The sequence below is a fragment of the uncultured Paraglaciecola sp. genome, assembly GCF_963977085.1.
Taxonomy (GTDB): domain Bacteria; phylum Pseudomonadota; class Gammaproteobacteria; order Enterobacterales; family Alteromonadaceae; genus Paraglaciecola.
Genome location: NZ_CAXBNC010000022.1, coordinates 1 through 57,671 on the forward strand (window position 1 = coordinate 1; position 57,671 = coordinate 57,671).

Sequence of the window (57,671 nt, forward strand, 5' to 3'; positions counted from 1 at the left end):
GACCCTACGTCTGATTTCAAGTCAGGTGCATTAAACCGAGCTCTGCCAGCTATCCGAATTGTTCTACAATTGTGAGTGGCTAAGCTAAGCTTTGTTGCCTCCCCGAATTGAGGATGCGAATATTAGTGACGTTTTAAGGGCTTGTAAAGCCCTAATTAAACAAAATGTTCTGATTGAACATTGTTTGAACGGATTGTACGCATTTACATCAAGTTACGAATTAGAATAATAATTAAATACGGTATTACTTGAAAAAGTGAACCAAACACCATACAAAGACACTATAAGTAATTAACTCTTTTTAACTTACTCTTAGGAGACGACAATGGAACAGAGAACTATCTATAGTAGTGCGGGTGAAGCTTCTGCATTACAAACCAACAAAGTACTGCGTAATACGTACATGTTGTTGGCTATGACATTAACGTTCAGCGCAATTTGCGCCGGTGTTGCCATGTCAATAGGATTAGGTCAAGGCGCAGCTATGATGATGAGTATAGGTGCCTTGGTGATGATCTTTTTCTTAAACAAAGCAGCACAAAGCTCAATGGGTATAGTGTTTGTGTTTGTATTTACCGGACTATTAGGTGCGTCTTTAGGCCCAATGTTAAACTATTACGCTGGTTTTGCCGGTGGAGCAAGTTTGATTATGCAGGCATTTGGTACCACTGCCTTAGTATTTTTTGGTTTATCTGGTTATGTATTAACTACTAAGAAAGACTTCTCTTTTATGGGTGGTTTTTTATTGGTGGGTTTGATTGTGGCAGTAGTGGCTTCAATCGCTAACATATTTATGGGTATTCCTGCATTGAGCTTGGCCGTAAGTGCAGCCATAGTGTTTATTATGTCTGGCTTTATCTTGTATGATACTAGCCGCATTATTAACGGTGGTGAAACCAACTATATTCGTGCAACTGTTTCTATGTACTTAAATATCTATAACCTGTTCACTTCTATCCTGCATTTATTAGGTGCTTTTGGTGGAGATGATTAATTCATTATTGAATTGAGTTTTTAGACGCCTCAGCTTGCTGGGGCGTTTTTTTATGACTCTTTTATATGGTACATTGCCAAACTATGTCATCTTTTACTTTATTAGTTACATCCGCCCCATTTTCACAACAAAACGCTTACAGTGCCTATCGTTTTGCCCTTGCCGCTGTGCAGTCAAAACATAAGGTAAATGGTATCTTTTTTTATCAAAGCGGTACCCTGAATGCGTCAAGTTTACAGGTCATTCCCTCTGACGAATTTAACTTATTCGACGCTTGGCAAAAATTTTCACTGGAGCATCAGGTACCTTTAATGGTGTGTGTCAGCGCTGCGAGTAAAAGAGGCATCATAACCACTGAAGATGCTAGAGATTCTGACAACCCACATTTTAGTTTAACTGCACCTTTTGAATCAGTAGGTTTAGGTGAGTTAGCAAACTTAATTAATGATAGTGATAGGTTGATGCAATTTTGAGCCAGATATCAAAGATAGCCATCATCAACAAATCGGCACCGTATGGCTGCTCTAACGGTCAAGAAAGCTTAGACATGGCAATGGCCATGAGTAACTTTGCCCAAGACGTGAGTGTGTTTTTTATCGAAGATGGGGTGTTACAATTATTGGCTTCACAAAACGCCGCAACAATTGACGCTAAAGGGTATTCTAAAACCTTCCCCGCCCTTGAGTTTTACGACATAGAAAACATTTATGTGTGTCAACAAAGCTTGCAGCAAAGAGGCATTAGTAGCGAACAATTATGTATCCCGGTGACACTTATTGAATTTGAAGACCTAGGCGACCTTTTAGCGTCACAACAACATGTGATGAGCTTTTAATGATTTTACATAAAATAACCTTAAGCCCATTTACTCATCTAGCCCTAGAACATTGTTTGCTACGAATACATAGCTCAGACGGTTTACTACTCACTCAAGACGCCGTTTATGCCGTTATGAACGAAACCTTGATTTCCAAGCTCGCAGAACTCGACTCAGTCTACGTGCTTCAAGAGGATGCACAGGCTCGTGGTGTGCAGGTGGCAAATGATAAAATACAACTGATAAGTTACACGGGCTTTGTTGAACTCAGTCTACAATATGACAAAGTTATGAGTTGGTAACATCAATGGACTATTATTTTGAATTTTCAGGTCAATCTATTGCGACAGATAAAGCGGGTTATTTATTGAATGTACAAGACTGGCAAGCAGAGATGGCCCCTACTTTAGCCCAAACAGAAAATATTGAGCTTACCGATAATCACTGGGAAGTAGTCAACTTTGTACGCCAGTTTTACCTTGAATTTAATACCAGCCCAGCGATGCGCGCCTTAGTCAAAGCCATGGCCAACGAATTCGGCCCAGAAAAAGGCAATAGCCGTTATTTGTTTAAACTTTTCCCCAAAGGCCCAGCTAAACAAGCCACTAAAATTGCAGGACTGCCTAAACCTGCTAAGTGTTTGTAGTGCAATATCCTCAATGCGAAAAACAGTGGCAACTCATTCCTGAGAATACTTTTAGCAAGCGACATATCAAACAGTGATTAACATTCAAATACTGTATTGAATGTCATCAAGCTATTATGCCCATTGTCCGAATTAAAGGGATAAAAACCAAATTTTGCAGAGTTGAAGTAACTGCACTAATCTTGGTAGGCACTTAGATTATTATGAGAATTTAGTATGGAGAAATATAAACATGATGACTTAGAAATTTCTTGGTATATGTGGAAAAAACCGGATATTGCTTGCCCTATTAGCAAATTCAAGCAGAATTTTTTTGTATCCGAAGTTCCAGGCTATCAAAATTTCACCTACTTTCAACGCAACTCCTACCTGCAATCCAATGTGCCTTTAATACATATTCAAACATCAAGTCAGAAATTTCGTGGGAAAGTAATACTGAATAATAAACCTAACCTTGAGTCAAACTGGAAGTTTGGTTGGCTTCAAAGTATAAGAGAATCCGAACATACCGGCACATATAGTGGCGGACAAAAACTCTACATGAAAATAGCCCCGCTACCGATCCGCGATGTTCAGGATTCTTCATCTTGGCCATTCAGTGACACACCAAAACAATTAACGGAAGTTCATAGTCTGTATAAAGTTAAATCAGAAGACGAGCCAATGCATTACTTTCCTATTACCTACCCTGGCACAGCCAACTCTTACCTTGTTTGCAGTTCTGGAAAGCTCAACTTTCTCACGGCTCTTTGCTGCTATCGTAAGCTGGACAATTGTTTGATAGCTTTGGGAGCGTATAAATGGACAATTGACTTTGGATCTTCTTATCATTTGAACGCTCAGATCAAATGGAAACCAAATGGAATGGGACTTATTTGTAATAAGATAACGCACCCTCCCGCTATAGTGAATATAGCAGGACCCAAAATATCAACTCAATTGTGGGGTGCTGAAAAGCTATCACTAAGTAAAGAGGATGCTTTTGAAAATATGAAAGAAAGTTTTAATGGCAAAGACTGGACGCGGATGACTGACCATACCGACGATGAGGGACCGAAAGGCACTAGTTGGGCTCCGTTAACTATTTAGTCAAATCAGTTGTTACTTTTTCATTAAAAATGAAAAATCACTTAAATGCCCCAAGGGTAGTACTAATAAACAGTACACCTTTGGGAATGATAATAAAGCTAGTCACTCTAGCCAATTTTTTCTATGCCACCCAAATAAGATTGCAATACCTTAGGAACTGCAACTGAGCCATCAGCTTGTTGACTGCTCTCAAGTATTGCTACTAAATAAAAAGGTAAAAAGGGGGCTGAGTCAATTTAAATGTTATTTTGTGAATTCATTAGGGTTACTAACATAGATAGTCATGATAATTTACCCAATTACAAAAACGATCTTTCCTACTAACGCCAATAGTCCAAGTCACCGCCATTGTTCCCGCATTTAAAATTTCAGCAAAAAAGTAGGTCGTAAAGCAGGGATGCTTTTTGAAAAAAGGCATGCGGACGCCGCGCGGGATGCCGTGTGCGTAGCACATAAGTGAACGAAGTGAATCATAAACACAAAAACAAAAAAAGGTGAGCCAAAGCTCACCTTCCCAAACTCAATTAAAACTAAAACCCAACCTCTTAGCCAATCTTCTCCAACCCACCCATATAAGGCTGCAACACTGTTGGCACAGTAACCGAACCATCAGCTTGTTGATAGTTCTCTAATATAGCCACTAGAGTACGTCCTACAGCTAAACCAGAGCCATTCAAGGTATGTAATAACTCAGGCTTGCTACCATGTTCACCGCGAAAACGTGCTTGCATTCTGCGGGCTTGGAAATCCAACATATTTGAACAGGACGAAATTTCACGGTAAGTGTCTTGGGCCGGGATCCACACTTCTAAGTCATAAGTTTTACAGGCACCAAACCCCATATCACCTGTACACAACAACATTTTACGATACGGTAATTCAAGTAATTGCAGCACTTTTTCAGCGTGTGCGGTTAACTCTTCTAAAGCATCAAACGAATTGTCTGGTGTGGTCAGTTGCACCAATTCTACTTTTTCAAATTGATGTAAACGGATCAAACCACGGGTATCACGACCGTGCGAGCCCGCTTCACTGCGAAAACAGGGGCTAAACGCAGTCATCTTTAACGGCAAATCTTTCAACTCATAGATTTCATCACGAGCAATATTCGCCAAAGGGACTTCTGAAGTAGGAATAAGTGACAACCCCTGCCCCTCTTCAGTGGCCGGTTTGGTATGAAAGGCATCATCCATAAATTTAGGAAATTGACCTGTGCCAGTCATGCTTTCATGGTTAACCAACAAAGGAATATTCGTTTCTTCGTAACCATGCTCCTGAGTATGTAAGTCCAACATAAATTGAGCAATAGCACGATTTAGTCGTGCCACTTGACCACGCATCACAACAAAACGAGAACCAGCTAATTTTACCCCAGCTTCGAAATCGACCCCTTTGTTAAGGTTAGCTCCTATGTCCACATGATCTTTGATGTCAAAATCAAATTCACGGGGTGTGCCCCAACGACTGATTTCAAGATTGTCATTTTCGTCTTCACCTTGAGGTACACTGTCGTCAGGTAAATTAGGAATAATTTGTGATTTAGCGGCTATTTCGTCTAACAATACAGCTAACTCAGCTTTGGCCGCGTCTAGTTCGTCACCGAGTTTGCCAACTTCAGCTAATAGCGGTTGAATATCTTCACCGGATGCTTTGGCCTTGCCAATAGACTTAGAACGTACATTACGCTCATTTTGCAATTCTTGGGTTTTGATTTGCAATGACTTACGCTTTTCTTCTAATTCAATAAAGGAATTTACGTCTAATTCAAACCCTCTTCTTTTGAGTTTTTCTGCAGTTTGTTGAATATCGCCACGTAAATATTTTGGATCTAACATTTTGTTTTATCTAACCTTTAACTAATTGAGTGCCTAACCATGCTGCAAATAAACAGCACAATACATTTAATGTTACGTTAATTGCTGCTTTGAACCACAAACCTTGTTGAAAGAGCATTAACGTGTCTACTGAGAATGTGGAAAATGTGGTGAGTGCACCAAGAAAACCAATTCCGATTGTTGTTCGCCATAGCGCCGCTTCTAATTGACCATGCTCCAGCAATGAATACAAAAAGCCTAGAAAAAATGACCCTACAATATTGACCAGAAGTGTACCAAAAGGAAAGCCTTTGCCAAACCATTGAAGCATCAGTTGTGAAAGAAAATAACGCAAACAGGCGCCCGTTGCCCCACCCACTGCGATAAAAATATACATAGTTACCGTTTGCATATTAATTATACCTACGCTGAGTACTGTGCAAATCAAGATCCTTTAGAAACTTCAATTTTTCTTGGAGCTTTTTCTCTAAGCCGCGAGAGCTAGGTTGATAATATTGGGTATCACTCAATGATTCAGGAAAATAGTTTTCTCCTGCTGCGAAGGCGTGATCCTCATTATGAGCATAGCGGTATTCTTTGCCGTAACCTAAGTCCTTCATTAGACTAGTCGGAGCGTTTCTCAAGTGTTCTGGAACTGCACAATCTGGGGTGTCTTGGGCATGTTTTACCGCTGCTTTAAATGCCATATACACTGCATTACTTTTTGCAGTACTTGCACAATAAAGTGTGGCTTGGGCAATCGCTCGTTCCCCCTCAGAAGGACCGACACGATGAAAAATATCCCATGCGTTTAAACAAATTTGCATGGCTTTTGGATCGGCATTGCCTATGTCTTCTGTAGCGATAGCCAATAAACGTCTGGCCACATATAAAGGGTCGCACCCTGCGACTAACATCCTAGCGTACCAATACAAAGCAGCATCAGGTGCAGAACCACGAACCGACTTATGAAAAGCGGATATTAAGTCGTAAAATTGATCACCATTTTTATCATATTGCGCAACCTTTTCGCCAACCGCCAATTTTACCATCTCAACGGTTAAGATTTTGTCTACTGAGTCTGAGGGCAAAAAATCAGCGCTGAGTTCCAAATAATTTAGCAAACGCCTAGCATCACCTGCTGCCATATCAATCAGCATAGACTTAGCGTATTCATCTAAAGTGATTTCAGCCAGACCCAGTCCACGTTTTTTATCCGTTAACGCTTGTGTGATGACCTCACTAAGATCATCTTCGCTTAAACTTTTGAGTACATATACTCTGGCTCTAGATAAGAGTGCATTGTTTAATTCAAAGGAGGGGTTTTCAGTAGTAGCACCGATAAAGGTCACAGTCCCATCTTCAATATAAGGTAAAAATGCATCTTGTTGGCTTTTATTAAAGCGGTGTACTTCGTCAACAAATAAGATAGTGCGCTTTTTGTGTTGGCTGGCATAATGTTTGGCGTTATCAATGGCCAAACGAATATCCTTCACACCACTACTAACCGCTGATAAGCGTTCAATATGGGCTTGGCAATGATTGGCGACCAACTCTGCTAGAGTCGTTTTACCTGTTCCTGGCGGCCCCCACAAAATCATAGAATGGCATTGGCCTCGCAACAAGGCTGCCCTTAAAGGTTTATCTGGACCAATGATATGTTGCTGACCAAAATATTGCTCGATAACCTGAGGACGCATTCGCGCAGCTAAAGGGGCAAATTGCGCAACTGAGTCGTTATTATCTGCAAAGTCAAATTCTGCGGTCATGGTTAGCGCTGGTCGTCCAGCTCATAACCTTCAGGCATGACAAAAATAAAGGTATCTGCAGGTAATGTTTTATTTTGTTGTATATCACTGAACCTCAACAGGCTTTTTTGTTGTTGTCCATCTTGGCTTTCAAGCTCTACTAATTGCTCGCCGTTAAACAATAATCGTAATGACTCAATACCACCATTGGGTTCAAGGGGTGTAATGATAAATTGGCTTGCTACTTGATTCACCTCAAACTCTTGCCATTTACTGCTGTCGGGATTAGTTAACAAAATAAGTGGATTATTCTCAAGTGCGGCATCTGCGCCATAAACAACCACTTGCTCTAAAAAGGGGTCCACATTCCAGATATTATCGCCATCAGCCAATAACACACTTTCGTTGGGTTCAAACAATTCCCAATATAATTTGTTGGGTTGTTGCAACACTATTCGACCACTGGCCTGTTGCAGTATTGTGTTCTCAATATCGACTACGGTTTGAGTGAAATTAGCTTGGTAGCTCGCCAGTAACGCCAGCTTCACTTTAAGCTGCTGTTTAGCATTTATATCAGTTGCCAAGGTAAATGGGCTGGTAAAAACCACCACGAAAAATAACAATAGTGGCCCTAATCGGGTTTGTTTGTTCATTTAATATTACTTCTTGTAGGGTTAATCTCTCGGGGCGGCAGCGGCTAATACTTCACGGTTGCCATTATGCCCAGGTGAAGTTACGACGCCACTTTGTTCCATTTGTTCCACTAGTCTTGCGGCACGATTGTAACCAATTCTGAATTTTCGCTGCACACCTGAAACCGATGCTCTTCTACTTTCAGTCACAAAAGCCACCGCCTCATCATAAAATACATCGTATTCTTGATCTGAATCCTCTGGTTGCTCACCTGGTAGCAGAATTTCGGCACTTGCATCACCGTTCAAGATTTCATCTATATATTGAGGGGCACCACGTTTTTTCCAATCGGCTACTACCGCATGGACTTCGTGATCGTCCACAAAAGCACCGTGAATACGCGTTGGCACCCCCGTTCCTGGTGGCAAGTACAACATATCACCAGCGCCTAGAAGTGCTTCAGCCCCACCTTGATCGAGGATAGTACGAGAATCAATTTTAGAGGACACCTGAAATGCAATACGAGTAGGAATATTCGCTTTAATTAACCCAGTAATCACATCAACAGAAGGCCTTTGTGTGGCCAACACTAAGTGAATACCTGCAGCACGGGCTTTTTGCGCAATACGTGCAATTAGCTCTTCTACTTTTTTACCAACAATCATCATCATGTCGGCAAATTCATCTACGATAACTACAATAGCGGGCAGTTTTTCTAAAAAAGGCGCTTCTGTTTCCATGCTTTCTTCAAACTTCCACAATGGGTCTCGAATAGGCTCACCGGCTTCAATAGCATTTAGCACTTTGGTGTTATAACCCTTTAAGTTTCTTACTCCTAAGGCTGACATCAATTTATAGCGACGTTCCATTTCTCCCACACACCAACGTAATGCGTTGGCGGCTTCTTTCATGTCTGTGACCACTTCAGCTAATAAATGCGGGATACCTTCATAAACCGACAGCTCCAACATCTTGGGATCGATCATTATCATACGCACATCTTCGGGCGTTGATTTGTATAACAGACTTAAAATCATCACGTTGACACCAACTGACTTACCAGAGCCAGTTGTACCCGCAACGAGCAAGTGAGGCATTTTCGCCAAATCTACTACTACAGGTTTTCCTGAAATATCCGCGCCTAACACCATAGTTAAAGGTGAATCAGATGACTGGAATACATCGGTACTGATCACTTCACTTAAACGCACCATATCGCGTTTTTTATTGGGTAGCTCTAGGCCTATTACCGATTTACCGGGTATGACTTCAACAACACGCACCGAAATTGCTGACATGGAACGGGCTAAATCTTTTGATAAGGTAGTGATTTTACTCACTTTGACGCCTGGTGCTAAGTCCATTTCAAAACGAGTAATCACGGGTCCAGGATACACCCCCACTACTCGCGCTTCAATGTTAAAATCAGCGAGTTTGGCTTCGAGCAAACGAGACACAATTTCTAATTCTTCAGGCGTAATTGGATTTTTCACTTTATCGGCGCGCTCTAGCAGATCAAATGACGGCATAGCACCCTGCTCACTGTCCTCCATTACATCTGGTGATGATGCAAATGGCGCATCGCTGATGACAGGTTCAACCTTAGGAGACTTCCTTGCCAGACTAATTTTCTGTTTTAATTCACTGATGGAAACTGGGCTTTTCTTGGGTGGTTCATCTAAAATACTTTGCGGCACCACCGGCTCGGCTGAATAACTTGGCTCATGCTGTTTTTCAAAACTGTTATTTTCGGATTCAGAGCCCCAAAAATCATTATCCGTAGAAGCTAAAGTGGCTGGTTCAGGTTCGGACTTTTTAAAGGACAACAGTGGAATAGACGACCCCTTAATTTTAGCAGGGGCCTGATAAATAAAACGGCTAAAGCCTATAGCCATCTCGCCGATTTTATCAACTATGGCAACCCATGAGACCCCGCTTAACAAGGTAAAACCTGTACAGAAAAAACACAATAGCAAAAGGGTTGTACCTACCATGCTAAAATAGGGAATCAGCGACGAACTCAGTACATCCCCCACCATACCGCCTGATGTGTAATTATAAATATCTTCCACATTCAAGCTTAATAACCCAGTCGCACCTAATACTAATAAGATTACTCCTATTAGACGTAAACCTATGGTGAGGTAGTCAATCTCTAGTAAGGTTTTGGTTTGTTGGAATAAAAACCACCCCAAAAAAGCACAACAAAATGGCAAGCTATAGGCAAAAGAGCCTAGGGTAAAAAATAAGATATCAGCAAACCACGCCCCAATTGGGCCTACCCAGTTATGCACATCACTTTGCAATCCTGCTTGACTCCAACCTGGATCCGCTGGATGAAAAGATGCCATGGCTAACAATAAAAAAAACGCAAAGACACAACTAACAATCATGCCTACTTCCATAATTCTTTGAATGCCTGTGAGTCGCGCCATATAAATAGTTATCTTTTCTTAAATGTTATTCGTGTAAGCCCATAAGATACCAGTGCCGTACTAAAAATCCTAGTTTGCATAAAGCTTTCGCTCGGTAATTAATCAATACTAGGGCACTAATATTATTTCAAGCTAATTTTTACCTGTGTTGACTCCTTTATCTCCTCCATAACCACATAAGTCCGAGACTCACTCACACCAGGTAAGCGAAGTAAGGTATCCCCAAGTAATTTTCGATAACTAGACATATCTGCAACACGCGCTTTAAGTAAAAAGTCGAAATTACCTGATACAAGATGACATTCTTGAATATCTTCGTGCTTTCTCACGGCAGCAGAAAATTCTTCAAATATATCTACAGACGTTTTTGTTAAGGTGATTTCCACAAAAACTAACATAGCCGCACCCAACAATGAAGGATCGACGCGGGCATGATAACCGGTAATATACCCTTGCACCTCCAGCCTTTTAACTCTTTCCAGGCAAGGGCTAGCGCTCAACCCTACCTTACTTGCAAGCTCTGAATTAGTGATTTTTCCATTCTTTTGCAGCTCAATAAGAATGTTTCTATCGATTCTATCAAGATGCTTAGGCGTTTTGATTAACATAGAATATACCGAAAAACTTAGATTTATCGGAATATTATACTTTTGAATGTCTGAATACCCAACAACTTACTTCAAATATTCACTTATAATTTTTTCTTTTTGAACTATCCCTAAAATTGGAGCGAGACATGTTAATCGGTGTACCTAAAGAAATTAAGAACCATGAATATAGAGTGGGTTTGACACCGGCCGCAGTCAAAGAGTTTGTCCATCATGCCCACCAAGTATGGGTTGAAACTCAAGCTGGACATTCCATTGGATTTACTGACGAGCAATATATTGAAGCTGGCGCCGAGATCATTGCTACACCAGACACAATTTTTGCCAAAGCGGATATGATAGTAAAGGTCAAAGAGCCGCAGCCAAACGAATGTCGTATGTTAAGACCCGGCCAGACCCTATATACCTATTTGCATTTGGCACCCGACCCTGAACAAACTAAGTTATTAATCGAATCTGGCGCAACCTGTATTGCCTATGAAACGGTGACTGACAATAGAAATACTCTGCCACTTTTAGCTCCTATGAGTGAAGTCGCCGGGAGAATGTCGGTGCAAGCTGGGGCGCATTATTTAGAAAAAGCCCAAGGGGGTAGCGGCACTTTATTAGGCGGAGTTCCAGGTGTAGCACCAGGAAAAGTACTCGTCATTGGCGGCGGCGTAGTAGGCTTGAATGCGGCGAAAATGGCAATGGGTTTAGGTGCCGATGTGACCATACTCGACCGCTCTTTAAATAGACTACGTGAACTAGACGACATTTTTGAGGGACGTCTTGCCACAGTCTTTTCAACAACTGAAGCCATTGAATATTATTCATCTCGAGCAGATTTAGTGGTTGGAGCAGTTTTGGTGCCAGGTGCCGCAGCGCCTAAGTTGCTTAATCGTGAACATATAAAACAGATGAAACCAGGTTCAGTGGTAGTAGACGTGGCGATTGATCAGGGAGGTTGTTTTGAAACCTCTAAAGCCACCACCCATCAAGATCCTGTTTATATTATCGACGATGTAGTGCATTACTGCGTTGCCAATATGCCCGGTGGTGTCGCACGTACCTCGACTATGGCACTTAACAATGCAACCCTACCCTTCGGACTTGCTCTGGCGAATAAAGGCCCGAAACAGGCCATGTTAGATGACCCGCATTTATTGAACGGCTTAAATGTGCATCAAGGTAAAGTCACTTACAAAGCAGTAGTAGATGCTTTAGGCAAAGAACTTAACCTTGAATATATGGATGCTAAAACCGCGTTAGAAACTCTTTAAGATTAAAGAATTGAGTTATTAATCTCGATTAAGGTTGCGAGTGGGTCGGCTGATTGGGTAATCGGTCGACCAATAACCAAATAATCTGAGCCGGCTTGAATGGCTTGTTTAGGCGTCATAATACGCATTTGATCGCCTTTACTTGATCCTTCAGGTCGAATTCCTGGGGTAACGAGTTTGAAATCTTCACTTATATTGGATTTGAGTAGTGTTGACTCTTGTGCCGAACACACTACTCCATCTAACCCACAGTCGTGAGTCAATTTGGCAAGTTTTAATACTTGTTCTTCTGGTGTTGAATCAATTCCGATAGCCAATAATTGTTGTTGATCCATGCTGGTCAATACTGTCACTGCAATGAGCAAAGGTTTATTAGTCGAAAATTTTTCAAGGCTCTCTTTGGCATATTCCATCATTTTCGGGCCACCTGATGCGTGCACATTTACCATCCACACACCTAAGTCTGCTGCAGCTTGGCAAGCCTTAGCGACAGTATTAGGAATATCATGAAATTTAAGATCTAAAAATACATCATAGTTTTGTTCAACAAGCTTAGTGACAAAACCAGGACCAAAATGGGTGAACATTTCCTTACCCACTTTTAATCGACACATTTGAGGATCAAGCTTAGCAACAAAATCTTCTGCCTTATCTTTTTGATCAAAATCAAGTGCCACAACGATTTTTGGATCTTTATTTGTACTTGCCACGCCACTATTTATCAAACTACTCTCCGTCTAAGCCTTTAATTGGTTTAACCACACCCCATTTTTTGCATGAAGGGCATAACCAATGAATTTTGCTACCGGCAAACCCACAGCTATGACATTTATACTTAGGGCGTTGTTCTATTTGTTCTTCTACTAATTCTTTCAGTAATAGCAAACTATTGGTTGATTGCTCATGATCTTGTAAATCAATGTATAGGCCCATTAAAGTTTTGAAACCTTTCATGGTAGGGTGTTTCTTTAATTGTTCTAACAATACTTGCGCGGCATTGGCTGTATCGCCGTCTTTTGCCATAAGTTTGACTTTAGCCAAGTAAGCCGTGGCACATTGCTGCCAGTATTCATCTAATACTTTATTCAGTTTCACTTCGTCATTTAAATGCTCAGCACATTCTTCAATTAATGGCACGGCCTCACTTAGCCAGCTCACATCTCGACTAGGAATTTCACTCAAACAATCAATAGCGTCACTGTATTTTTGTTGTTGCATGGCTATTTCGCCTAACATTAGCCAAGGACGAACAGACTTTTCATCGGCAAGCACTGCTTTTTTGAGGTTCGCTTCTGCTTCGTCTAAACGATTGTCTTTTATCTCAATACTGGCCTGTTCACAGTAAAAATGTGCGACACGATTACATAACTCGTCACTGTCACCTCCTGCCCCTATCATCTGTTCTGCCAGTTCAATCGCTCTTTGCCACTCTTTGGTGGTTTGATAGATATTGAATAATTGCACTTGTGCATTTATAAAATGCTTTTGACTGTTTAAGAGTTGTAAAAAGGCATTTTCTGCACGCTCTAAGAATCCGGCCAAAATATAATCTCGCCCCAATTCGTATAAAGCGGATTCTCTTTGCAGTGCTGAGATTTGTTCTTTACTGACCAAATTTTGATGCACTCTAATCGCGCGATCAAGTTCACCTCTGTGTCTGAAAAACTTCCCCATGGCAATATGGGTTTCGACAGTATCACTGTCTAGATCAATCATTTTAATGAGTGTATCTACCGCTTTGTCGGGCTCATCAGACAGTAAAAAGTTTAAGCCTCTATAATAATGCTTGGCCAAAATACTGGAATGTCGTTGCTGTGCTTGACGAGCACTGTTGCGCCCCATCACCCAGCCATATCCGGCAGCAACGGGTAACAATAGGAAGAGAAGTTCTAACATTATGTAGCGTTAGTAGGCAGTGAAAGTTTTTTGTTTTTGCGTTCTAAGCTGCCAATACGCCACTTTAATCGCAAAATATAACCAATAATCAGTAACACTGAGAAAATAATACCTAACAAAAACGTTACGGCTAATAACACTGACATACGCATTTCTGTCTCGGCCAATATATAGTTTATCGAGACGAGGTGACTATTCTGTGAACCGACAAATCCCGCGATAACAAGCATCAACAAAATAAAAAGTAATAACAATAATCCTTTAACTTTCATTTAGCCCCCTTTGGGTTATTTAATCTAAAATGACTTTGATTGCTAGCTTGGTTTTGATTACGGCTTTGATTGCTCAATGTGGTCTACAAAATGAAGTGAAATAACATTGTCTTAACTCTAACAAAAACGGCACCCTAATTGGAGTGCCGTTTTTAAAAAATATGACTAAAAGATCAACTCACTAAACTTTCGTTGACTCTTTCTCGTAATTCCTTGCCCGGTTTAAAATGTGGAACGTACTTACCGTCTAGTTTCACAGTTTCACCCGTTTTAGGATTACGACCAACACGTGGTGCGCGATAATGTAAAGAAAAACTACCAAAACCTCGAATTTCGATACGTTCACCTTTTTGTAAGGTTTGCGCCATCTGTTCTAGCATTTCTTTTATCGACGACTCCACGTCCTTGGAAGGGACCTGACGCATCTTATCGGCCAGTCTTTCTATAAGTTCTGACTTAGTCATTAAGTAAACTCTCCGTCAATTAAAAAAGCTGTTAGTACCGATAATAAGCGCGTTATATTATTTGTCAAAACTATTCATGTTTCAAAAATTAAATAACACGCTTGTGTATGACGTCAATTAGTCGTTTTTAGCTGCTTTAAATGCATCAGCAAAAGCGTTAGTGAAACCAACTTCTTCTTGTTGATTTACTTTATCAAGTGCATCTTTCTCATCTGCGTGGTCTTTTGCTTTAACAGATAAGTTAACGATACGATTCTTACGATCAACGCCCATAAATTTGGCTTCGATTTCTGAATCAACGCTAACAACTGTTGATGCATCTTCAACACGGTCACGTGCTAAATCACCTACGCGGATATAACCTTCAACTTCTTCAGCAAGCTTAACGGTTACGCCTTTAGCGTCAACTGCAGTAACAGTTCCAGTTACTATAGTGCCTTTCTTAGTATCAGCGATGTACTGATTGAAAGGGTCTTCTTCAATTTGTTTAACACCAAGAGAGATACGTTCACGCTCTGGATCAACTTGAAGAACAACTGCAGAGATTTCATCACCTTTCTTATAGTCACGAACCGCTTCTTCGCCAGTCTTATTCCAAGAGATATCAGACAAGTGAACTAAACCATCTATGCCGCCATCAAGACCGATGAAGATACCAAAATCAGTGATTGATTTGATTTTACCACTAACTTTGTCGCCTTTGCTTTGTGCTTTAGCGAACTCTTCCCAAGGGTTAGGTATACATTGTTTAAGGCCAAGAGAAATACGACGACGTTCTTCGTCAATTTCAAGCACCATAACTTCACATACGTCACCAAGGTTAACCACTTTAGATGGGTGAATGTTTTTGTTAGTCCAATCCATTTCTGAAACGTGAACCAAACCTTCAACACCGTCTTCGATTTCTACGAAACAACCGTAATCAGTAAGGTTAGTCACTGCACCGCTTAATTTAGCGCCTTCAGGGTAACGGTTTGCAATTTCTTGCCAAGGATCGTTGCCCATTTGTTTCATACCAAGAGAAACACGAGACTTCTCTTTGTCGAATTTCAATACTTTAACGTTGATTTCATCACCAACATTAACGATTTCACTTGGGTGCTTAACACGTTTCCAAGCCATATCTGTGATGTGTAGAAGACCATCTACGCCACCTAAGTCAACAAACGCACCGTAATCTGTAAGGTTCTTAACGATACCTTTAACTTCATGACCTTCTTCAAGGTTAGCAAGAAGCGTATCACGTTCTGCACTGCTTTCTGCTTCGATAACAGCACGACGAGAAACAACAACGTTATTACGTTTTGCATCAAGTTTGATAACTTTAAATTCTAATTCTTTACCTTCAAGATGAGTCGTATCGCGAACTGGGCGTACGTCAACCAATGAACCAGGTAAGAAAGCGCGAACTGTGTTCACTTCAACCGTAAAGCCACCTTTAACTTTACCGTTAATAATACCTATGATGGTTTCTTTTTCAGTATAAGCTTTTTCTAATTCTACCCAAGCTTCATGGCGTTTCGCTTTTTCGCGAGATAAAATTGTTTCACCGAACCCATCTTCAATGGCATCCAAAGCAACATCAATTACATCACCAACGGCAACATCTAGCTCGCCTTCGGCGTTTCTAAATTGTTCTACAGGGATGGCGCTTTCAGACTTAAGACCAGCATCTACAAGTACGATATCTTTATCAATTGATACGATAGTACCTTTAACGATAGAGCCAGGACGGGTTTCGATTACTTTTAAACTTTCTTCGAATAGATCAGCAAAATTTTCAATCATAGTGTTTTAATAAGTTTCTTTTTGACATCCACGTTACAATCCAGTGAGCGCGGGGTTGTTATTCATAACCAAATCATCCGTAATTTGGCAAATTTTTACTACTTAACTATTTACTGAAGTAGTTTTTTCAGTTAGTTTCTCTTCAATAAATAGTTCAATCTTTTCAATCACTTGCTCTACATTCAACTGGGTTGAATCAAGAACTAATGCGTCTTTTGCCGGCACTAAAGGGGCTACGGTTCGATTTGCATCTCGCTCGTCGCGTGCTTTTATGTCATCCAAAAGGCGCAGTATGCTAACATCATGTCCTTTATCTTTCAACTGCTTAAAGCGTCTATCGGCACGCTCTTCGGCACTAGCGGTTAAAAATATTTTGACTTGGGCTTCAGGAAAAACCACAGTGCCCATATCTCGCCCATCGGCCACTAAACCTGGCGCCTGTTTAAAACCTCTTTGGCGTCTAAGTAAAGCTTCTCGAATGGAAGGCAATGCGGCTATTTTTGACGCCGTAGCGCCCACTTCTTCAGTGCGAATAGTGTCACTGACATCTTCACCTTCTAAAATCACCCTTACGCCATTGTCTGTCGTTTCGAAATTTACATCTAATCCTGATGCTAGAGGTAACAAACCTATTTCGTCGTCGGCTGGAATTTGATGATGGAGTGAGGCAACAGCCAAAACTCGGTAAATAGCTCCACTGTCTAAGAAGTGCCAGCCAAGCTTTTTTGCCAGTAAAGTACTGGCCGTTCCTTTACCTGCTCCGCTTGGCCCATCTATGGTGATGACAGGTTCTGTGTACATGCGCTCTCCTGAGCTGAATAAAATCGGGCGCAATTATACGGATAGATGCTAGATAAGCAATGACACTATGGTTACAATTTTTTAACCCTAAATGTCTGCAGGTCAAAAACAGCTGAAATAAAGGGGCAAGCGCCCCTTACTAGATGCAACTGCCCCTATAAGATTACTTACAAATAGTGGCAAAGCGATCAAAATAATCAGGAAAGGTTTTAGCGGTGCAACCTGGATCATTAATGGTCACGGCTGTATCACTTAAGGCAACCAGAGAAAAACACATAGCAACACGGTGGTCATTGTAAGTATCAATCTCAGCATGCGTTAACTGCTTTGGCGGGGTAATAGTAATATAGTCTTCACCTTCTTCTACCGTCGCACCTACTTTGCGAAGTTCACAACTCATTGCCGCTAAGCGATCAGTTTCTTTTACACGCCAATTATAGATATTTCTAATGGACGTTGTACCCTTAGCAAAAAGTGCCGTGGTGGCTATGGTCATAGCCGCATCGGGAATATGATTCATATCTAAATCAACCGCCGTTAATGGCGCACTTGTAACTTCGATATAGTCATCTTGCCAATTGACTTTTGCGCCCATTTTTTCCAATACTTCGGCGAAACGAATATCACCTTGAATACTGTTCTTACCAATACCAGTGACTTTGACTGTACCGCCTTTAATCGCCCCTGCAGCTAAAAAATAAGAGGCCGATGATGCGTCACCTTCCACCATAAAATGACCAGGAGCAAGGTAGTCTTGTTGTCCTTGAACCACAAAGCGTTGATAATTTTGATTCTCAACCTTAATGCCAAACTGAGCCATGGTATCTAAGGTAATATCGATATAAGGTTTCGACACTAACTCACCACTGATTTCAATAGTAGTATCTTCCTTAAACAAAGGTGCACTCATCAACAAAGCCGTCAAAAATTGACTAGAGACACTGCCATCTACCGTCACGCTGCCACCTTGTAGTGCATGACCTTTAATCAATAAAGGTGGATAAGCCTCATTTTTTAAATATTCGATGTCAGCCCCAGCTTGGCGTAAAGAGTCAACTAAGGCACCAATTGGACGTTCTTCCATACGAGGCTCACCGGTTAGTTCAAACTCACCGCTACTACATGCAAGGGCAGCACAGAGTGGCCGCATAGCTGTACCGGCATTCCCTAAAAATAAAGTAACGGGTTCAGGCACATTGAACACTCCCCCATTGCCTGTTACCCAACATTGGGTTTTACAATCAGATAAACGATAATTTACATTCAACTTAGTTAAAGCATTCAGCATATGGTGAATATCTTCACTGTCTAACAAATTAGTGAGGTGGGTTTCACCTTTTGCCAATGCAGCAAGCAATAACGCGCGGTTAGACAAACTTTTTGAACCAGGTACATTCACTGTCCCATCCACTTTATTTATGGGTGAAAGAAGTAATTGTTCCATTATTTGTATCTCCTAGCGAAATCTCGCATAAATTGGGTTAGTACTATGACACCTTCTAATGGCATAGCATTATATATACTGGCACGCATGCCACCTACGTTGCGGTGTCCCTTAAGAGCCGTCAATCCAGCCTGTTCAGACTCGCGAATAAAAATAGCGTCCAGTTCAGCATTAGGAAGATGAAAGGTGACATTCATTTTTGAACGAAAATTTGGATGTACTTTGTTTAGATAAAAACAACTTTCATCGATACAGTCATACAATAACGCCGCTTTTTTAGCATTTTTCTCAGCGATACTAGCCACACCACCTTGCTCTTTAAGCCATTTAAATACTAAACCAGCTAGATACCATGAATAAGTAGGCGGTGTATTGTACATGGAGTCGTAATTAGCCATTGTTTTATAATGCAAAAACGTAGGCGTTTCAGGCATTGCATAATCTAATAAGTCATCTCTCACAATCACCACAGAGAGCCCAGATGGCCCAATGTTTTTCTGGGCACCGGCATAAATCACGCCGAATTTAGAGACATCTAATGGTTTAGACAAAATATTGGATGACATATCTACGACCAGTGGCACATCGCCACAATCGGGAATGTCATTGATTTCAATTCCATCTACCGTTTCATTTGCACAATAATGAAAATAGGCACTTTTTTGATCAATTTGGTTTTCTGTAATACTGGGGACAGTACTTAAGCCCTCTTGCACTTCCACTTCGCCCACTACTTTGGTATTCAGAAACTTGCTGGCTTCGCTTAACGCACCTTCAGACCAAGAGCCAGTCAGCAAAAATGCGCCCGAATCCCCTCTTCCACGCAAGTTCATAGGTACCGCAGAAAACTGACCTCGCCCACCACCTTGGGCAAACAATACCTTGTAATTATCAGGCACATTGAGTAATTCTCGTAAGTCTTGCTCTGCCGCTTCGGCCAATGCAATGTACTCTTTGCTGCGATGACTAATCTCCATCACAGAACGGCCCATAGATTGCCAATCTAAAAACTCAGCTTGTGCTTTTTGCATTACCTCTACAGGTAACATGGCGGGACCCGCACAGAAGTTATAAATTTTTGTCATTTAGCTACCAAAAAAAACGAGCGGCATCAGCCACTCGTTATTGTTTTTATTTATGGGTATTAGCACTCATAAATCAGTTAGTTTCCATATTTTTCAATATAAAAAATTGGACTCACTTATTCATCTTTGTTTTCTTCAGTGGTGTCATCTGCGTCGTCGCCTGCACTTTCGACAGTACTTGCTTCAATCACTTCAGTTTCTTCACCTTCAAGCAATTCACCTTCAGGCACTTCGATTTCGTCGATACGTTGTAAACCAACCACATGTTCACCTTCAATGGTGCGTATTAAGCGCACACCTTGAGTGTTACGGCCAACAGTTGAGACTTCTTCAACATGGGTTCTAACAAGTGTACCTTGGTCACTGATAAGCATGATTTCATCACTCTCATTAACCTGCACCGCTCCGACAACTTTTCCGTTACGCTCTGACACTTTGATTGATACCACACCTTGAGTCGCTCGACTCTTAGCCGGGTAATCAGCAATGGGTGTACGTTTACCAAAGCCATTTTCAGTAGCGGTCAATATCGCGCCATCACCTTTAGGTACAATCAAAGAAATCACTTTTTGCCCTTCTTGCAAGCGAATACCACGCACACCTGTCGCAGTTCTACCCATAGGACGTAGTGCAAGTAATTCTTCACCTGTTTCAGGATCAAGTTTCACATTACCTGTATCAGCTTCACGTTGTTTCTCGTTAAAACGAACCACTTTACCTGCATCAGAGAACAACATAATGTCGTCATCACCGTGAGTGATGTCAACACCTATCAACTCATCACCTTCATTCAAATTAACGGCAATAATACCGTTAGCTCTTGGGCGTGAATATGAATTTAAAGCGGTTTTCTTCACTGTGCCATTTGCAGTGGCCATCAATACGTATTTACCTTCTTCAAATTCTTGAATGGGTAAAATAGCGGTAATTCGTTCATTTTCTTCAAGAGGAAGAATATTCACTATTGGACGACCACGGGCGTTTCTGCTGGCAAGAGGTAATTGATACACTTTTAACCAATACAAACGACCACGTGTAGAGAAGCACAAAATATGATCATGGGTGTTAGCCACTAATAACTTCTCGATGAAATCTTCATCTTTCATCTTAGTAGCAGATTTACCGCGGCCACCACGACGTTGTGATTCATAATCATTGAGTTTTTGATACTTAACGTATCCTTCACGAGACAAGGTCACAACAACCTCTTCACGTTCAATTAAATCTTCAATATCTATGTCATGTGAGGCTGCAGTAATAACAGTACGGCGCTCATCGCCGTATTCATCACGTACTTTCTCAAGCTCTTCACGAATCACTTCCATCAATCGTTCAGGGCTGCCTAAAATGTGTAACAACTCAGCAATTACTTCAAGTAACTCTTTGTATTCTGACAATATCTTGTCATGTTCCAAACCAGTTAACTTGTTCAAACGCAAATCAAGTATCGCTTGCGCTTGCTGTTCTGTTAAATAATACAATCCATCACGAATGCCATACTGGGGCTCTAACCAATCTGGACGTGCCGCATCATTGCCAGCGCGTTCAAGCATCTCAGCAACATCACCTAAAGACCAACCTTGAGCGGTCAAAGAGACTTTGGCATCTGCTGGACTTTTAGAGGCTTTGATCATTGCAATGATAGGATCGATATTAACCAGAGCAATGGCCAAACCTTCAAGGATATGAGCACGCTCACGGGCCTTTTTCAGTTCGAATACAGTACGTCTAGTAACGACCTCGCGGCGATGCAATACAAAGGCCTTTAAGATATCCATCAGGTTAAATATCTTCGGCTGGGTCTTATCTAACGCCACCATATTGATGCCAAATACTGTTTGCATTTGGGTTTGCGAATACAAGTGGTTTAAGAGTACTTCAGCAGACTCATTGCGTTTGACCTCTACCACAATACGCATACCGTCTTTGTCAGACTCGTCACGTAGGGCAGAAATACCTTCTATCTTTTTCTCTTTAACCAAATCAGCGATTTTTTCAATTAATCGTGCTTTGTTCACCTGATAAGGAATTTCGTGAACAATAATGGTTTCTTTACCATTATCTTCAGTTTCAATTTCTGCGCGGGCACGCATATATATTTTGCCGCGACCAGTACGATAGGCTTCTTCAATCCCTTTTCTACCACTTATAAATGCAGCAGTCGGAAAATCAGGTCCCGGAATATATTCAATTAACTCTTCGATGGTTAATGCAGGGTTGTCTATCAGCGCAATACAACCATTCACCACTTCTGTTAAGTTATGTGGTGGAATGTTAGTAGCCATACCTACGGCTATACCTGAAGAACCATTCACTAATAAATTAGGTATTCTAGTCGGCAATACGCTAGGGATAAATTCCGATTCGTCGTAGTTAGGTACAAAATCAACGGTTTCTTTTTCTAAATCGGCCAATAATTCGTGGGCAATTTTTGCCATACGAATTTCGGTGTAACGCATTGCAGCCGCGGAATCACCGTCAACCGAACCAAAGTTACCTTGCCCATCGACTAACATATACCTTAGAGAAAAAGGCTGTGCCATACGAACAATAGTGTCGTAAACGGCTGAATCACCATGTGGGTGATATTTACCAATTACATCACCTACCACACGGGCAGACTTCTTATAAGGTTTATTAAAATCATTTTTTAATTCATTCATGGCAAATAAAACGCGGCGATGAACCGGCTTTAAGCCATCTCGTACATCAGGCAGCGCCCTGCCAACAATTACACTCATCGCATAGTCGAGATAAGAGTTTTTAAGTTCTTCTTCTATATTAATTGGAAGAATTTCATGGGCGTGATCAGTCATATACAGCCTTGTCCCTAGTCGTTATTATTAGAATATTAAATAAGCAAAACTCGTTTGGTCAATTTTAAGCTAGGACTTAAAATTAGGTTTACGTTTTCACCCGAATTTATCTTTCTTTTGAACCGCTCGATTCTACCACCTACAAATTAAAATGAATAGCCGCAAGTCGCTCATATAGTGCGCAATCAGTCAGGATATACCCATATCTGCGATTTAATTTGATCAGATTGTAGATTAAGATAGCCACTGTTTAGGTAAGAATGTTAATCGGGCTAAATGATAGATATGCAAAATACGCAAAACGTCGACCATAACGAAATCCAAAAATTTTCTGAATTAGCATCAAGATGGTGGGATCTTGCTGGTGAATTCAAACCATTACATCAAATCAATCCTTTAAGAACAGATTATATCCAGCAACACTGTGAAGGCTTAAAAAACAAACAAGTTTTAGATGTCGGTTGTGGTGGTGGCATTTTAGCCGAGAGTATGGCCCGTCACGGTGCTCAGGTGACAGGCATTGATATGGGAGAAGCCCCTTTAGAAATTGCACGTTTACATGGTTTAGAATCGGGATTAAGTGTTGATTACCAACAGACCACCGCGGAAGAATTCGCCGCTAAACACCCAGCCCAATATGATGTGGTGACCTGCATGGAAATGTTAGAGCATGTACCAGATCCAAGCTCAGTGGTCAACGCCTGTTATCGATTAGTCAAACCAGGCGGACATGTATTTTTTTCGACCTTAAATAGAAATATTAAATCTTACTTGATGGCAATAGTCGGTGCTGAATACGTATTAGGGCTAGTACCCAAAGGTACCCACCAACACGATAAGTTTATTAAACCCTCAGAATTAATGTCATGGATAGATGACACACAACTACTAGTACAAAGAATGACTGGATTACATATGAATCCTATTAGCCAAGAATATTATTTATCCAATCAAAATGTTGATGTTAATTATATTATCCACTGCCGTAATAGTGATGACTAAATGTTAAAAAAACCCAATGCAATACTGTTTGACCTTGATGGTACTCTACTCGACACCGCAAAAGATTTAGGCAATGCACTTAATCAAATATTAAGTACATTAGGCCGCCCAACAGTCGCCCATGATACCTATCGTAACATTGCGTCTGATGGCGCCAAGGGCATGCTCGAATTAGGTTTTGGAGACGATCTAAAACACTTTGACTTTGACAAATTACGTCAACAATTTTTAGATTATTATGAAAATAATATCTGTGTCGACACCGATTATTTTATAGGCGTTGAACAGCTATTGTTAACACTCAATAAAAAAAATGTGCCCTGGGGCATTGTCACTAACAAACCAGAATTTTTGACGTTGCAACTTGTCACTGCATTTCCCCTATTAGAAAATTGTGCTGTAATTATTAGTGGTGATACCTTAAGCGAAAGAAAACCCCATCCTTTGCCTTTATTACATGCGGAAGAAAAGTTCGCGCTCACGGCGCCCAATACTTGGTATATTGGTGACGCTGAACGGGATATTCAATCTGCCAATGCCGCAAATATGATCAGTGTCATTGCCCAATATGGTTATATTTCTGATAAACAACAAACTGATGAATGGAATGCAGACCTTAGTATTCATAACCCTAGTGATTTATTAGCTTATTTTTAAGCCAAAAAATTAGACCTGATTTTATGAAAAACACGACATCTAGTGTTTACAGGTTACTTTACCCCCTATATATCGATAAATAATAAGCATCAGTTTTTTACATTAAAAAAATTTAATAAAAAAAATATCCCAAATATTGTCTTGCATTTCTATTAAACGCAACTCAAAAGGCGCTTTTAGGTGAGTCACTACTAACCTTTTATTCACTGCACCAAGATCGAACACAAAACCACCATATGTTGGGTTGCATTGGATCAAAAACCTCATTATCTTGTGTTCCGTTGAACACGAAAACACAATCAAAACAAACACACTAAAAACAGCATAAAATGTGTTCGTATCAACAAAGACAAAGGGCTTAGGGGTAAGCAACTCTAACATTGCATTTTCGCGCTAAATAAAAGTCATCTATACGACTTTATAGAATAAAAGAACGGCTAATACATGAATAACAACTTATACGTCACCAAACGCACCGGCGAACGTGAGATTATTGATCTGGAAAAAATCCATAAAGTAATCGAATGGGCCGCTAAAGGATTAAATAACGTTTCCGTTTCACAAGTTGAAATTAAGGCACATATTCAATTTTACGACGGCATAAAAACTGCCGATATTCACGAGACTCTTATTCGATCCGCTGCGGATCTTATTTCTACTGACTGTCCAGACTATCAATATTTAGCTGCGCGATTAGCCATATTCCATTTACGTAAAAAAGCCTATGGTCGTTTTGAACCGCCCGCTCTAGAAGACCATGTTAAAAGTATGGTTGCCAAAGGTAAGTACGATAAACATTTACTCGAAGATTACAGTGCCGAAGAATTCAATGAAATGAATGAATACCTCGATCATTGGCGTGATATGAATTTTAGTTATGCTGCCGTAAAACAACTTGAAGGTAAGTATTTAGTTCAAAACCGTGTGACCGGAGAGATTTACGAAAGTGCGCAATTCTTATATATATTAGTAGCTGCATGTTTGTTCGCTAATTATGAAAAAGACGTGCGTATGGACTACATCAAACGTTTTTACGATGCCACCTCCAAGTTTAAGATTTCATTGCCTACCCCTATTATGGCGGGTGTGAGAACCCCTACTCGCCAATTTAGCTCTTGTGTATTAATTGAAGCCGGAGACAGTTTAGATTCAATCAATGCGACAGCCAGCGCCATAGTCAAATATGTCAGCCAACGAGCAGGTATTGGTGTTAATGCCGGGCGTATTCGAGCCGTAGGTAGCCCTATTCGCGGCGGTGAAGCCTTTCATACAGGTTGTATCCCTTTTTATAAACATTTCCAAACCGCAGTTAAAAGTTGTTCACAAGGTGGTGTCCGAGGTGGTGCTGCCACCTTGTTTTATCCATTATGGCATTTAGAAGTTGAATCACTTTTGGTTTTGAAAAATAACCGTGGTGTAGAAGAAAACCGTGTACGTCATTTAGATTACGGGGTGCAATTTAATAAATTGATGTATACCCGTTTGATCAAAGATCAGCACATTACCTTATTCAGTCCGTCAGACACCCCTGGACTTTACGACGCGTTTTTTGCCGACCAAGATGAATTTGAACGTTTATATGTGCAATACGAAAAAGACGACAGCATCCGTAAAAAGCAGATTAAAGCCATAGAATTGTTTAGTTTATTTATGCAAGAGCGTGCCAGTACTGGACGTATTTATTTGCAGAATGTCGACCACTGCAATACCCACAGCCCATTTAACCCTAAATTGGCACCTGTGCGCCAAAGTAACTTGTGCTTAGAAATTGCGTTACCTACTAAACCTCTTGAACATGTCAATGACGAAAATGGCGAAATTGCCTTATGTACATTATCTGCATTTAACTTGGGTGCAATTGAAAGTGTCGACGAATTTGCTGAACTATCTGATTTAGCGGTTCGTGCACTGGACAACTTATTAGATTATCAAGATTATCCTGTTCCAGCGGCACTCAACGCCACTATGGGACGTCGTACTTTAGGCATAGGTGTGATTAATTTTGCGTACTACTTAGCCAAAAATGGAGTTAAGTATTCAGACGGAAGTGCAAATGGCCTAGTACATAAAACCTTTGAAGCCATGCAGTATCACTTAATGCGGGCATCTTGTAACTTAGCCAAAGAAAAAGGCGCTTGTCCTAAATTCAACGAAACGACTTATTTCCAAGGTTTAATGCCAACTGATACCTATAAAAAGGATCTAGATAAGATTTGTGATGAACCCTTGCACTGTGACTGGGATTCCCTCAGAGCTGACATCAAACAATACGGTTTACGTAACAGTACGTTATCGGCATTAATGCCCTCAGAAACGTCTTCACAAATATCCAATGCCACTAACGGAATTGAACCACCTCGAGGGCACATTAGTGTTAAGTCCAGTAAAGATGGTGTGTTAAAACAAGTTGTGCCTGAATATGAAAGACTAAAAGACAAATACGAGTTGTTATGGGACCTGCCGTCAAACGATGGGTACCTACAACTTGCTGGGATCATGCAAAAATTTGTAGACCAAACCATATCTGCCAACACCAGTTACGATCCAAATAAATACGAAGGTGGTAAAGTGCCGATGAAGTTGCTGCTTCAAGACTTGCTCACTAGCTACAAACTTGGCGTGAAAACCTTGTATTACCATAACACGCGAGATGGTGCCGACGATGCGACTCAGCAAGAACTGACTAGCCAAAAGTTTGTGCCAAAGGAAGTGGTAATAGAAGAAGATGACGATTGCGCGGGCGGCGCATGTAAAATATAACTTTAGAAGGCTGCTTAGGCAGCTTTTTTAAAGCTGGTTTGAATTTTTAATGGCAACAATAATTAATGAAATATACCACTTTTAATCAAGTAAATAATAACCCACTAACAGAACCGATGTTTTTTGGCAATCCGGTCAATGTGGCGCGTTATGACCAACAAAAGCATCATATTTTTGAAAAATTGATAGAGAAACAAATTAGCTTTTTTTGGCGCCCTGAAGAAGTTGATGTCAGCAAAGACAGAGTCGACTTTCAAAAACTAAGTGACTCAGAAAAACATATTTTTATTTCTAACTTAAAATATCAAACATTGCTCGATTCAATTCAGGGTAGAAGTCCAAATATCGCATTTTTGCCGATTATTTCTATTCCAGAATTAGAAACCTGGGTTGAAACATGGTCATTTTTTGAGACCATCCACTCGCGTTCGTATACGCACATTTTACGAAACTTATTTGGTGATCCCAGCAGTATTTTTGATGACATAGTTGAAAATGATGAAATCAAAAAACGTGCGGCAGACATTTCTCAATATTATGACGACCTCATTTTTGCTACTCAGCTTTGGCAAACATTAGGTGAAGGCACACACTTAGTAAAAGGAGTGAGTCATAAAATAACAATGCGTGAGCTTAAGAAAAAACTGTATCTATGCATGAATTCAGTGAATGCCTTAGAAGCGATACGTTTTTATGTCTCTTTTGCTTGTACCTTCGCCTTTGCAGAACGTGAATTAATGGAAGGTAATTCGAAAATCATTCGCTTAATCGCCCGAGATGAAAACTTACACTTGACCTCGACTCAACATGTTTTGAATTTATGGGCTAAAGGTAAAGATGATCCAGAAATGGCTGAAATTGCAGAGGAATGTAAAGAACAAGCGACACAGATATTCCTTAATGCCGTAGAACAAGAAAAAGAATGGGCCGCATTTTTATTTCAACATGGTTCAATGATTGGCCTAAATAAAGAAATTTTATGTCAATACGTTGAATTTATTGCCAACCATCGCATGTCGGCCATAGGTTTAGGGCAACCATTTGATGTAAAAAGCAACCCGCTTCCCTGGATGAATAATTACCTCAGTTCTGACAATGTGCAAGTTGCCCCTCAAGAATCGGAGATTAGCTCTTATTTAGTAGGACAAATTGACTCAGAAGTGAATGCCGATGATTTTGGTGATTTTGATTTATAAGCCTAGAAAAACTTGATTCTAGGATAAAGTAGATGAGTAACAACAACGACAGTTTTATCGTGACTATACAAGATCATAAAACTGTCGAACATCATTCGCCAAAAACCCTATTAGAAACTATCGAGCTTCAGCAAATTGAAATTCAGTATCATTGCCGTGAAGGTTATTGTGGCGCTTGTAGAAGTAAACTGATTAATGGAGAGGTAGAATACACCACAGATCCATTGGCGTTTATAGACGATGATGAAATTCTCCCCTGTTGCTGCATTCCTACTAGTAATATAACTATAGCAATAGGATAGTAATATTTGATTTAAGTCATCTATACCCTGCTTACATCAGCAACAAAGCACCGCTAATCAAAATTTACAGATCATATCCAGAAGTCAAACAATTGGCTTGCAGATCCTCAACAAACATTTGCTGAGGCTCAACAGGTCTATATTCTTTACTTATGCCCCTCATCTGCTCAGGAAAATCAAACTGAAACAGTTAACCTGCAACATTTTGATCGGCAATGTGTTGTGCCAACATACTCAATTCTGCCGCTTTAAACACATGTGCTTGTGTCATGGCATTTTCAGTCCGATTAATCACATCGAGAATAAGTTGCCCAAAATAAGGGAATCCACTATTTCCCAAGCAGTCTATTTCTTGTTCGCATTCGGTATTGGTTAAAAACAATTTTGAAGCAGGGGCTTGGCGAGCAACGTCATTATATTTTCGGCATTCGATATTACCATGTGTACCTAATATAAAGGTCCGCCCATCTCCCCAAGTGGCTTGTCCATCTGCAGTAAACCAATCAACCCTGGCATAAAATGATGCACCGTTGTCAGCTGTCATCGACATCTCACCAAAATCTTCCAATCCTACTTTATCTGGATTATTTAGATTACTGGCACGAGCATAATTGATCTTTGCATCACTGACACCTGCGTAAGTTAAAAATTGCTCCACTTGGTGTGAGCCTATGTCAGTTAAAATACCACCATAGGCGGCTTTATCAAAAAACCAATCAGGCCTTGTAGCTTTAGATAAGCGATGAGGAGCTAAGGTAATCACTTGTAACACCCGCCCTATCGCCCCAGATTTAATCAACTCACCAGCTTGCCATGCGGCTTCATTGTGTAAACGTTCAGCATAATACACTGCGTATTTTCGCCCTGTTTCTGCAACCACTGACTTAACTTCAGCCAATTGGCCTAGCGAGGTAAAGGGCGACTTATCGGTAAAATAATCTTTACCTGATTGCATCACTTTTATACCAATATCTGCACGTAAATTAGGAATGGCCGCACTAGCCACTATTTGTGTTTGTTTATCTTGCAAGATCTGCTCGAAAGACTCGGCAATTGTGACTTGTGGATACTTAGCACAAAAGTCAGCTAATCGTTTAGCGTCAGGATCGTATACATATTTAAGTGTGGCACCGGCCTGCACTAAACCATTAGTTTGTGCGTAGATATGCCCGTGATCTAAAAATGCCACAGAAAAGAAAAACTGATTTTCTTCTATGACTTTTTCTACTTTTCCTTCAGGACTATAATTAGCCCCGTCTTTAATATTGGGTGAAGATTTTTTTGAGGTCATGTTTTAGCCCAATTTTACATAGGTAGAATAAACAACACTGGTTAGTACAGTAACAATACAAATCAGCATTGCTAGATTGAACAAATGCCGCTTCAGACCTTCAGGCCTAGCAGCACCCAAGTAGTCTTTTTTGTTGTGTAAAACAGCCCAACCTATATAAGCAATAGGCAATAAAAATCCACAGATAGCCGAAGTAGGTAGTACCACATAGGCGCCCATAGTGGACCAAACAAATACACCTAAAACGGCTGGAGTAGGTGCTAATAGCGCCAGTTTGTATTTTAAGCTGCCTTCTTGCCAACCAAACATGGCGGCTGCCGCAGAGCCACAACACAACATGTGCATAACCAAAGAGCCTACCGCCATTCCCAGAATCCCAAAGGCAAAAATTAATCGGCTGGTAACTTCATCGAGCCCAGCTGACATAAACATTTTGCCTGCTTGTGTCGGGCTAAGTTTGCCCTGAATATCTAAATCGGAACCAAAAAATGCGCCTGCAGCGGCGATACTTATCAAGCTAGTGATCAAAATATAAGGAACCACTAAACCCATGCCAATATCGTAACGAGATAATTCAACATGCTCTGGGGTCCACTTTTTATGCAGCAAAGTAAAGCCGTAAATAAAAGTCATATTAATACCAACCGCACTGCCAAGGGCGGCCATCATCATAGTCACACCTTCAGATGTATCAGGCAGTGAACTAGGGATGTAACCGGCGAGCACCGCCCCCCAATTAATTTTATCGTTAAGGGACGCGCTGATCACAACCCAAGCGAAGGCGATAACAATAAGTCCGCTGAGTAACTTAATACCTGTCTCAAATAGTTTTACTGCGTTATGTTGACCACTTTTACCGTCCGCACCTTCATCGACTTGTTCACCATATTTCCAAGCAGTAAACGCGCACCCTGCCCAAACAATGATCGCCAGCAGTAATAAATACAGATCTCTTCCCAATTCGTTATCTTGATCGACATCAAAACCGCTGGATACTAAGATAATCTCTTCTAACATCCCGGCACTCAACGGATAGTGTGCGAATCCCCAAATAATACTCGAAGCAAAAGCGGCAATCGCCCAAGCCCAAGCAATACCGGGATTAACATGTTTTTTCATGGACTCGAAAGGAGACTTTTGACTCTGTAACGTTTGATAAGACAAGGCAAATAACATAATACAGCCAATAAGCATGGCGATAGGTTGTACCCATAAAAATTCGTAACCAAATACCGCACCTATAGTCAGTGACGTAACAGCACTGCCACCACCCAATGTCATGGCGCCTTGCAACCATCCTGGGCCACTCAGTGCCACATATTTAGGAATTCTGGCATACCAAGGTTTTTGTGCTAACGCTCGTAACGTTAAAACTTCTTCACTGGGCGCTTGGGATTCAAGAGTTTGACTCATCGGTAAGATGCCTCCATATCAATATTGGTTTTAATGTCTGACTTTTTTCGTAGTCCCGAGTGTTCGAGTTTTTCATCCAGAGCAGCCTGATATCCCAAACCATCAAGAGGGAAAGTGATCCGCTGACCACTCCATGCAGACCACAATATTCCGTTGGCGATAGCCAAAGAGTCGATACCTTGTATAGCGGGCGCAATTAACGGTTCTTGTTGTAAAATAGCTTGTACAAAATTGTTGATCACTATTGCATGCTGGTTGACAGACTCGCTAGGTGTAATGTCAACTTGCTGATTGCTGGGTTGACCAAACATATCCTTAGTTTCACTGTTGTACTGTGACGTTGAGGGTGAATTTTCTGTCAGTAATAACCTATCACCATCAAAGCTCAACATGCCTTTGTCACCAACTATGTCTAAACGATTCACGCCAGGGGCTTCCCCCGTGGAGCCAACAAATATCCCGGTGGCACCATTTTCATATTCAAAATAGGCCGTTGCTTCGTCTTCCACTTCTATATTGTGATACTTACCAAAACCACAAAAACCCTGAACCGCAATAGGCATGCCTGTTAACCACTGGAAAATATCGATATTGTGGATACATTGGTTCAACAACAAGCCTCCCCCTTCGCCACGCCAAGTAGCACGCCAGTCAGACACTTGAAAATATACTTCAGGTCGAAACCAGTTGGTCATTGTCCAGTGAGTACGCTGTAACTCGCCTAGAGTACCTGCATCCATCACACTCTTCATTTTGGCAAACACCGGGGCAACACGCTGATTAAGCATTAAAGCAAAAACCTGTTCGGCTCCCGTAGCAGCGAGTAACGCTTGCCCTTGTGCAATAGACAAACCTAAAGGTTTTTCCATCAACACATGCAATCCCTTTTGCAAGGCATAAAGACCCATCTCTAAATGACTCATAGTGGGGGTCGCGATCAGCACTGCATCACACAGCCCAGAATCAATCAATTCACGATAATCATTAAAATGTGTAGCGTTAATCTGAGTTGCCAAAGGGCTCTCACCTCTGGAAGCCAGTGCAGTAATCACGCAGTGTTGAACCGCACCGCTTTGAATATGTTTAATATGCTGTTGGCCAATATTGCCTAGGCCAATCACCCCTAATCGTAAATCACTCATAACTTCTTTCTTCTTTTTAAATACGCGTCATGCACTAAGCAATTAGCCATAGCTTGTCTTTCAGTACTTTAACTACGTCTTTATTAGTTTATTATCCAAGGCCAAAAACTATCAAAACGAATTCAGATAATGAGCTAGCCAGGATGCAATATGTTACGCCAGAATTATGGCTGTAATTCTTTTTCGGTATAGGGCACTTGTCTATTGCTAGTTTCTTTGCGTAAGGCTTCAAATACACTTTTAGACACATAAGATGACGTATTACCCCAATTATTACGGATATAGGTACTGACATCGGCCAACTCTTGATCTGTAAGGTTGGCGCTAAAACCAGGCATTATCATGCTACCGTTGTACTTGGTACCATTAACTTGTATTGGCCCCATCAAGCCACTTAACAATATTTTAGCTAAACGATGCTCTGACTCTGTGACCCATTCACTTGCTAACAATGGCGGTCCCATATTGTCGATACCTTTGCCGTCTTTGCCATGACAACCAAAACAGCTAGCCTTACCGTCATAAATAACCTGACCGCGATTGTAACTATCCCGCTCGTAGTCAGGCAGATTAAGAGAATTACTGTCTACTAGATCTTTTTGGCCAACTCGATTTAACATTGCAATAAAATCATCGTTTTCAAAATCAGTGAGTAATGCTTTAAACGCTTCCTCACGGCCTGCTAAACCACTGATGGCCGCTTCTTTCACCCAAGGTTTATCGGCATATTCAATCAATACCTGTTTTAATGCTAACAAAGCCCGCGGCGATTTAACTTCCCCCGCAACTAAGGCTACTTGTATCCCCAGTTCGTAACCCGAGGACGCAAGTTTTATTAAATTCTCAGCTACCTCAGCATGATCTGAAACTGGTAAATGTGAACTTAATTCAATTGCAGATACTTTTACTTTTGGATGAATATCTGTCAGTCCCGTCTCAATAACAGACAAATCTAATGCGTCCAGACCTTCTAACGTCCATAACGCATTAATTCTGACTCTATGGTCTTCACTGGCACTCAATAATTTTTTAATTGCAGGTACAACGGACATATCACCTTGTTGCACAATTAATTGACGCGCCATATCTCGCCACCAAGCATTACTGTGACTGAGGTGTTTAACCCATTGCGCGGGCGTTTGCTGTGACATCTTGGGCTGTTCGCCTAAGGCATTATCTTTCCAACGCAATCGATAGATACGACCCATTGAACGATTATTTTTATCTAACCCTCTTGATTCATATTGTTTGCGTAAATAGGTAGTGAGAAATTCTTTATGCTGGATAACCCCATGATACATATCAACAATATACAAAGACCCATCTGGCGCAGTATTGAGGTTTACAGGACGAAAGCGTTCATCGGTAGAAGTTAACAATTCAGATTGAGGATAAATATCCACACCTTCCAATGCCCCAGGTGTTTCTACTACCCTTCGAGCTGAAATAAGATTACCCGCAGGCTCTGGCGTAAAAGAAACGCCGTAAAAATCTTCTGGAAATTGATCACCACGGTATAATTGATTACCGCTAGCTGCAGTGAATGACGCTAACTTGCCCTTGTTGTCACCCTCAGCAACTAAAATGTTGGGTAAATACGCCCGATTCACACCAGGGTTAACACGAGCTGGGTAGACACGTTTAGTGCCAATATTATTTGCTTTAACTGGCTTTTGGAAACCGGGGTTTTTCATCAACGAGCCTGGACGTAAATACTCCCCTTGTGCAGGTGAACTGTTACCATTGTGGTATAAACGCCCGTAGTCGTCAGAGCTTAACCCCCACTGACCGCGAAAGTCGGTCGTAGCAACCACCATTTTCCAATATTTATTTCGATAAATTTCTTCAGCACCTGCAGGTACAGCAGCGTTTAGGTTTAATACTCGGTATTTACGGTTACTTTTTGTGTTGTAATACCAATTATCAAGGGCATACAACATACCGTTTGGTTTGTGTTCTATATTGCCGCCTTCGGCGTAAGTAGGGTCGACCACTTCATGTAGGCCAAGTTTGTCACCAGCGAGCACCTCAGCAAAATATAACTGTTCTTGGTCGGCATATAAGATCCCACCTTTTACCATAGACACTGTTCTAGGCAGTATGACGTTATCAAGGAAAACGGTGCGTTTATCGACTTGACCGTCACCATCAGTATCTTGTAAAACGGCAATGCTTCCTTCTGGAAGTTCTTCATTATTACCATCAAGATCCGGCATAAAGGTCAACATTTCAGCTACCCAAATACGCCCATCTGAATCAAAGGCAATATCGATAGGACTCGCCACTAAAGGTTCAGCCGCGACGTTTTCCAGTACAAAGCCCGGTTGTATTTGCATCGACGATAAGGCCTGTGGCACTGTCAAAATGGGTGCAGGTGGAATTTCCTCAGGAGCCAAAGGCGCAGTCATAACATGACCAGGGCGGTCTCCCTTATTTTTTGATTTTACGCTATCTTGCGACGCCATAGTCAACGAGCTAGTTACAATCAAACACAGTGAACATACCGCCCATCCAGTAATATTTTTCATAGCTAATCCAATTCTCTTATAGTTACATTTCTAAAGCGCACCACGTTATCGGTTTTACCCGTGTCTTGTAGTTTTTTGCTACCATGGTGTTGCAGTCCAATGAGTCCTTCAGCATCTTTAGTATCTATTACATGGGTAGTTAAAATATCGTTTAAATAAATTTTAATATTGCTGCCCCTACACTCAATACGATACTGATTCCATTCTCCGGGTTTATAAGCATTGCCTTGTTGTTCTGTCCACTCACTTAAAACACTGCGAATAAAATGATGATCTGGATGAGAACGTGTTGCATGAGTTGGATATAACCAATCACGTCTTGCTTGATCGTACAATCCCCCACTCCACTTACGCGCCGATGGATCCACTTCAGCCTGATACCCTGCGGCTTCATGGTAGCCATCTTGTGTGGGTTTGAGCTGTGCACGAAAAATAATGCCAGAATTAGAGTATTCCGTTACAGCAGGCATTTTCACTTCCGCTTTAAACACAAAGTTTTTGTAGGTTTTTTGGGTCAATAAAAAGAAATTACCAATTGAGTTAAGCTCAATCACATCGCCAACCACTTCAGCTTTACCATAAGCATATACATTTTGAAATTGGCTAAGCTGAGGGTCGATTAACGACACCTCTTCGGCTAGCACCGAAGGAGCCAAGCTGGCTACTAGCAAACCACAAACTACACTCTTAATAGCAATCATAATATTTTAAATTAACTCCAAAAATCGAAAACGCTCAAAAACCCACCAAAAGTAAATTCATTTAACACTTAGGCAACATTCAGTTCGAATAATACATTGGGTGACACCGGTGTCAAATATAAATACAATAAAATTTATTCAGTACATTGTTTTGCTTATTTATTTAACTGAATCACTATTTTAAATCATTTTACTAAGGACATAGATGCACACAGTCGAGTGAACCTAAGGATTTATAATACTCACAGCTAGCAAAGGCTTAGAATATGTGCATCTTAACCTTACCACTGAGCCGGCTTTTACAGCCAGTATTGCAATACAAACACAGGCAACCAATGGAGAGTTACCCTTTTATCGCTAATATTCGCGATCATGGTTATTGACACCGGTATCAACAACATCTATAAATAAACCCAATCGGCGAAAGTGTGGATGAGTTAAAATGTTTAGAAATAGTAGGACTTAGTGCAATAGTTCACTTATCTAGTGTAAATATAGATAAAATATAACGACACCTTTCCCTTACCACTTGACCAAAACGGATGACTCTTGAATGAAATCAGCAACCATTACTGATGTAGCGAAACACGCGGGTGTTTCAAAGAAAACGGTTTCAAGAGTCATTAATCAAGAAGCTAACGTCCGTGCAGAAACCAGAAACAAAGTACAAGTATCAATCGCAGCATTAGGCTTTAAACGTAATCCCTTAGGCATGGCTCTCGCCAAAAACCGCTCCTTTTTTATTGCTTTATTATCAGATAACCCAAGCCCAGGTTATTTGATGAAGCTACAGGAAGGAATTTTGCAGAGTTGTACTGAAGAACAAATGGGGCTATTCGTCTATGACTGTAGCTACCGTTCTCAAAGCTTAGCAAAAGAAATTGAAATGCTCATTGAAAACACCCTTGTAGATGGTTTTATTTTAACGCCACCTTTATGCGACAAAGTAGAATTACTTGAAATGTTAGATGCTAAAAACATTAACTACATCAAAATCGCCCCTAAGGATTTCCAAAGTGGTGAATCTATTGTGTTTAATGGGACTAAGGGCAGTTATGAGATGACCAAGTATCTAATAACATTGGGTCATAAAGACATCGCTTTTATTCTTGGTCACCCCGATCAAGAGTCAGCAAGACGCAGTGAAACAGGTTTCCGAAAAGCGTTTAAAGAGGCAAACCTAGACGTAAATGAAGCATTAATAGTGCAAGGTTATTATACTTATCAATCAGGTATTGATGCAGCCTCTGTGTTACTTAATAAAACCCCGCGACCGACAGCAATATTTTCTGCTAATGATGAAATGGCAGTCGGTGTTTTATACCAAATACAGAGTCAAGGTCTACGTGTGCCAGATGACATATCTATTTGTGGCATCGATGACATTTCTATCACCACTAAAGTTTGGCCCCATATTACTACTATGCGTCAACCGCTTCTGTCCATTGGTTACCAAGCAGCCAGTATGTTAATTAAAAGACTCAAAAACAAAAAGTCAGGGATACCCCCAATGGGCGAAGACGAAGCCCGGATCGTTGACGGTGAGCTGGTTATTCGCGATTCCACTATCAGTATTAAATAAGCTGAACTTGGGAACATATTAAATTTATTACAGCACTAAAATGCAGCGGTGTTATTAATCAATTAACTGGTAATCTCTTTTCAAGATTTGGATAATTTCTTCTTTAGGGTTGCTACTCAGTATTAGCGTTTTTCCAGTTATTTTCTCGGCGATATCAATATAAGTTTTCGAAACCTGCATCAATACCTCTTCTGGTAACGCATTATCTCTAGCCAAATTTTGGCGCTCTGGCATACGCTCTTTATTTAGTAAAATATCAGGATCAGGGAAATGACTTAACAATAATTGCCGAAATCCTTCTTTAGAATTTTCAACTACCCTACCCTGCGCATATTGCTGTGCATCCCAAATTCTAGATGAATCTGGCGTGCCCACTTCATCCATATAAATCAACTTGTTATTGCCATCTAAATCTTTGACATAACCAAATTCAAACTTGGTATCCACAAACACTTGTCCCAACTGTGCCAAAGCCTGACTAATTAAAGCAAAACCTTCAGTGAGTAGTTTTTCATACAGTGACACATCACTTTGCGCTTTAAAGTTAAAAGCATGGTGGTTATCTAGGATATTTTGCCGAGTAATATTCACATCGTCGGCTTCAGGTACATTAGGAATGCCTTTTAAAATACCTTTTGTTGAAGGGGTCATCAATAAATTGGCTAATTTACTGTCTTGAGTGAGCCCCTCTTCAAGTTGAATACCACAAAAATTCCTTTCACCTTTTTCGTAAGCCCGCCACATAGAACCTGTGATGTATTGGCGGCAAATCGCTTCAATCATCACGGGTTGTGCCTTTTGTACAATCCATACAAAAGGATGGGGAATATCCAGAATATGACTGTCGGCCAAACCTTGTTGTTTAAATAACTTAAACCAATGATTAGAAATCGCATTTAACGCGGCGCCTTTTCCTGGTACGCCTAACATGCCACCTTCACCGTGCCATATACAATCAAAGGCGGAGATCCGGTCGCTGATGACCATTATGGCTAATGGTGTATCAATAGGCACAGGATAGGCTTTGTTTTCAATTAAACGGCGACTGTCTTGTTCAGTTAACCAATAAACAGAGCGTACTTTTCCGCTATGTACCGGTAAATCTGTACGAATAGGCAGGTCATTGTTAACCGATAAAATTGAATCCGCAATCGACATACAATGCCAACTCCTTAATGTGAAGAATGTAGAAAACGTGAATAATGCTTACTGTGAAAAACTGCTCTGGCTGCGCTAACAACCAGAGACAACTCAACTAAATATCTAGATCGTCAGCCGACATGGTCTTCGAAAACTTGGGGTACAAATCTGTTAGTTTATTCACTAAGAAAGGTTTGCTCTCATTATCTAATAATGTGATTGAAGTTTTCTGCCCCACAGCTACCACTTTGATGCGATATTCTTCGATGTCTAAATCAAACTGATTTTTATCACTTGACCAGATATTGCTCCACCAACCATCTTCAGAGCCATTATATTTAACAAACAACAAGCCGTTTGATTTATCAAAATCTTTTACATCAAAACCTAACTTTCTCAACACAAGTAACAATCTTGGCCAAGTGACTTCATAATCGGCAGCCACAACAAATGCTGGTTCCCCGTCACTATCAAAGCCTAATTCCATCGGCAAACCCTCTCGAATTTGACGATAACGTTTAACGCTAGCGACTTGTGTTTCAAATTCATAGTGCTTAACGACTTTATTGAGCACATCAATTTCGTTACGTCTTTTATCTTTTGCTTGGGTTATCTCTGAACTTTCGGGATCCAATTTTTCTTTGTATTCAACTAAATCGACACTGAGTGCCGCAGACCTACCGTGGGTCTTTTTCTGTAATGAAAATTCAAAACGTTGGCCAACAGTACGTTCTGATTTAGACCAGCTGTACCATTTATTGTATTGACTCTCATCCCAAACCATCCAGTCTGTGATCAAACGTTGGTTATCTTTGTCAAACATCTCAACGCCAATCCCCTCAGTTTCTAAAAAGCGGATCAACGAATTCCAGACTGCAGTATCTAAAGGAACGGCATCATCTACTTGGTCGAACCAAACAGTCGCGTTTTTTGAGCCTTCTTCTATATGGGAGCCAGCCACAATTGGCAACACCAAGGAAGGTGATAACACACTCAATTTTTTGCCCATGGCAGTCAGTGGTGCATTTTCACCTAAATCAGGGAGTTTATAGGAATCATTAAATTTTGGCTGATCCACATCTTCTGGAATTTTAATTTTTTGGCCTGGTTGCTCTTTGATATATTCAAATGAACCACTGGCTATTTCTCTTTCTTCTAATGAACTACAGGCGGATAATACTGTGGCTGTTATCACACCAATTAGTTGAAACTTATAGGTCATGCTATCTCCTTAAGATAATACGCCAGAACTGCGCATGACTTGTTCGATACGATTTTGGCTAGCTAGTTCCGATTCAACTAGAGGTAATCGTAAAAAAGCTGAATTAGTCAGCCCCATTTTGTATAACGCCCACTTGGGTAACACAGGGTTCGGCTCGATAAACAACGCACTATGTAAACCACAAATTTGTTTATCTATTTTTTCTGCCAACTGGAAATCCTTCGCCAAAGCCGCATTACACATATCAGCCATTTGTTTTGGCACAATATTAGCGGTCACAGAAATGACCCCATGTCCACCATTCGCAAGAAACTCACAACCGCTTAAGTCATCACCGCTTAATAATACAAAATCCTCTGAGACAAGTTTTTGTGTTGCCTTTAAGCGCGCAATATCACCTGTCGCATCCTTTAAGCCAACAATCTTGGGATGGCTAGCCAACTCTGCCACTGTCTCCGGTAACATGTCAGCCACTGTGCGGCTAGGCACGTTGTATAACAATACCGGTAAGTCAGTCGAATCAGCTACGGCCTTAAAGTGCGCGACTAAACCTTTTTGTTGTGGCTTATTGTAATAAGGCACAACACTTAGAAACCCTTCAATGCCAGTATTAGACATTTGTTCGCTCAAAAAGATGGCTTCTGAGGTCGAGTTAGCGCCGCTTCCAGCAATGACAGGTATTTTCCCTTGGGCATACTCTACAGTGCGTTTGACTACTTCAATATGTTCAGAAAAGGGTAAAGTCGCAGACTCACCAGTGGTACCAACAGACACTATGCCATGAGACCCATTTTGAATATGAAAATCAACGAGCGCCTTCAATGACGGATAATCTATTTCACCGTTATCATACATTGGCGTAATTAACGCCACAAAACTGCCAGTAAACATGTGCACTCCCCAAAAATTAGCGCCTAATGGTAAAGATCTGGCCCCCTAAAAACAAGCATTGAATGGTGCATTTAGCAGATTAGAATTGAAACTGGATCAACCCACCCACAATCATGTATGTTATAGCCAATTTTAAAGCAACGATTTGGTTAAAAATGCAGCAGCAACTTATCATTACCATACTAGGTTCAGACCAATTTGGCGTATTGAGCACTTTGGCAGACACAGTAACTGGGGTGGGATGCAATATTTTGGATAGTCGCCAAGCCATTTATGGCCAAGACTTTTCCCTGACTATGATTATCGAAGGTAGTCAAAGTGCGATAACCCAAGCAGAGTGTTTATTGCCACAAACTTGTCAGAAGCACAATTTATTGTCGATGATGAAACGCACCAAAAAACATTGCAAACAAAATCTCGAACACTTAGCGGATGTTATCATTCGTGGTGAAAGTACACCTGGGTTGATAGATCAAATCACTGAATTTTTCAATCAGCATCATATTTCTGTTAGCGCATTCAGATTAAAGTTTCTAGATAAAGACGAAAATGACGCCACCAACGAAAAACCCATGAAGTGCAAAATGGTGATTTCAATCCCTCACGAGCTCGAAGTTGAAAAAATTGAGTATGCACTTCAAGAATTGTTACAACCACTACACTTATTAGGTTCAATTAAACCAAATCATTAAAACCCTTGTACTATTGATTAGACAAATAATTTAAGGCTATTTTTATGCAAATGCTTAAAGCGGGTGATCTTGCTCCGCAATTTTCTTTACCAAATGAAAACAACCAAACAGTGTCGTTAAGCGACTTTAAGGGTAAAAAAGTATTGATTTATTTTTACCCTAAAGCCATGACCCCTGGCTGTACTATTCAAGCGCAAGGTCTAAGAGACAGCCAAACATCATTGGCTGCACTCAACGTTGAAGTATTAGGAGTGAGCCCTGATGCTGTTAAAAGGCTGCCGAAATTTATTGAGAAAGAAAACCTCAACTTTTCACTTTTGTCTGATGAAGATCATGCAGTAGCCGATGCATTTGGCGTCTGGGGATTAAAGAAATTTATGGGTAAAGAATACGACGGCATACATCGTATTACGTTTTTGATTGATGAAAACGGAAAAATTGAACATGTATTTGATAAATTCAAAACCAAAACCCATCACGAAGTGGTTTTGGCCTATTTACAAAACTAATTACTAGCGACTACCTACTATCCACTAATTACTACCTACTAGTTTCTAGTGTCTAGTTTCTAGTGTCTACCAACTAACGCCTAGTTAACTCGGAGCCGAAACGATTCGGCTCCTTTTAGACTAAATTTCAGGCTCTAATTCTTTGGGACTTGACCACGCATTTACCACAGCTTTCACTAACGTTGCTAGAGGGATAGCAAAGAATACGCCCCAAAACCCCCACAATCCGCCAAAGAATAACACCGCAATAATAATATACACCGGATGCAGACTTACCGCTTCTGAAAACAATATAGGAACAAGCGCATTGCCGTCTAAGGCCTGAATAATGCCGTAAGCAATCATCAAATACCAAAAATCGGGGGTCAGTCCCCATTGAAACAGAGCCACTATCGCTACGGGGATAGTTACCACAGCCGCACCTATATAGGGGATCAGTACTGAGAAACCGACCAACACGCCTAGTAGCAGCGCATAACGTAAGTCCATAAACGCAAAAGTCACTGCCGATACTGTACCCACAATCACAATTTCAATTACCTTTCCACGAATATAGTTGGCTATTTGTAAGTTCATTTCAGAACCCACTTGTTTAATGAGACGACGTTCGCTGGGTAATAATGCCGAAAGATTCGCTACCAGCATAGCTTTGTCTTTCACCATAAAAAAGACCATCAAAGGCACTAAAATCATATAGATTAGCAGGGCACCTAAGCCTCCCAAAGAACTGAATGACGCAGACAATAATTGCTCGGCAAGCACCACAACCCTTTCATTTATGCTATCCAATACATCTTGAATTTGCGTCAACTGCACAAGATCTGGATAAGTTTCAGGTAAGGTTAATAACCACACTTGGCCTTGTTGCCAAATTTGTGGCATTTCTTTAATCAGATTAATACTCTGTTGAGCAACAACAGGTACTAGTCCTACAAAGGTCAAAATTGAGACACTAATAAAGGCAAATAACACTAATACTGTGGTGTAGCCACGAGATAAACCTAATTTACATAATTGTACAACTGGCCAATCTAACAAATACGCGATAACAGCGGCCACTATAACGGGCATTAAAATGCCGCCCCAAACCGCCAATAACAATGAACTGATAAGTAACAGCAACAACAGCATCATTGAGTCGGGATCTGAAAATTTTCGCTTATACCAACGTTCAAAAACGGTTAACATCTATGGTCCTTGTTATTAATTGGGTATCACCAACTTATAGATTGGTGAAAGTTGAATTTCATCTATATGATGGGGACATTATTGCACAACCCTAGGCTAATCAAATAGCGATAAGAGTAGATTACACAAATAAAAGAGAGGTTGTTTTTGCAATTAGATTGGACAAGTCATTTTGGTAACGTAAAAGCTATTTTACAGCTGAAAAAATCCCTTAATTTAGGAGAGATCCCCGATCATTTTCAAATCGTAGCCAATAAATTATTAGAGCTTGAAGGGACCTTTACCGATGGGTTTGATAACAATATTAAATATTTGCTGAATAAAAAAAATTGGAATTTAACCAATTGTAAGCAAGGTAAACCACCTATAGTGCTTAAAACGCACTGTAATCAATACGCATTTGATTTACATTGTTTTCCTGTTGTTAACGACGAACCTCAGGCCATGATTAAACCTTTTGACTGTAATTCCCCCTTTAAGGAATTTAATCCCAGCAGTTTAGGTCCTTTACTTAGTATCCCAAAACTTAGCGACTTTATGAGCGTGACGATTCGTTGCGGTGATGAGGCTGATATGGAATTACTCAAGTATGCCCATATGTTACTCGAACAATTACTTGAGTTATTGAGCACATCGTTACAAGTTGTTGAGAATAGTGGGCAGTCTATTCAAGAGGTATTTTTGTCTATTGAACAACAATTAAAAACCATTAAAACGGCCTAATGCTTAGGTAAAATTGAACTAATGGACTGCAAATTGATCCATAATAAACAGCAGTATTAACTAATCCATACTGTCATGAAAATTAATAACCTTAAATTAGACGTAATCTATGATAAAACCTATTGCTAACACCGTTATTTCTGCCTTAAGCATTTTCCTTTTAGGCACCATGTCTGTTAGCGCAGCAAATAAAAAAAATGACTTACCGGAAATAGGCGTAGTGGCGTCTAGCGCAATTAGCCTAGATAAAGAGGTCTTAATTGGTGATGCACTGATGCGTCAGCTTCGTGGTCAAGCCCCTATTATTAATGATCCATTGTTGGATGAGTACATCCAAGATCTTGGTAATCGTTTGGTAGCACAGGCAGACAATGTAAAATTTCCCTATAAATTTTTTATTATTAATAGTCCGGAAATCAATGCCTTCGCGTTTTTTGGTGGTCATATCGGCATACATACTGGACTTATTTTTAACGCCAGAAACGAGTCTGAACTAGCCTCTGTATTGGCTCATGAAGTCAGTCACGTAACACAGAGGCACATCGCCCGAAGTATCGAAGCACGGCAAAAATCATCACCTTTACAAATAGCCAGTCTACTAGGCAGTATCCTGCTAGCTGTAGCTAATCCAGAAGCGGGCATGGCGGCGATATCAGTAACAAATGCAGCATCGGCACAATCCTCCATCAATTACACTAGACAAAATGAACAAGAAGCAGACAGAGTAGGTATTAAAATTTTAGCTGAAGCGGGTTTTGACCCGAATGGTGCAAGCAGTTTTTTCGGCATTTTGGCTGAAAAAAATCGCCTTAAATCAACTCCGTTAGCGTTTTTACTAACTCACCCTTTACCGGAATCACGGATTGCCGATGCACGGACACGAGCCGCGTCTTTTAGACCACGGGATATACCTGAAAGTATCACTTTTCATTTAGCAAAATCGAGAATTTTAGCTCGCTATTACGCTAATCCCAAACGTAATATCGAATACTTTTCTGATTTACTTAAAAAACAACGTTATGTTTTTAAACAGGCGGCTGAATATGGTTTAGCTTTGTCTTATTTAGCCAATGAAGAATTTGAACCCGCCTTAAAATTGATTGACGGATTATTAGAAAAAAGTCCAGACAACTTATTTTACCTAGATACCTACACTGATATTGCGATTGAAATGAATCAGCAACAAAAAGCTATCGACAGATTATCGGCGCAGATTTCCCACGCACCTTTCAACAGGGTTTTAACTTTGAACTTGGCGAATGTCCTAATCAAAACACGAAACTTTGAAAAAGCAACATCACTATTAAGGGACTATTTACTCGTCAATCCCGATAACATGTTAGCCTACAATTTGCTCTCAGACGCTTACCAAAGTAGTGGCCAGAAACTAGAGATGCATCAGGTAAAGGCCGAATTGTTTGCCTTAGTCGCATCTTACCCAAGAGCGATTGACGAATTACATACTGCCTATAACTATGCAAATGACCGCAAAATTGAACAGCAACGCATTAGAGCCAGAATAGAACAATTTAGAACCGCCCAGGAGCGCTTACAAACCCTTTAATAAATTGATGGTTTGCAGCAGTTTTTCGGCACTTTGTTCACCTTTTAGTTGTTGTTGCACTTTGCCGTCGGCATCAAGAATATAAGTGGTCGGCAAACTGTTGGGTGGCTGGTCCCATGGCATAGAATGAATCTCATCGATGACCGGAAACTGGATATTATATTGCTGTTGCAGCACAATAAGTTTGTCGCTACTTAATGGATCAAAACTCACAGCAAAAATATCTATCTCATTCTTATGTAGTTGGTAGAAATGGTTTAATTCCGGCATTTCTCGTAAACAGGGTGCACACCATTCCGCAAAATAATTGACAACTTTCCATTTTCCTTGGGGGTTACTCCAACGATAGCCATTTCCATCAACAGATGTAAAATCGACTTTCAACGCTTGCTGAGTCCACAAACCTAATACCAAAGCTACTAACGCAGCCAAAATAATGACAATTTTTTTCAAAATAACAACGTCCTAAATGTGCGTTACTCTCGTAACCCATTAAATAAAATGTAGAATACTACGTCTCAATACTAAATCTTATTCGAAGTGAAAAAAATTTATGTCTGATTTAAACATATTACATAATCCTAGATGTTCAAAAAGCCGTCAAACCCTGCAATTACTAAATGACAAAGGCTTTGAACCGCACATTATTGAATATTTGAAAACGCCCATAAGTGCAGATGAACTAGCACAAATTATTTCCCAATTAGGCTTTTCTTCAGCCAGACAATTAATGCGAAAAGGGGAAGACACATACAAATCCCTCAATTTAGCGGATGCCACCTTATCCGAAGCGTATCTCATAGAGGCCATGGTAAATAACCCCAAATTGATCGAACGACCAATAGTGAGATGCAAGGGTAAAGCCGCAATTGGTCGCCCTCCCGAATCTGTTTTGGATATTTTATGAGTCAAGTGGTACTGATTTTGTATTACAGTCGCCATGGTGCTACACAAGCGATGGCAAACAGCATTGCACTGGGTGTTGAAAGAGTAGGCCTTGAAGCTCGCTTACGCTGCGTGCCTGAAGTAAGTAACAATTTAACTGACATACAAAATGCTGTACCTGATTCAGGTGACCCTTATGTTGTAAAACAAGACTTAGATGACTGTTGTGCATTGGCGCTAGGTAGCCCAACCCGTTTCGGAAATATGGCTGCGCCTTTAAAATACTTTTTAGATGATACCAGCGCGCAGTGGTTAGCCGGCACATTAGAAAACAAACCTGCTTGTGTTTTCACATCAACATCGAGTATGCATGGCGGCCAAGAAACAACCCTGCTAACTATGATGATACCTTTACTACACCATGGCATGATTTTGTGTGGACTCCCCTACTCTAACCCTGAGTTACATACCACTCGGTCTGGTGGAAGTCCTTATGGCGTGACACATTTAGCCCAAGGCGACAGTAAAAACAAACTCACCACAGAAGAACAAAAATTGTGTATTGAACAAGGTAGAAGACTAGCGACATTAGCAGCGAAGCTGGGGAACTGACCTGAATTGCTGATAAGTAACACCACTTAGAACTGGCGTTACTGCGGTGTTTTTCATTGGTTTACACTGCTTAGCCCTATAACAGGTGCATTGATAGCAATAGTCCTATCAGTACTTACCCTTAAAATATAGTATCGAAAACAATAAGGTAAAATTTCACTTTAATAGTTAAAGAAAAATTGACCCTTCAACATTTTTACCCGAACTCAGGTTAACTAACATGACATTTAGCAGCACTTTTTTTCGAAAACTAACTTTAAGCAGTTATTTATTATTAATTGTTTGGTTAGTGGTTTGGCATTTTGTATTAACTATAGATAAGCCCACGTCTACTGTGTTTACTGTATTATTTTGGATAGTCCCTATCTTATTGCCTGCTAAAGGGCTAATAGCAGGAAAACCCTATACCTATGCATGGACCAATTTTATCGTCATGTATTATTTGTTACATGGCTTAACCGCAGTTTATGCCGTTGAGGGTGAAAGGTTATACGCTTTAATTGAAATTATATTGTGTTGCTTATTATTTACTGGTTGTAGCTTTTATGCGCGTATTAGAGGACGTGAACTTGGCTTGGGTATTCGCAAATTAAAAGAAGAGCTACAAGAAGAAAAACAAGCGTTTGAAAGCCTGAAACCTAAAAATCAAAAATAGCCTTAACAAAAGGTATGGTTAATTTGCGTTGTTGCTGCATTGATTGCTGATCTAGAATATCCAGTGATTCAATCAAGGCTGGCATATCTCGTTGCCAATGATTGATGAGGTATTTCGCCACGTCTTTCGACATGTTCAATCCCCGGTGCTGGGCTTTAACGATTAAAGCCTCTTGCCGTTGTGTATCAGTCAATGAATATAGCTGGAAACTTGTGCCCCAAGAAAGTCTAGAGATGAGATCTGGCAACTCTAATGTTAATTGATTCGGCGGTTGATTACCTGTAATCACCAAGCAGCTGTCATTTTGTTCTTTGACTTTATTGATTAAATCAAATACTGCTATTTGCCAGCCACTGTCACCCTGTAATTTTTCAATATCATCTAAGCAAATTAAGCGGTATTGCTCAAGACCTTGAAGCACATCAGGTGACATCTGTTGTTTTTCGTTGAAGCTCAAATAGACACTACTCTGCCCAGCTAGCTCCGCCTGTTGGCAAGTAGCATACAACAAATGGCTTTTCCCCAAACCAGAATCAGAAAACAAATAGGTTAGCCAATTCGTGTGCTTATCCGTTTCAAATTGCCTAAACAACTCGGTTAAGTGGCTACAAACTTGCGCATTTTTACCGGGAATAAAACTGGCAAATGATTCTGTATCTTTTAAACCAATTGGCAATGTCAGTTGATTACTTACTTGACCCAAAAGAACTCCAAACCAAGTATAGGCTGACCAAAATCATCAACTACTGGTCTAATCTTACTGTCCAAACTTAGGGCATTGGTTAAGTCTTCAATGTCACCTAATAAATCCAATTCAAAGGTTGCTCTTGAGCCTTGCTGTTTAATCAAAATAACGTCATTAACCACACTCATGTTTTCTAATGACCTTAACGCCAAACTATAATAATTAAGGGAGTCTATATTGTTGACGACTATTTGAACTTTAGAATCCGAGCGGTCAATTTGAGCAAGATCAATAGCATATTTCGAAGATAACTGATCCGCTAAGGCATCTATCAGGCGTTCTGCAATATTTAACTGGCTATCACCTTGGACTTGTCCAGCCAATAATCCGCCTCCTTCTAACATGGTCCAATCGGCTGACCATGATAACGCCGCCTTGCCACTATTTTGACTGCTATCTGATGCTTGACTAATTGTAGATGGGTAAATTCTTGCTGACAGAATCGAAGGAACAACATAACGCTCACTGGCTTTAGATATTTGAGTACTGAAACCACCCCAAATATCGTACACTCGCAACGTTTGAATATCATCAAGATCCCATAAAGGAAACATTAAGCTAATACCCCTTTGCGCCGCGCGAACCTTTAATTGTTGATAGATGTCTGAGAATTCGGCATGGGTTGCCATTTGTCTGGGTGAATCACCCGAAGTTTGGATCGCTAACCAAATTAAAGAATCAGGTCGTCTTTTATCCCAAACGGGAAAACCTGCGTTTCGAATAGCGTTTTCCACTCTTTGGGGATCAAAACTTATCACCAAAAATAACTGTGATTCTACTTTTTCATAACTGTATGACCTGACAAAACGTGTAGCCTTTGTCAATGCACTTCTAATTTTTTGATTAGATAATAAGTCAGTATTCCCCCGCACTTTAACAAGCACTTGTTTTAGGGCAAGACTAAACGCATTATTTTGTGTGGTCTGAGACTGATTATCTACAGCTATTTTAGCATCGTATAAATCTTCTATAACCGCTGCTTTAACGTTCTGCCAGCTGACTAGCCACACAAGCAATAACACTAGTAACACAGGGTTTATTTTTATTGGCATCAGGGCCAATTCTCCTCAAAACATATTTTTTTAAAATTTCTAAACACTATTGTCTTTTATTTGCGAACAAAATTCATCAATTGTTTATCGAACTATATACTCAAACCACCTAAAAATAATATTTTCAGTGTAATTTGCGCATATATGTCAATATCTGTCATTGGTATTATTTGTGCAAGCTGCTAAAATCTGCGCTCTTTTTTTGCGGCCATAATTGAGATTGAGGAAATAACGTGAGCGATAAAAAATCATCACTAAGTTACAAAGACGCTGGGGTTGATATTGATGCAGGTAACCAGCTAGTCGAAAGAATTAAATCGGTCACAAAAAAAACGCACAGACCTGAAGTCAAAGGTGGATTAGGTGGCTTTGGTGCTTTGTGTGCATTACCAGAAAAATATAAAAAACCTCTTCTCGTATCTGGCACAGACGGCGTAGGTACAAAACTCAGACTGGCTATGGACTTAAAACAACACGCAGGAATTGGTATCGATTTGGTGGCCATGTGTGTGAATGACCTAATAGTGCAAGGCGCTGAGCCTTTGTTTTTCCTCGATTATTACGCCACCGGCAAGTTAAATATTGATACAGCCGCAGAAGTCGTGACTGGTATTGGCAAAGGCTGTGAATTATCAGGTTGTGCACTCATTGGCGGAGAAACCGCAGAAATGCCGGGCATGTATCATGGTGAAGACTATGACGTAGCGGGATTTTGCGTAGGTGTAGTTGAAGCAGATGATGTAATTGATGGTTCGCGAGTTGCTCATGGCGATGCGCTAATTGCCCTTGGCTCATCAGGACCTCACTCTAATGGCTATTCTTTAATACGTAAAATCATTGAAGTATCTGAAAGTGATACAAGTGACACCCTTGAAGGTAAGGCGTTGTCAGAACACTTACTTGAACCAACGCGCATATATGTCAAAAACGTGCTGACTTTATTAGAACAAGTTCAGGTTAACGCTATATCTCATATTACTGGTGGTGGATTCTGGGAAAATATTCCAAGAGTGTTACCTCAGGGCACCAAAGCTGTGATTGATGGAGCGAGTTGGCAGTGGCCAGCAATATTTAATTGGTTACAAGAAAAAGGCAATGTAACCACCCATGAAATGTATCGCACCTTTAATTGTGGTGTAGGTTTAATCATTGCATTACCTAGTGATAAAGCTGCCCAAGCGATTGATATCTTGAAGGATCTTGGTGAAAACGCCTGGCAGATTGGTCATATCGAGAAGAGTGATTCCGAACAACAGGTAGAGATCAATTAAGTGGCTGAGCAACTAGCGCAAAAGTCTATTGTAGTTTTGGTTTCGGGCAATGGTTCTAACTTGCAAGCAATCATCGATGACATTTCTCAACAGAAAATTAACGCTAAAATCTCCGCGGTTATAGCAAACCATCCAACAGCCTATGGGCTAACTCGTGCGGAAAATGCGGGGATCCCAGCCATATATATTGATCATAAAGACTTTGATAGCAGGGAAGAATATGACGCCAAAATGGCTAATTGCATTGACGAATTCAATCCGAATCTCATTGTATTAGCTGGATTTATGCGTATTCTAACCCCTTCTTTTGTTGAGCACTTTCAAGGTAGGATGTTGAACATTCATCCCTCTTTGTTGCCTAAGTACAAGGGTTTGCATACACACCAAAGAGCAATTGATGCCAAAGATAAGGAGCACGGGGCATCAGTGCACTTTGTGACACCTGAGTTAGATGGTGGCCCGGTAGTGTTACAATCCAAAGTACCAGTGTTTGAACAACAAGATGTCGCAGAGTTGGCTGAACGCGTGCAACAACAAGAGCGTCAAATGTACCCTTTAGTAATCAAATGGTTTTGTGAAGATAGGCTAAAAATGATCAATAATAGAGCAGTATTAGACAACCAAATATTAGCTGAAGAGGGTTATGCGATTGAATAAGTCTATTGTTCTTTTATCACTAACCTTACTTTTAGGGCTGACCTTTGGCGCAAATAAACGCGCTTATGCAGACACAGATCAGCTAGTGGGTTTTGAAGCGGAATACCTAGTGTATCGATTTAATAGAAGTTTAGGCAAGGCAAAGCTAGTCCTAAAAGCGGATAAAAACGATCTCTACAGATTAGATTATTACTCTAAAGTGTCTGCTTTCTTTTTATCAGACATTCGTTCAGAAACAAGTTTTTTTTCATTCAATAATTCCCAATTACACCCCCTTACGTACGCTTATAGCCGCAGTGGCACCGGGTCAAATAAAAGCACTAAAATTCACTTTGATAACGAAAAATCCTCAGTCACTATCAATCAAGCACAGCCAATTAATTGGTCGGGGCAACTTGATAACCAACTTTATCGCTTAGACGTACAGTTAAAACTAGCCTCAGGCAAACGTGAATTTGAATATGATGTTATTAATAACAGAGGTGAACTACGACACTATGAATTAAAAGTCGTGGGTAAAGAACAACTCGACTTGCCCTTTGGTATGATTGAAGGGATCAAAGTCAAAATAATCCGAAATAATTCATCAAGAGAAACCATAGCCTGGTTTTCGCCACAACTTAATTATCAATTAGTTAAGTTAACCCAGTTTAAAGATGGTGACGAACAAGGTGAAATTCGATTGAAGTATTTCAAATCTGAAAATAGCGACCCTAAAGCAAAAAACTAACTCTAATAGCAACACCTATCCTATACTAGCTTTGCTCTGATATCATTTTTATTGATACAGCGTTATTTTAAATGTTCATGCAAACCTAAGCTATAAACTGATCCTTAAACTTGATTTTCACATAGTAAAACTATACTGTTTATAGTCTGGTCTGACCTCTAAAATTGGAGAATTTATGCAAATCCTAATTTGGTTTTTATATGTAATAGCGTCGCTTGGAGCAGTCAGCTATTTTCGAATGAAGTTATTTAATGCAACGGTAGGGCTTTTCTGCCTATTCGTGCTCGGAAGCTTATTAGGTATAGTCGGCGAATTTACTTGGCTGGCATTTTTAATTGTGGCCGTGCCCCTCAATATCGAATCTATACGTAAACAATACATTAGTGAGCCGCTTTTAAAAATCTACAAAAAAATCATGCCTGAAATGTCGAGCACTGAGAAAGATGCAATAGACGCCGGTACGGTTTGGTGGGATGGTGAAATTTTTAGTGGTAATCCAAATTGGCAAACTCTGCATAATATCCCGCAAGCGCGGTTAACAGGTGAAGAACAAGCGTTTCTAGACGGTCCGGTAGAAGAAGTGTGCAAAATGTGTAATGACTGGGAAGTGACTCACGTCAATGCGGACCTATCTAATGAAGTGTGGCAGTATCTAAAAGACAATAAATTTTTCGCCATGATCATTAAGAAAGAATATGGTGGCTTAGATTTTTCTGCCTATGCCCAATCTCGCGTATTGCAAAAACTATCCAGTGTTAGCGCAGTACTTTCTACTACTGTCGGCGTACCCAATTCTTTAGGTCCTGGTGAATTGTTACAACACTATGGTACCAAAGAACAGCAAGATCACTATTTACCCAGATTAGCTGTTGGAGACGAAATCCCTTGTTTTGCCCTAACAGGACCAGAAGCTGGCTCAGATGCTGGCTCATTACCTGATAGCGGCATAGTATGCAAAGGTCAGTGGAATGGCGAAGAAATACTCGGCATGCGACTGACTTTTGATAAACGTTATATCACCCTAGCGCCTGTGGCGACTGTGATTGGTTTAGCGTTTAAAATGTATGATCCAGACGGATTATTGGGTGACGAAAAAGAATTAGGGATTACCTGTGCATTATTGCCTAGAGACACCGCAGGAATGGAGATTGGCAATCGTCATTTTCCGTTAAACGTTCCCTTTCAAAACGGCCCCATTAGAGGCCAAGACATTTTTGTACCTTTAGATTACATCATTGGTGGCAACAAAATGATAGGTCAAGGCTGGCGCATGTTGGTTGAATGTTTATCTGTTGGCCGCGTGATTACCTTACCTTCTTCCTCAGCCGGTGGTGCCAAAAGTATCGCACTTGCAACTGGTGCCTATGCCCGCATTCGTCGTCAGTTTAAGATGCCAGTAGGTAAAATGGAAGGCATTGAAGAGATGCTGGGGCGTATAGGTGGCAATGCCTACCTGATGGACGCTGTGAATGCATTTTCAACCAAAGGAGTCGATTTGGGTGAAAAACCGTCTGTTATCTCTGCCATATGCAAATATCATTTGACAGAAAAAATGCGCCAAATAGTCAATGACTCCATGGATGTTCATGGAGGCAAAGGGATCATGCTAGGACAAAACAACTATTTGGGACGCGCTTATCAGGGAGCGCCTATAGCCATTACGGTGGAGGGTGCAAACATTCTGACCCGAAACATGATGATCTATGGACAAGGCGCTATGCGTTGCCACCCATACGTATTAACAGAATTACTGGCCGCCAATAACCCAGACGAAGATGAAAGTTTGCAACAATTCGACCAAGCCGTATTCGGGCATATTGGTTTTGCTTTCAGTAATTTTTTCCGTAGCTTATGGTTCTCACTCACTGGGGCACAATTGACTAAAGCGCCTTTTGATGACGAAACCTCTGGTTATTATCGTTCAATGCAGCGTTACAGTACTAACATGGCATTTTTATCTGATGTGGCAATGGCTGTATTAGGCGGAGAGTTAAAACGTCGTGAACGCATTTCGGCGCGTTTAGGTGATATATTGAGTTATCTATATCTGACCTCTTGTGTATTAAAACGTTTCGATGATGAAGGGCGAAAAGCAGACGACTTACCTCTGCTGCACTGGGCTATGCAAGATAGTTTGCATAAATTAGAAATAGCATTAGAAGAGTTATTTGATAACTTCCCGTCAAAAATAATGGGTAAGTTACTGAAATTAATCATCATGCCATTTGGGAAAAAATATAAACGCCCATCAGATGAGATAGAACACAAAATAGCCAGCCTGTTGCAAACGCCAGGTGAAGCTCGCAGTCGACTAGGTTCAGGACAATATCTATCAAGAGTCGAAGGCAGCTTGATGGGTGATTTGGAACAAACTTTAGAAAATGTGCTGGCAGCAGAGCCTATTTACAACAAGGTATGCAAGGCAGCCAAAACATATTTGCCTTTTACCGAATTGCATAAAGTAGCCGATAAGGGACTTGAATTAGGCGTGATTACCGAAGAGCAGGCAACACTCTTAAGAGAAACAGAGAAAGGACGATTACGAACTATCAATGTTGACGATTTCAAACATAGTGAAATCGTACAGAGTGTTGAAAAAGAAAAGCCTAAAAGAAAACCTAGGGCTAAGAAAGTAGCGTAAACAGTATAATAAAGCCCCACTAATATGGGGCTTTATTTTTAGAGCGGTTAGGTCTCAATCAAGAACAATGATTAACTGTATTAGTTCCGACTAGATCTGACACTACTTCTTGAAAAGTAGAGAGTTACCCGTTTTGATAAAGGTGTCGAATCTTTAAATCAAAACAATAAAGGTAACTCTCATGTTGCATACTAGCAATCCAATCATTAAACACAAAGCTGGGTTAATCAATTTAGCCGAAGAGCTTGGAAACGTATCAAAAGCCTGCAAAGTAATGGGTGTATCTCGTGATACATTTTATCGTTATCAGGAACTTGTAGAAGACGGGGGGATTGATTCTTTGATCAGTCAGAGTCGTCGAACACCTAATCTAAAAAATCGCGTTAATGAAGCAACAGAGCAGTCTGTTATTGAATCAGCAATTGAATATCCTGCTTACGGCCAACATCGAACGAGTAATGAGTTGCGCAAAAAAGGTATTTTTGTTTCAGGCAGTGGAGTGCGCTCAGTTTGGCTACGACACAATCTAGAAAACTTTAAGAAGCGACTCAAAGCCCTCGAAGAAAAAGTAGCCAATGACGGCATTATCCTCAGTGATGCGCAAGTTGCGGCGCAAGAGAAGAAAAAACACGATGATGAAGCTTGTGGTGAAATAGAAACACAGCACCCTGGCTATCTTGGCTCACAGGACACATTTTATGTGGGAAATCTTAAAGGCGTTGGGCGTATCTACCAACAGACCTTTGTTGATACCTACAGCAAAGTTACGTTCGCTAAGCTCTACACAACCAAAACGCCAGTTACGGCTGCTGACATGCTTAATGACAAAGTATTGCCTTACTTCGAGCAGCATGACTTACCTATGCTGAGGATTTTAACCAATAGAGGCACGGAATATTGCGGAAGAGTTGACCATCATGATTATCAGTTGTATTTGGCAATCAATGACATTGATCATACTAAGACAAAAGCAATGTCACCACAGACAAACGGTATCTGTGAAAGGTTCCATAAAACGATCTTGAATGAGTTTTACCAAATCACATTCAGGAAAAAACTCTATTCGACGATGGAGGAATTGCAAAAAGATCTGGACGATTGGATGGATTCCTATAACAATCATCGAACTCATCAAGGTAAAATCTGTTTGGGACGAACACCGTTTGAAACATTGCTTGATGAAAAAACGGTTTGGGCGGAAAAGAATCTAGCTCAAATCTAAACTGACAACACCCTTTGAAAAATGGGTAACTGTCAGATCAGGTCTGAGCTACTACAATATATGTCTAGGTTAACCCTTTTCAACGAACCTGAGCCTGCAGCTTTACTGCGTCCGGTAGGGTTTCAATAGACCGAATACGAATATCACGATAGTAACATTCTGCACCTTCAGATTGGAGTTGCAACTCTCCCGCAATCAAAGGTTTACCTTCCAGCTTGATGTCAAAAAGAACCATCACCACTGTCCCATTAACAACGTGAACAGCGGTATTACCTAATACATAAAGATCGATGCGGGTCCACTCGCCATCAGGGCTTTCCATGTCCGTAGATCGTACCGCTCTAGCGACATGTCCCTTGCGCAACTGAGCCTCGGCCGCAGGTGTCCACACTAAATCATCATTTACATGCACTTGAGCAGAGGGGCCTCCGAGCAAAAAGAGATCGCCCATATCTCCTTCCATGATTTGCAGCTCCACACTTTTTTTCCACACCTTCCACATTTCTCCATGCTCACCCGTAGCGTGATAGAGGATCCCGCTATCACGTTTTTTGTCTAAACGAGGAGCCCACTTTTTTTCGCCCCACTTAAACTCTAGACTCAAGTGGTAATTCTCATAAACGGCTTTTGAAGTTAGCCCACCGTAAACCTCTCCACTCACCTTCATAATCAGATTACCGTCGGCGTCTCGTTCTGTACTGTAAACGCCATAAGGATCGCTCAAGCCAATAGCTGAACCTTTGATATAACCATCCGGCAATGTTTTAATGCTAGCATGGGGTACCGCTGTCCAAACATCCCAATGAGTGAGATCTTTATCAAGCAAGTCGACCCACTTTTCACTAGCAACGGCCGTCACCGAGTGCTTCGCGAAAACACCACCCCAGGTAAAAATACAAGCCAGAACAACCCATAGAGGTATTACTTTTCTTTTCATAGAAATATTCCTTATTTTGATATTGATAAACAGGACCTATACCTATGACTTATTTCGAAATAAGTTGATTAAGGGTGTAATACACTTTATCGACACTTACCTGCCTGCCCTTAATATCTTTAAGCTTAGTAAAGTCAATTTGTACCACTTTATCCGCCGTAAGTGGCAAAGTAACGTCAACTTCGCGACCATCTTTAGATAAGCTTACCTTTCTCACTGTTAACGCCTGTTGGTTATGCTTAGGAGAGCCGTAATTCCCTGAATAATGATAGTTCCACTCTTGTGCCGTAAAATTATCGGTAACAATACTTGACGCATCAAGCTTCTCTGTAAACTTAAGTTTAAAGCCGGTTTTGGTCAGTTTAATATCTAATAACTCAAAAGGGTTGGTGCCATCCCAAACCACTTTTTGTAAACCAAATGGCTTACCGCCTTTAGCGCCCCAACCTCTTGCAGTTTGACCAACCCAAAGCTGGCCTTTGTTATCAAAATCAACACGAATATTGCCACTTTGAAAACCATTCATAAAGTTAAGAACGGCACCTTGATACACGCCATTAACCTTATCCAATATCACTCTAAACACATTAGACTGAGTTTGATCACCAATAAAAATTTGCTCCTTAAAAGGACCGAACTTTCCTGCGGTTGTATCCCATTCAGGGTTACCCGGCGAACTGGCCACTTCTACATGCGGCATCCACACTACGGGCTTTTCGCTCATTGACGCTAATTTTTCTAACGACAAATTAGTAATACTTTCTTTTGTATAACCTTCTACCTCTAGTAATGAGACAGGGTGTCCATAAAACTTATCTTCTTGCAATAAATGTAATTTAGACGTTGGCACCCAATCGCCTTGGTTATCGGTAATGAACACTTCTCCTTGCGGACTTGAGCCAATACCTGCCGGTGAGCGTAACCCCCATGCATAAGGTTGAAATTCCCCGGCTTTATCTACTTTAAAAGCAAAACCTCGGTAGCCACCTGCACTGCCCATGGCACCAAGTGAAAAAGCACCAGGATTTCCATGACTTAAATTAAGCGTTCCATAGTAATTGCCCTGTTTGTCTTTTACTGGGCCATAGGTATATTCATGATAGTTATCATGGAAGTCCCAATCCCCAACGACATGCTCATATTCGTCGG

Annotated in this window: 55 protein-coding genes (1 of these 55 running past the window's edge); 25 read left to right on the forward strand and 30 right to left on the reverse strand. The window is 40.7% G+C overall.

What is annotated here, in order from left to right; translation table 11 throughout:
- The first annotated feature begins 325 nt into the window (after positions 1-325).
- The 6 genes from AAC000_RS19280 to AAC000_RS19305 all read left to right on the forward strand — a co-directional run bounded on the left by AAC000_RS19280 (position 326) and on the right by AAC000_RS19305 (position 3,546).
- Positions 326-994 (forward strand): Bax inhibitor-1/YccA family protein, encoded by a 669-nt coding sequence (locus AAC000_RS19280; protein ID WP_339725072.1) that lies wholly within the window; start codon positions 326-328, stop codon positions 992-994.
- 83 nt (positions 995-1,077) lie between these two features.
- Positions 1,078-1,467: a sulfurtransferase complex subunit TusD gene (tusD, locus tag AAC000_RS19285; RefSeq protein WP_339725074.1), complete on the forward strand. Its 390-nt coding sequence runs from the start codon at positions 1,078-1,080 to the stop codon at positions 1,465-1,467.
- Positions 1,464-1,829, forward strand: coding sequence for a sulfurtransferase complex subunit TusC (tusC, locus tag AAC000_RS19290; protein WP_339725076.1), 366 nt, complete (start codon positions 1,464-1,466; stop codon positions 1,827-1,829). The genes tusD and tusC overlap by 4 nt, the downstream gene beginning before the upstream one ends.
- Positions 1,829-2,113, forward strand: a complete 285-nt coding sequence (tusB, locus tag AAC000_RS19295) for a sulfurtransferase complex subunit TusB (RefSeq protein ID WP_339725078.1) — start codon at positions 1,829-1,831, stop codon at positions 2,111-2,113. The genes tusC and tusB overlap by 1 nt, the downstream gene beginning before the upstream one ends.
- Positions 2,114-2,118: 5 nt before the next feature.
- Positions 2,119-2,457 carry a TusE/DsrC/DsvC family sulfur relay protein gene (locus AAC000_RS19300; RefSeq protein WP_339725080.1) on the forward strand — a complete coding sequence of 113 codons (339 nt, stop codon included), beginning with the start codon at positions 2,119-2,121 and terminating at the stop codon, positions 2,455-2,457.
- 216 nt (positions 2,458-2,673) lie between these two features.
- Complete coding sequence (locus tag AAC000_RS19305) at positions 2,674-3,546, forward strand: hypothetical protein (RefSeq protein WP_339725082.1); 873 nt, start codon at positions 2,674-2,676, stop codon at positions 3,544-3,546.
- 545 nt (positions 3,547-4,091) lie between these two features.
- Here the strand turns inward: AAC000_RS19305 and serS are convergent.
- The 6 genes from serS to lrp all read right to left on the reverse strand — a co-directional run bounded on the left by serS (position 4,092) and on the right by lrp (position 10,784).
- A complete protein-coding gene (serS, locus tag AAC000_RS19310; RefSeq protein ID WP_339725084.1) occupies positions 4,092-5,381 on the reverse strand; it encodes a serine--tRNA ligase in 1,290 nt (429 codons plus the stop codon).
- A gap of 10 nt (positions 5,382-5,391) precedes the next feature.
- Positions 5,392-5,772: a fluoride efflux transporter CrcB gene (gene crcB / locus AAC000_RS19315; protein ID WP_339725085.1), complete on the reverse strand. Its 381-nt coding sequence runs from the start codon at positions 5,770-5,772 to the stop codon at positions 5,392-5,394.
- Position 5,773: 1 nt separating this feature from the next.
- Positions 5,774-7,129 (reverse strand): replication-associated recombination protein A, encoded by a 1,356-nt coding sequence (locus AAC000_RS19320; protein ID WP_339725086.1) that lies wholly within the window; start codon positions 7,127-7,129, stop codon positions 5,774-5,776.
- Between the two features lie 2 nt (positions 7,130-7,131).
- A complete protein-coding gene (gene lolA, locus AAC000_RS19325) occupies positions 7,132-7,761 on the reverse strand; it encodes an outer membrane lipoprotein chaperone LolA (protein ID WP_339725087.1) in 630 nt (209 codons plus the stop codon).
- 21 nt (positions 7,762-7,782) lie between these two features.
- Positions 7,783-10,176: a DNA translocase FtsK 4TM domain-containing protein gene (locus AAC000_RS19330; protein ID WP_339725088.1), complete on the reverse strand. Its 2,394-nt coding sequence runs from the start codon at positions 10,174-10,176 to the stop codon at positions 7,783-7,785.
- 122 nt (positions 10,177-10,298) lie between these two features.
- Positions 10,299-10,784, reverse strand: a complete 486-nt coding sequence (gene lrp, locus AAC000_RS19335; protein WP_339725089.1) for a leucine-responsive transcriptional regulator Lrp — start codon at positions 10,782-10,784, stop codon at positions 10,299-10,301.
- 128 nt (positions 10,785-10,912) lie between these two features.
- Here lrp and ald point away from each other — a divergent pair, with 128 nt between their 5' ends.
- On the forward strand, positions 10,913-12,046 hold the full coding sequence (gene ald, locus AAC000_RS19340; protein ID WP_339725091.1) for an alanine dehydrogenase: 1,134 nt from the start codon (positions 10,913-10,915) through the stop codon (positions 12,044-12,046).
- A gap of 2 nt (positions 12,047-12,048) precedes the next feature.
- Here the strand turns inward: ald and pyrF are convergent, their stop codons facing one another.
- From pyrF to gyrA, 9 genes are all read right to left on the reverse strand, one after another.
- The gene (pyrF, locus tag AAC000_RS19345) at positions 12,049-12,771 is read right to left on the reverse strand and encodes an orotidine-5'-phosphate decarboxylase (RefSeq protein WP_339725092.1); all 723 of its coding nucleotides are present in this window, start codon (positions 12,769-12,771) and stop codon (positions 12,049-12,051) included.
- Position 12,772: 1 nt separating this feature from the next.
- Positions 12,773-13,942, reverse strand: a complete 1,170-nt coding sequence (lapB, locus tag AAC000_RS19350; protein ID WP_339725093.1) for a lipopolysaccharide assembly protein LapB — start codon at positions 13,940-13,942, stop codon at positions 12,773-12,775.
- The gene (locus tag AAC000_RS19355; protein WP_339725094.1) at positions 13,942-14,214 is read right to left on the reverse strand and encodes a LapA family protein; all 273 of its coding nucleotides are present in this window, start codon (positions 14,212-14,214) and stop codon (positions 13,942-13,944) included. Before AAC000_RS19355 ends, lapB begins: the two co-directional genes overlap by 1 nt.
- A 173-nt stretch (positions 14,215-14,387) precedes the next feature.
- On the reverse strand, positions 14,388-14,678 hold the full coding sequence (gene ihfB, locus AAC000_RS19360) for an integration host factor subunit beta (RefSeq protein ID WP_007637269.1): 291 nt from the start codon (positions 14,676-14,678) through the stop codon (positions 14,388-14,390).
- A gap of 117 nt (positions 14,679-14,795) precedes the next feature.
- Positions 14,796-16,466 (reverse strand): 30S ribosomal protein S1, encoded by a 1,671-nt coding sequence (rpsA, locus tag AAC000_RS19365; protein ID WP_339725098.1) that lies wholly within the window; start codon positions 16,464-16,466, stop codon positions 14,796-14,798.
- A gap of 102 nt (positions 16,467-16,568) precedes the next feature.
- Positions 16,569-17,267, reverse strand: coding sequence for a (d)CMP kinase (cmk, locus tag AAC000_RS19370; RefSeq protein ID WP_339725099.1), 699 nt, complete (start codon positions 17,265-17,267; stop codon positions 16,569-16,571).
- A gap of 163 nt (positions 17,268-17,430) precedes the next feature.
- Positions 17,431-18,711 (reverse strand): 3-phosphoshikimate 1-carboxyvinyltransferase, encoded by a 1,281-nt coding sequence (gene aroA / locus AAC000_RS19375; protein WP_339725100.1) that lies wholly within the window; start codon positions 18,709-18,711, stop codon positions 17,431-17,433.
- Positions 18,711-19,796: a 3-phosphoserine/phosphohydroxythreonine transaminase gene (serC, locus tag AAC000_RS19380; RefSeq protein ID WP_339725101.1), complete on the reverse strand. Its 1,086-nt coding sequence runs from the start codon at positions 19,794-19,796 to the stop codon at positions 18,711-18,713. The genes aroA and serC overlap by 1 nt, the downstream gene beginning before the upstream one ends.
- Positions 19,797-19,912: 116 nt before the next feature.
- Positions 19,913-22,612 (reverse strand): DNA topoisomerase (ATP-hydrolyzing) subunit A, encoded by a 2,700-nt coding sequence (gene gyrA / locus AAC000_RS19385; RefSeq protein ID WP_339725102.1) that lies wholly within the window; start codon positions 22,610-22,612, stop codon positions 19,913-19,915.
- Positions 22,613-22,897: 285 nt separating this feature from the next.
- Here gyrA and ubiG point away from each other — a divergent pair, with 285 nt between their 5' ends.
- Together ubiG and AAC000_RS19395 are read left to right on the forward strand one after the other, a co-directional pair.
- Positions 22,898-23,614, forward strand: a complete 717-nt coding sequence (ubiG, locus tag AAC000_RS19390; RefSeq protein ID WP_339725103.1) for a bifunctional 2-polyprenyl-6-hydroxyphenol methylase/3-demethylubiquinol 3-O-methyltransferase UbiG — start codon at positions 22,898-22,900, stop codon at positions 23,612-23,614.
- A complete protein-coding gene (locus AAC000_RS19395; RefSeq protein ID WP_339725104.1) occupies positions 23,615-24,271 on the forward strand; it encodes an HAD-IA family hydrolase in 657 nt (218 codons plus the stop codon).
- 102 nt (positions 24,272-24,373) lie between these two features.
- Here AAC000_RS19395 and AAC000_RS19400 read toward each other — a convergent pair whose 3' ends face one another.
- On the reverse strand, positions 24,374-24,538 hold the full coding sequence (locus AAC000_RS19400; RefSeq protein WP_339725105.1) for a hypothetical protein: 165 nt from the start codon (positions 24,536-24,538) through the stop codon (positions 24,374-24,376).
- A 177-nt stretch (positions 24,539-24,715) separates the two neighbouring features.
- Between AAC000_RS19400 and nrdA the strand changes: the two genes are divergently transcribed.
- From nrdA to yfaE, 3 genes are all read left to right on the forward strand, one after another.
- Positions 24,716-27,031, forward strand: a complete 2,316-nt coding sequence (gene nrdA / locus AAC000_RS19405) for a class 1a ribonucleoside-diphosphate reductase subunit alpha (protein ID WP_339725106.1) — start codon at positions 24,716-24,718, stop codon at positions 27,029-27,031.
- A 65-nt stretch (positions 27,032-27,096) separates the two neighbouring features.
- Positions 27,097-28,227, forward strand: a complete 1,131-nt coding sequence (nrdB, locus tag AAC000_RS19410; protein WP_339725107.1) for a class Ia ribonucleoside-diphosphate reductase subunit beta — start codon at positions 27,097-27,099, stop codon at positions 28,225-28,227.
- 32 nt (positions 28,228-28,259) lie between these two features.
- Positions 28,260-28,529: a class I ribonucleotide reductase maintenance protein YfaE gene (gene yfaE, locus AAC000_RS19415; protein WP_339725109.1), complete on the forward strand. Its 270-nt coding sequence runs from the start codon at positions 28,260-28,262 to the stop codon at positions 28,527-28,529.
- Positions 28,530-28,719: 190 nt separating this feature from the next.
- Here yfaE and AAC000_RS19420 read toward each other — a convergent pair whose 3' ends face one another.
- The 5 genes from AAC000_RS19420 to AAC000_RS19440 all read right to left on the reverse strand — a co-directional run bounded on the left by AAC000_RS19420 (position 28,720) and on the right by AAC000_RS19440 (position 35,604).
- Positions 28,720-29,820: a Gfo/Idh/MocA family oxidoreductase gene (locus tag AAC000_RS19420; RefSeq protein ID WP_339725110.1), complete on the reverse strand. Its 1,101-nt coding sequence runs from the start codon at positions 29,818-29,820 to the stop codon at positions 28,720-28,722.
- Positions 29,821-29,823: 3 nt separating this feature from the next.
- Positions 29,824-31,233 carry a divalent metal cation transporter gene (locus tag AAC000_RS19425; RefSeq protein WP_339725111.1) on the reverse strand — a complete coding sequence of 470 codons (1,410 nt, stop codon included), beginning with the start codon at positions 31,231-31,233 and terminating at the stop codon, positions 29,824-29,826.
- Positions 31,230-32,375: a Gfo/Idh/MocA family oxidoreductase gene (locus AAC000_RS19430; protein WP_339725112.1), complete on the reverse strand. Its 1,146-nt coding sequence runs from the start codon at positions 32,373-32,375 to the stop codon at positions 31,230-31,232. The genes AAC000_RS19425 and AAC000_RS19430 overlap by 4 nt, the downstream gene beginning before the upstream one ends.
- Positions 32,376-32,539: 164 nt before the next feature.
- A complete protein-coding gene (locus AAC000_RS19435) occupies positions 32,540-34,903 on the reverse strand; it encodes a PVC-type heme-binding CxxCH protein (protein ID WP_339725113.1) in 2,364 nt (787 codons plus the stop codon).
- A 2-nt stretch (positions 34,904-34,905) separates the two neighbouring features.
- Entirely contained in the window at positions 34,906-35,604 is a 699-nt protein-coding gene (locus AAC000_RS19440; protein ID WP_339725114.1) for a DUF1080 domain-containing protein, read from the reverse strand.
- A 553-nt stretch (positions 35,605-36,157) separates the two neighbouring features.
- Between AAC000_RS19440 and AAC000_RS19445 the strand changes: the two genes are divergently transcribed.
- Positions 36,158-37,186 carry a LacI family DNA-binding transcriptional regulator gene (locus AAC000_RS19445; protein WP_339725115.1) on the forward strand — a complete coding sequence of 343 codons (1,029 nt, stop codon included), beginning with the start codon at positions 36,158-36,160 and terminating at the stop codon, positions 37,184-37,186.
- A gap of 54 nt (positions 37,187-37,240) precedes the next feature.
- Here the strand turns inward: AAC000_RS19445 and AAC000_RS19450 are convergent, their stop codons facing one another.
- From AAC000_RS19450 to dapA, 3 genes are all read right to left on the reverse strand, one after another.
- Positions 37,241-38,344, reverse strand: coding sequence for a phosphoribosylaminoimidazolesuccinocarboxamide synthase (locus AAC000_RS19450; RefSeq protein ID WP_339725116.1), 1,104 nt, complete (start codon positions 38,342-38,344; stop codon positions 37,241-37,243).
- Positions 38,345-38,441: 97 nt separating this feature from the next.
- Positions 38,442-39,548, reverse strand: coding sequence for an outer membrane protein assembly factor BamC (gene bamC / locus AAC000_RS19455; protein ID WP_339725117.1), 1,107 nt, complete (start codon positions 39,546-39,548; stop codon positions 38,442-38,444).
- Between the two features lie 9 nt (positions 39,549-39,557).
- Positions 39,558-40,439 carry a 4-hydroxy-tetrahydrodipicolinate synthase gene (dapA, locus tag AAC000_RS19460; RefSeq protein ID WP_339725119.1) on the reverse strand — a complete coding sequence of 294 codons (882 nt, stop codon included), beginning with the start codon at positions 40,437-40,439 and terminating at the stop codon, positions 39,558-39,560.
- A 113-nt stretch (positions 40,440-40,552) separates the two neighbouring features.
- Between dapA and AAC000_RS19465 the strand changes: the two genes are divergently transcribed.
- A complete protein-coding gene (locus AAC000_RS19465; RefSeq protein WP_339725121.1) occupies positions 40,553-41,131 on the forward strand; it encodes an ACT domain-containing protein in 579 nt (192 codons plus the stop codon).
- Between the two features lie 44 nt (positions 41,132-41,175).
- On the forward strand, positions 41,176-41,640 hold the full coding sequence (gene bcp, locus AAC000_RS19470; RefSeq protein WP_339725123.1) for a thioredoxin-dependent thiol peroxidase: 465 nt from the start codon (positions 41,176-41,178) through the stop codon (positions 41,638-41,640).
- 120 nt (positions 41,641-41,760) lie between these two features.
- Here the strand turns inward: bcp and AAC000_RS19475 are convergent, their stop codons facing one another.
- Entirely contained in the window at positions 41,761-42,828 is a 1,068-nt protein-coding gene (locus AAC000_RS19475) for an AI-2E family transporter (protein WP_339725125.1), read from the reverse strand.
- A gap of 147 nt (positions 42,829-42,975) precedes the next feature.
- Here AAC000_RS19475 and AAC000_RS19480 point away from each other — a divergent pair, with 147 nt between their 5' ends.
- Positions 42,976-43,551: a hypothetical protein gene (locus AAC000_RS19480; RefSeq protein WP_339725127.1), complete on the forward strand. Its 576-nt coding sequence runs from the start codon at positions 42,976-42,978 to the stop codon at positions 43,549-43,551.
- 109 nt (positions 43,552-43,660) lie between these two features.
- Entirely contained in the window at positions 43,661-45,115 is a 1,455-nt protein-coding gene (locus tag AAC000_RS19485) for a M48 family metalloprotease (protein ID WP_339725129.1), read from the forward strand.
- Here AAC000_RS19485 and AAC000_RS19490 read toward each other — a convergent pair.
- Positions 45,101-45,568: a TlpA disulfide reductase family protein gene (locus tag AAC000_RS19490; RefSeq protein WP_339725130.1), complete on the reverse strand. Its 468-nt coding sequence runs from the start codon at positions 45,566-45,568 to the stop codon at positions 45,101-45,103. The genes AAC000_RS19485 and AAC000_RS19490 overlap by 15 nt on opposite strands.
- Positions 45,569-45,668: 100 nt before the next feature.
- On the opposite strand from AAC000_RS19490, the gene arsC reads away from it, so the two are divergent.
- The 3 genes from arsC to AAC000_RS19505 all read left to right on the forward strand — a co-directional run bounded on the left by arsC (position 45,669) and on the right by AAC000_RS19505 (position 47,267).
- Complete coding sequence (arsC, locus tag AAC000_RS19495; RefSeq protein ID WP_339725131.1) at positions 45,669-46,022, forward strand: arsenate reductase (glutaredoxin); 354 nt, start codon at positions 45,669-45,671, stop codon at positions 46,020-46,022.
- Complete coding sequence (gene wrbA / locus AAC000_RS19500) at positions 46,019-46,612, forward strand: NAD(P)H:quinone oxidoreductase (protein WP_339725132.1); 594 nt, start codon at positions 46,019-46,021, stop codon at positions 46,610-46,612. Before arsC ends, wrbA begins: the two co-directional genes overlap by 4 nt.
- 220 nt (positions 46,613-46,832) lie before the next feature.
- Positions 46,833-47,267 (forward strand): DUF2069 domain-containing protein, encoded by a 435-nt coding sequence (locus AAC000_RS19505; protein WP_339725133.1) that lies wholly within the window; start codon positions 46,833-46,835, stop codon positions 47,265-47,267.
- Here the strand turns inward: AAC000_RS19505 and hda are convergent.
- Together hda and AAC000_RS19515 are read right to left on the reverse strand one after the other, a co-directional pair.
- Positions 47,251-47,970: a DnaA regulatory inactivator Hda gene (hda, locus tag AAC000_RS19510; protein WP_339725134.1), complete on the reverse strand. Its 720-nt coding sequence runs from the start codon at positions 47,968-47,970 to the stop codon at positions 47,251-47,253. The two genes, AAC000_RS19505 and hda, sit on opposite strands and share 17 nt — an antisense overlap.
- Complete coding sequence (locus AAC000_RS19515; protein ID WP_339725135.1) at positions 47,958-49,064, reverse strand: DUF2066 domain-containing protein; 1,107 nt, start codon at positions 49,062-49,064, stop codon at positions 47,958-47,960. The genes hda and AAC000_RS19515 overlap by 13 nt, the downstream gene beginning before the upstream one ends.
- A 233-nt stretch (positions 49,065-49,297) precedes the next feature.
- Between AAC000_RS19515 and purM the strand changes: the two genes are divergently transcribed.
- The 5 genes from purM (at position 49,298) to AAC000_RS19540 (ending at position 55,585) form a co-directional block, all read left to right on the forward strand.
- Positions 49,298-50,335, forward strand: coding sequence for a phosphoribosylformylglycinamidine cyclo-ligase (purM, locus tag AAC000_RS19520; protein ID WP_339725136.1), 1,038 nt, complete (start codon positions 49,298-49,300; stop codon positions 50,333-50,335).
- Positions 50,336-50,992, forward strand: coding sequence for a phosphoribosylglycinamide formyltransferase (gene purN / locus AAC000_RS19525; protein WP_339725138.1), 657 nt, complete (start codon positions 50,336-50,338; stop codon positions 50,990-50,992).
- Positions 50,979-51,722, forward strand: a complete 744-nt coding sequence (locus tag AAC000_RS19530; RefSeq protein WP_339725139.1) for a DUF3108 domain-containing protein — start codon at positions 50,979-50,981, stop codon at positions 51,720-51,722. The genes purN and AAC000_RS19530 overlap by 14 nt, the downstream gene beginning before the upstream one ends.
- A 175-nt stretch (positions 51,723-51,897) precedes the next feature.
- Positions 51,898-54,363 (forward strand): acyl-CoA dehydrogenase FadE, encoded by a 2,466-nt coding sequence (gene fadE, locus AAC000_RS19535; RefSeq protein WP_339725140.1) that lies wholly within the window; start codon positions 51,898-51,900, stop codon positions 54,361-54,363.
- A gap of 181 nt (positions 54,364-54,544) precedes the next feature.
- Positions 54,545-55,585 carry an IS481 family transposase gene (locus tag AAC000_RS19540; RefSeq protein WP_339725141.1) on the forward strand — a complete coding sequence of 347 codons (1,041 nt, stop codon included), beginning with the start codon at positions 54,545-54,547 and terminating at the stop codon, positions 55,583-55,585.
- A gap of 79 nt (positions 55,586-55,664) precedes the next feature.
- Here AAC000_RS19540 and AAC000_RS19545 read toward each other — a convergent pair whose 3' ends face one another.
- Positions 55,665-56,522, reverse strand: a complete 858-nt coding sequence (locus tag AAC000_RS19545) for a DUF1080 domain-containing protein (protein ID WP_339725142.1) — start codon at positions 56,520-56,522, stop codon at positions 55,665-55,667.
- A gap of 49 nt (positions 56,523-56,571) precedes the next feature.
- A protein-coding gene (locus tag AAC000_RS19550) for a hypothetical protein (protein ID WP_339725144.1) crosses the window boundary here: on the reverse strand, positions 56,572-57,671 show its 3' portion. Its footprint extends 355 nt past the window's final position; 1,100 of the gene's 1,455 nt are visible here — the last part of the coding sequence; its start codon lies beyond the right edge, outside the window; the stop codon is at positions 56,572-56,574.

Coding starts and splice junctions, on each gene's coding strand:
- AAC000_RS19280 (WP_339725072.1), top strand. CDS start 326: ATGGAACAGAGAACTATCTATAGTAGTGCGGGTGAAGCTTCTGCATTA.
- tusD (WP_339725074.1), top strand. CDS start 1,078: ATGTCATCTTTTACTTTATTAGTTACATCCGCCCCATTTTCACAACAA.
- tusB (WP_339725078.1), top strand. CDS start 1,829: ATGATTTTACATAAAATAACCTTAAGCCCATTTACTCATCTAGCCCTA.
- AAC000_RS19300 (WP_339725080.1), top strand. CDS start 2,119: ATGGACTATTATTTTGAATTTTCAGGTCAATCTATTGCGACAGATAAA.
- AAC000_RS19305 (WP_339725082.1), top strand. CDS start 2,674: ATGGAGAAATATAAACATGATGACTTAGAAATTTCTTGGTATATGTGG.
- serS (WP_339725084.1), bottom strand. CDS start 5,381: ATGTTAGATCCAAAATATTTACGTGGCGATATTCAACAAACTGCAGAA.
- crcB (WP_339725085.1), bottom strand. CDS start 5,772: ATGCAAACGGTAACTATGTATATTTTTATCGCAGTGGGTGGGGCAACG.
- AAC000_RS19320 (WP_339725086.1), bottom strand. CDS start 7,129: ATGACCGCAGAATTTGACTTTGCAGATAATAACGACTCAGTTGCGCAA.
- lolA (WP_339725087.1), bottom strand. CDS start 7,761: ATGAACAAACAAACCCGATTAGGGCCACTATTGTTATTTTTCGTGGTG.
- AAC000_RS19330 (WP_339725088.1), bottom strand. CDS start 10,176: ATGGCGCGACTCACAGGCATTCAAAGAATTATGGAAGTAGGCATGATT.
- lrp (WP_339725089.1), bottom strand. CDS start 10,784: ATGTTAATCAAAACGCCTAAGCATCTTGATAGAATCGATAGAAACATT.
- ald (WP_339725091.1), top strand. CDS start 10,913: ATGTTAATCGGTGTACCTAAAGAAATTAAGAACCATGAATATAGAGTG.
- lapB (WP_339725093.1), bottom strand. CDS start 13,942: ATGTTAGAACTTCTCTTCCTATTGTTACCCGTTGCTGCCGGATATGGC.
- AAC000_RS19355 (WP_339725094.1), bottom strand. CDS start 14,214: ATGAAAGTTAAAGGATTATTGTTATTACTTTTTATTTTGTTGATGCTT.
- ihfB (WP_007637269.1), bottom strand. CDS start 14,678: ATGACTAAGTCAGAACTTATAGAAAGACTGGCCGATAAGATGCGTCAG.
- rpsA (WP_339725098.1), bottom strand. CDS start 16,466: ATGATTGAAAATTTTGCTGATCTATTCGAAGAAAGTTTAAAAGTAATC.
- cmk (WP_339725099.1), bottom strand. CDS start 17,267: ATGTACACAGAACCTGTCATCACCATAGATGGGCCAAGCGGAGCAGGT.
- aroA (WP_339725100.1), bottom strand. CDS start 18,711: ATGGAACAATTACTTCTTTCACCCATAAATAAAGTGGATGGGACAGTG.
- serC (WP_339725101.1), bottom strand. CDS start 19,796: ATGACAAAAATTTATAACTTCTGTGCGGGTCCCGCCATGTTACCTGTA.
- gyrA (WP_339725102.1), bottom strand. CDS start 22,612: ATGACTGATCACGCCCATGAAATTCTTCCAATTAATATAGAAGAAGAA.
- ubiG (WP_339725103.1), top strand. CDS start 22,898: ATGCAAAATACGCAAAACGTCGACCATAACGAAATCCAAAAATTTTCT.
- AAC000_RS19395 (WP_339725104.1), top strand. CDS start 23,615: ATGTTAAAAAAACCCAATGCAATACTGTTTGACCTTGATGGTACTCTA.
- AAC000_RS19400 (WP_339725105.1), bottom strand. CDS start 24,538: ATGAGGTTTTTGATCCAATGCAACCCAACATATGGTGGTTTTGTGTTC.
- nrdA (WP_339725106.1), top strand. CDS start 24,716: ATGAATAACAACTTATACGTCACCAAACGCACCGGCGAACGTGAGATT.
- nrdB (WP_339725107.1), top strand. CDS start 27,097: ATGAAATATACCACTTTTAATCAAGTAAATAATAACCCACTAACAGAA.
- yfaE (WP_339725109.1), top strand. CDS start 28,260: ATGAGTAACAACAACGACAGTTTTATCGTGACTATACAAGATCATAAA.
- AAC000_RS19420 (WP_339725110.1), bottom strand. CDS start 29,820: ATGACCTCAAAAAAATCTTCACCCAATATTAAAGACGGGGCTAATTAT.
- AAC000_RS19425 (WP_339725111.1), bottom strand. CDS start 31,233: ATGAGTCAAACTCTTGAATCCCAAGCGCCCAGTGAAGAAGTTTTAACG.
- AAC000_RS19430 (WP_339725112.1), bottom strand. CDS start 32,375: ATGAGTGATTTACGATTAGGGGTGATTGGCCTAGGCAATATTGGCCAA.
- AAC000_RS19435 (WP_339725113.1), bottom strand. CDS start 34,903: ATGAAAAATATTACTGGATGGGCGGTATGTTCACTGTGTTTGATTGTA.
- AAC000_RS19440 (WP_339725114.1), bottom strand. CDS start 35,604: ATGATTGCTATTAAGAGTGTAGTTTGTGGTTTGCTAGTAGCCAGCTTG.
- AAC000_RS19445 (WP_339725115.1), top strand. CDS start 36,158: ATGAAATCAGCAACCATTACTGATGTAGCGAAACACGCGGGTGTTTCA.
- AAC000_RS19450 (WP_339725116.1), bottom strand. CDS start 38,344: ATGTCGATTGCGGATTCAATTTTATCGGTTAACAATGACCTGCCTATT.
- bamC (WP_339725117.1), bottom strand. CDS start 39,548: ATGACCTATAAGTTTCAACTAATTGGTGTGATAACAGCCACAGTATTA.
- dapA (WP_339725119.1), bottom strand. CDS start 40,439: ATGTTTACTGGCAGTTTTGTGGCGTTAATTACGCCAATGTATGATAAC.
- AAC000_RS19465 (WP_339725121.1), top strand. CDS start 40,553: ATGTATGTTATAGCCAATTTTAAAGCAACGATTTGGTTAAAAATGCAG.
- bcp (WP_339725123.1), top strand. CDS start 41,176: ATGCAAATGCTTAAAGCGGGTGATCTTGCTCCGCAATTTTCTTTACCA.
- AAC000_RS19475 (WP_339725125.1), bottom strand. CDS start 42,828: ATGTTAACCGTTTTTGAACGTTGGTATAAGCGAAAATTTTCAGATCCC.
- AAC000_RS19485 (WP_339725129.1), top strand. CDS start 43,661: ATGATAAAACCTATTGCTAACACCGTTATTTCTGCCTTAAGCATTTTC.
- arsC (WP_339725131.1), top strand. CDS start 45,669: ATGTCTGATTTAAACATATTACATAATCCTAGATGTTCAAAAAGCCGT.
- wrbA (WP_339725132.1), top strand. CDS start 46,019: ATGAGTCAAGTGGTACTGATTTTGTATTACAGTCGCCATGGTGCTACA.
- AAC000_RS19505 (WP_339725133.1), top strand. CDS start 46,833: ATGACATTTAGCAGCACTTTTTTTCGAAAACTAACTTTAAGCAGTTAT.
- AAC000_RS19515 (WP_339725135.1), bottom strand. CDS start 49,064: ATGCCAATAAAAATAAACCCTGTGTTACTAGTGTTATTGCTTGTGTGG.
- AAC000_RS19530 (WP_339725139.1), top strand. CDS start 50,979: ATGCGATTGAATAAGTCTATTGTTCTTTTATCACTAACCTTACTTTTA.
- fadE (WP_339725140.1), top strand. CDS start 51,898: ATGCAAATCCTAATTTGGTTTTTATATGTAATAGCGTCGCTTGGAGCA.
- AAC000_RS19540 (WP_339725141.1), top strand. CDS start 54,545: ATGTTGCATACTAGCAATCCAATCATTAAACACAAAGCTGGGTTAATC.
- AAC000_RS19545 (WP_339725142.1), bottom strand. CDS start 56,522: ATGAAAAGAAAAGTAATACCTCTATGGGTTGTTCTGGCTTGTATTTTT.